At 52.4% G+C, this 57671-nt stretch carries 51 protein-coding genes and 1 tRNA gene (1 of these 52 running past the window's edge); 25 read left to right on the top strand and 27 right to left on the bottom strand.

All coding sequences use genetic code 11. The features are described from left to right. Nucleotides 1–80: 80 nt before the first annotated feature. From LX59_RS11605 to LX59_RS11635, 7 genes are all read left to right on the top strand, one after another. On the top strand, nucleotides 81–341 hold the full coding sequence (locus LX59_RS11605) for a hypothetical protein (protein ID WP_246118638.1): 261 nt from the start codon (nucleotides 81–83) through the stop codon (nucleotides 339–341). A gap of 47 nt (nucleotides 342–388) precedes the next feature. Further along, entirely contained in the window at nucleotides 389–1267 is an 879-nt protein-coding gene (locus LX59_RS11610; protein WP_144572227.1) for a toprim domain-containing protein, read from the top strand. After that, complete coding sequence (locus LX59_RS11615; protein ID WP_144572041.1) at nucleotides 1260–3053, top strand: DUF927 domain-containing protein; 1794 nt, start codon at nucleotides 1260–1262, stop codon at nucleotides 3051–3053. Before LX59_RS11610 ends, LX59_RS11615 begins: the two co-directional genes overlap by 8 nt. A 304-nt stretch (nucleotides 3054–3357) precedes the next feature. Next, nucleotides 3358–4086: a hypothetical protein gene (locus LX59_RS11620; protein WP_144572042.1), complete on the top strand. Its 729-nt coding sequence runs from the start codon at nucleotides 3358–3360 to the stop codon at nucleotides 4084–4086. Beyond that, on the top strand, nucleotides 4079–4684 hold the full coding sequence (locus LX59_RS11625) for a hypothetical protein (protein ID WP_144572043.1): 606 nt from the start codon (nucleotides 4079–4081) through the stop codon (nucleotides 4682–4684). Before LX59_RS11620 ends, LX59_RS11625 begins: the two co-directional genes overlap by 8 nt. Nucleotides 4685–4910: 226 nt before the next feature. Then, nucleotides 4911–5558 (top strand): hypothetical protein, encoded by a 648-nt coding sequence (locus tag LX59_RS11630; RefSeq protein WP_144572044.1) that lies wholly within the window; start codon nucleotides 4911–4913, stop codon nucleotides 5556–5558. A gap of 115 nt (nucleotides 5559–5673) precedes the next feature. Then, nucleotides 5674–6495 (top strand): hypothetical protein, encoded by an 822-nt coding sequence (locus tag LX59_RS11635; RefSeq protein ID WP_144572045.1) that lies wholly within the window; start codon nucleotides 5674–5676, stop codon nucleotides 6493–6495. A 29-nt stretch (nucleotides 6496–6524) separates the two neighbouring features. Here LX59_RS11635 and LX59_RS11640 read toward each other — a convergent pair whose 3' ends face one another. Beyond that, entirely contained in the window at nucleotides 6525–6710 is a 186-nt protein-coding gene (locus tag LX59_RS11640) for a hypothetical protein (RefSeq protein ID WP_144572046.1), read from the bottom strand. Between the two features lie 787 nt (nucleotides 6711–7497). Next, complete coding sequence (locus LX59_RS11645; RefSeq protein ID WP_144572047.1) at nucleotides 7498–7836, bottom strand: hypothetical protein; 339 nt, start codon at nucleotides 7834–7836, stop codon at nucleotides 7498–7500. A 407-nt stretch (nucleotides 7837–8243) separates the two neighbouring features. Between LX59_RS11645 and LX59_RS11650 the strand changes: the two genes are divergently transcribed. The 3 genes from LX59_RS11650 to LX59_RS11660 are packed head-to-tail and all read left to right on the top strand — an operon-like array spanning nucleotide 8244 to nucleotide 10279. After that, on the top strand, nucleotides 8244–8876 hold the full coding sequence (locus tag LX59_RS11650; protein WP_144572048.1) for a helix-turn-helix domain-containing protein: 633 nt from the start codon (nucleotides 8244–8246) through the stop codon (nucleotides 8874–8876). Next, nucleotides 8869–9654 (top strand): terminase small subunit, encoded by a 786-nt coding sequence (locus LX59_RS11655; RefSeq protein WP_170234368.1) that lies wholly within the window; start codon nucleotides 8869–8871, stop codon nucleotides 9652–9654. Before LX59_RS11650 ends, LX59_RS11655 begins: the two co-directional genes overlap by 8 nt. 10 nt (nucleotides 9655–9664) lie before the next feature. Continuing rightward, complete coding sequence (locus LX59_RS11660; protein WP_144572050.1) at nucleotides 9665–10279, top strand: hypothetical protein; 615 nt, start codon at nucleotides 9665–9667, stop codon at nucleotides 10277–10279. Nucleotides 10280–10698: 419 nt separating this feature from the next. On the opposite strand, the gene LX59_RS11665 is transcribed toward LX59_RS11660, so the two are convergent. The 9 genes from LX59_RS11665 to LX59_RS11705 form a co-directional block, all read right to left on the bottom strand. Continuing rightward, a tRNA-Pro gene (locus LX59_RS11665) sits at nucleotides 10699–10775 on the bottom strand. An 87-nt stretch (nucleotides 10776–10862) separates the two neighbouring features. Continuing rightward, entirely contained in the window at nucleotides 10863–14357 is a 3495-nt protein-coding gene (gene bcsC, locus LX59_RS11670; protein WP_144572051.1) for a cellulose synthase complex outer membrane protein BcsC, read from the bottom strand. Next, the gene (gene bcsZ, locus LX59_RS11675; protein ID WP_144572052.1) at nucleotides 14339–15454 is read right to left on the bottom strand and encodes a cellulose synthase complex periplasmic endoglucanase BcsZ; all 1116 of its coding nucleotides are present in this window, start codon (nucleotides 15452–15454) and stop codon (nucleotides 14339–14341) included. The genes bcsC and bcsZ overlap by 19 nt, the downstream gene beginning before the upstream one ends. A 13-nt stretch (nucleotides 15455–15467) precedes the next feature. Continuing rightward, nucleotides 15468–17816: a cellulose biosynthesis cyclic di-GMP-binding regulatory protein BcsB gene (gene bcsB / locus LX59_RS11680; RefSeq protein WP_144572053.1), complete on the bottom strand. Its 2349-nt coding sequence runs from the start codon at nucleotides 17814–17816 to the stop codon at nucleotides 15468–15470. Beyond that, entirely contained in the window at nucleotides 17813–20422 is a 2610-nt protein-coding gene (gene bcsA / locus LX59_RS11685; protein WP_144572054.1) for a UDP-forming cellulose synthase catalytic subunit, read from the bottom strand. The genes bcsB and bcsA overlap by 4 nt, the downstream gene beginning before the upstream one ends. Nucleotides 20423–20430: 8 nt before the next feature. Continuing rightward, on the bottom strand, nucleotides 20431–21132 hold the full coding sequence (bcsQ, locus tag LX59_RS11690; RefSeq protein ID WP_144572055.1) for a cellulose biosynthesis protein BcsQ: 702 nt from the start codon (nucleotides 21130–21132) through the stop codon (nucleotides 20431–20433). Further along, nucleotides 21129–21329, bottom strand: a complete 201-nt coding sequence (gene bcsR, locus LX59_RS11695; RefSeq protein WP_144572056.1) for a cellulose biosynthesis protein BcsR — start codon at nucleotides 21327–21329, stop codon at nucleotides 21129–21131. The genes bcsQ and bcsR overlap by 4 nt, the downstream gene beginning before the upstream one ends. After that, a complete protein-coding gene (gene bcsG, locus LX59_RS11700) occupies nucleotides 21299–22915 on the bottom strand; it encodes a cellulose biosynthesis protein BcsG (RefSeq protein ID WP_144572057.1) in 1617 nt (538 codons plus the stop codon). Before bcsG ends, bcsR begins: the two co-directional genes overlap by 31 nt. Nucleotides 22916–23085: 170 nt before the next feature. Then, complete coding sequence (locus tag LX59_RS11705) at nucleotides 23086–24603, bottom strand: BcsE family c-di-GMP-binding protein (protein WP_246118747.1); 1518 nt, start codon at nucleotides 24601–24603, stop codon at nucleotides 23086–23088. 469 nt (nucleotides 24604–25072) lie between these two features. Between LX59_RS11705 and LX59_RS11710 the strand changes: the two genes are divergently transcribed. From LX59_RS11710 to LX59_RS11720, 3 genes are all read left to right on the top strand, one after another. After that, entirely contained in the window at nucleotides 25073–26350 is a 1278-nt protein-coding gene (locus LX59_RS11710) for a carbohydrate porin (protein WP_170234371.1), read from the top strand. Nucleotides 26351–26360: 10 nt separating this feature from the next. Next, nucleotides 26361–26900 (top strand): c-type cytochrome, encoded by a 540-nt coding sequence (locus LX59_RS11715; protein WP_144572060.1) that lies wholly within the window; start codon nucleotides 26361–26363, stop codon nucleotides 26898–26900. A gap of 79 nt (nucleotides 26901–26979) precedes the next feature. Then, nucleotides 26980–29196 (top strand): heavy metal translocating P-type ATPase, encoded by a 2217-nt coding sequence (locus tag LX59_RS11720; protein WP_144572061.1) that lies wholly within the window; start codon nucleotides 26980–26982, stop codon nucleotides 29194–29196. Here the strand turns inward: LX59_RS11720 and LX59_RS11725 are convergent. Beyond that, nucleotides 29187–29516, bottom strand: a complete 330-nt coding sequence (locus LX59_RS11725; RefSeq protein WP_144572062.1) for an ArsR/SmtB family transcription factor — start codon at nucleotides 29514–29516, stop codon at nucleotides 29187–29189. The genes LX59_RS11720 and LX59_RS11725 overlap by 10 nt on opposite strands. Before the next feature lie 83 nt (nucleotides 29517–29599). On the opposite strand from LX59_RS11725, the gene LX59_RS11730 reads away from it, so the two are divergent. Then, nucleotides 29600–30697, top strand: coding sequence for an NADH:flavin oxidoreductase/NADH oxidase (locus tag LX59_RS11730; protein WP_144572063.1), 1098 nt, complete (start codon nucleotides 29600–29602; stop codon nucleotides 30695–30697). A gap of 49 nt (nucleotides 30698–30746) precedes the next feature. Here LX59_RS11730 and LX59_RS11735 read toward each other — a convergent pair whose 3' ends face one another. Then, complete coding sequence (locus LX59_RS11735) at nucleotides 30747–31046, bottom strand: DUF3144 domain-containing protein (protein WP_246118748.1); 300 nt, start codon at nucleotides 31044–31046, stop codon at nucleotides 30747–30749. A 327-nt stretch (nucleotides 31047–31373) separates the two neighbouring features. On the opposite strand from LX59_RS11735, the gene LX59_RS11740 reads away from it, so the two are divergent. Further along, on the top strand, nucleotides 31374–31634 hold the full coding sequence (locus LX59_RS11740) for a hypothetical protein (RefSeq protein WP_144572064.1): 261 nt from the start codon (nucleotides 31374–31376) through the stop codon (nucleotides 31632–31634). A 50-nt stretch (nucleotides 31635–31684) separates the two neighbouring features. On the opposite strand, the gene LX59_RS11745 is transcribed toward LX59_RS11740, so the two are convergent. The 4 genes from LX59_RS11745 to rpe form a co-directional block, all read right to left on the bottom strand. Next, nucleotides 31685–32212 carry a flavodoxin gene (locus LX59_RS11745; RefSeq protein ID WP_144572065.1) on the bottom strand — a complete coding sequence of 176 codons (528 nt, stop codon included), beginning with the start codon at nucleotides 32210–32212 and terminating at the stop codon, nucleotides 31685–31687. Nucleotides 32213–32366: 154 nt separating this feature from the next. Continuing rightward, nucleotides 32367–33842 carry an anthranilate synthase component I gene (trpE, locus tag LX59_RS11750; RefSeq protein ID WP_144572066.1) on the bottom strand — a complete coding sequence of 492 codons (1476 nt, stop codon included), beginning with the start codon at nucleotides 33840–33842 and terminating at the stop codon, nucleotides 32367–32369. A 221-nt stretch (nucleotides 33843–34063) separates the two neighbouring features. Further along, the gene (locus LX59_RS11755) at nucleotides 34064–34753 is read right to left on the bottom strand and encodes a phosphoglycolate phosphatase (protein WP_425457495.1); all 690 of its coding nucleotides are present in this window, start codon (nucleotides 34751–34753) and stop codon (nucleotides 34064–34066) included. Next, on the bottom strand, nucleotides 34741–35424 hold the full coding sequence (gene rpe, locus LX59_RS11760; RefSeq protein ID WP_144572068.1) for a ribulose-phosphate 3-epimerase: 684 nt from the start codon (nucleotides 35422–35424) through the stop codon (nucleotides 34741–34743). Before rpe ends, LX59_RS11755 begins: the two co-directional genes overlap by 13 nt. A 133-nt stretch (nucleotides 35425–35557) precedes the next feature. Between rpe and LX59_RS11765 the strand changes: the two genes are divergently transcribed. Continuing rightward, nucleotides 35558–36565 carry a DUF3530 family protein gene (locus LX59_RS11765; protein ID WP_170234372.1) on the top strand — a complete coding sequence of 336 codons (1008 nt, stop codon included), beginning with the start codon at nucleotides 35558–35560 and terminating at the stop codon, nucleotides 36563–36565. A 96-nt stretch (nucleotides 36566–36661) separates the two neighbouring features. Here LX59_RS11765 and LX59_RS11770 read toward each other — a convergent pair whose 3' ends face one another. The 10 genes from LX59_RS11770 to LX59_RS11815 all read right to left on the bottom strand — a co-directional run bounded on the left by LX59_RS11770 (nucleotide 36662) and on the right by LX59_RS11815 (nucleotide 47198). Further along, on the bottom strand, nucleotides 36662–37873 hold the full coding sequence (locus LX59_RS11770) for a DUF1501 domain-containing protein (protein WP_144572070.1): 1212 nt from the start codon (nucleotides 37871–37873) through the stop codon (nucleotides 36662–36664). 12 nt (nucleotides 37874–37885) lie between these two features. Beyond that, nucleotides 37886–39139 carry a DUF1800 domain-containing protein gene (locus LX59_RS11775; protein WP_144572071.1) on the bottom strand — a complete coding sequence of 418 codons (1254 nt, stop codon included), beginning with the start codon at nucleotides 39137–39139 and terminating at the stop codon, nucleotides 37886–37888. A 120-nt stretch (nucleotides 39140–39259) separates the two neighbouring features. Next, nucleotides 39260–40294 carry an N-acetyl-gamma-glutamyl-phosphate reductase gene (argC, locus tag LX59_RS11780; protein ID WP_144572072.1) on the bottom strand — a complete coding sequence of 345 codons (1035 nt, stop codon included), beginning with the start codon at nucleotides 40292–40294 and terminating at the stop codon, nucleotides 39260–39262. 74 nt (nucleotides 40295–40368) lie between these two features. Continuing rightward, complete coding sequence (locus LX59_RS11785; protein WP_144572073.1) at nucleotides 40369–41046, bottom strand: DUF4197 domain-containing protein; 678 nt, start codon at nucleotides 41044–41046, stop codon at nucleotides 40369–40371. A 31-nt stretch (nucleotides 41047–41077) separates the two neighbouring features. Further along, entirely contained in the window at nucleotides 41078–42991 is a 1914-nt protein-coding gene (gene speA / locus LX59_RS11790) for an arginine decarboxylase (protein WP_144572074.1), read from the bottom strand. A gap of 122 nt (nucleotides 42992–43113) precedes the next feature. After that, nucleotides 43114–43485 carry a translation initiation factor Sui1 gene (locus LX59_RS11795; protein WP_144572075.1) on the bottom strand — a complete coding sequence of 124 codons (372 nt, stop codon included), beginning with the start codon at nucleotides 43483–43485 and terminating at the stop codon, nucleotides 43114–43116. Between the two features lie 11 nt (nucleotides 43486–43496). Beyond that, nucleotides 43497–44603 (bottom strand): glycine oxidase ThiO, encoded by a 1107-nt coding sequence (gene thiO, locus LX59_RS11800; RefSeq protein WP_144572076.1) that lies wholly within the window; start codon nucleotides 44601–44603, stop codon nucleotides 43497–43499. Between the two features lie 152 nt (nucleotides 44604–44755). Continuing rightward, nucleotides 44756–45511, bottom strand: coding sequence for a DnaJ domain-containing protein (locus LX59_RS11805; protein WP_144572077.1), 756 nt, complete (start codon nucleotides 45509–45511; stop codon nucleotides 44756–44758). Further along, nucleotides 45511–46179 carry an N-acetylmuramate alpha-1-phosphate uridylyltransferase MurU gene (murU, locus tag LX59_RS11810; RefSeq protein WP_144572078.1) on the bottom strand — a complete coding sequence of 223 codons (669 nt, stop codon included), beginning with the start codon at nucleotides 46177–46179 and terminating at the stop codon, nucleotides 45511–45513. The genes LX59_RS11805 and murU overlap by 1 nt, the downstream gene beginning before the upstream one ends. Next, a complete protein-coding gene (locus tag LX59_RS11815; RefSeq protein ID WP_144572079.1) occupies nucleotides 46176–47198 on the bottom strand; it encodes an aminoglycoside phosphotransferase family protein in 1023 nt (340 codons plus the stop codon). Before LX59_RS11815 ends, murU begins: the two co-directional genes overlap by 4 nt. A gap of 123 nt (nucleotides 47199–47321) precedes the next feature. Here LX59_RS11815 and LX59_RS11820 point away from each other — a divergent pair, with 123 nt between their 5' ends. The 9 genes from LX59_RS11820 to LX59_RS11860 all read left to right on the top strand — a co-directional run. Continuing rightward, nucleotides 47322–50093 (top strand): LPS-assembly protein LptD, encoded by a 2772-nt coding sequence (locus LX59_RS11820; protein WP_425457493.1) that lies wholly within the window; start codon nucleotides 47322–47324, stop codon nucleotides 50091–50093. Next, nucleotides 50065–51363 (top strand): peptidylprolyl isomerase, encoded by a 1299-nt coding sequence (locus tag LX59_RS11825; RefSeq protein ID WP_144572081.1) that lies wholly within the window; start codon nucleotides 50065–50067, stop codon nucleotides 51361–51363. Before LX59_RS11820 ends, LX59_RS11825 begins: the two co-directional genes overlap by 29 nt. Before the next feature lie 33 nt (nucleotides 51364–51396). Further along, on the top strand, nucleotides 51397–52392 hold the full coding sequence (gene pdxA / locus LX59_RS11830; RefSeq protein WP_144572231.1) for a 4-hydroxythreonine-4-phosphate dehydrogenase PdxA: 996 nt from the start codon (nucleotides 51397–51399) through the stop codon (nucleotides 52390–52392). Nucleotides 52393–52475: 83 nt separating this feature from the next. Continuing rightward, entirely contained in the window at nucleotides 52476–53285 is an 810-nt protein-coding gene (gene rsmA, locus LX59_RS11835; protein ID WP_144572082.1) for a 16S rRNA (adenine(1518)-N(6)/adenine(1519)-N(6))-dimethyltransferase RsmA, read from the top strand. A gap of 15 nt (nucleotides 53286–53300) precedes the next feature. After that, nucleotides 53301–53684, top strand: coding sequence for a Co2+/Mg2+ efflux protein ApaG (apaG, locus tag LX59_RS11840; RefSeq protein ID WP_144572083.1), 384 nt, complete (start codon nucleotides 53301–53303; stop codon nucleotides 53682–53684). A gap of 34 nt (nucleotides 53685–53718) precedes the next feature. Continuing rightward, complete coding sequence (locus LX59_RS11845; protein WP_144572084.1) at nucleotides 53719–54561, top strand: symmetrical bis(5'-nucleosyl)-tetraphosphatase; 843 nt, start codon at nucleotides 53719–53721, stop codon at nucleotides 54559–54561. Further along, complete coding sequence (gene glpE / locus LX59_RS11850; RefSeq protein ID WP_144572085.1) at nucleotides 54558–54887, top strand: thiosulfate sulfurtransferase GlpE; 330 nt, start codon at nucleotides 54558–54560, stop codon at nucleotides 54885–54887. Before LX59_RS11845 ends, glpE begins: the two co-directional genes overlap by 4 nt. Before the next feature lie 367 nt (nucleotides 54888–55254). Beyond that, a complete protein-coding gene (locus LX59_RS11855; protein ID WP_144572086.1) occupies nucleotides 55255–57177 on the top strand; it encodes a PrkA family serine protein kinase in 1923 nt (640 codons plus the stop codon). Between the two features lie 135 nt (nucleotides 57178–57312). Next, nucleotides 57313–57671 carry the 5' end (the start) of a YeaH/YhbH family protein gene (locus tag LX59_RS11860; RefSeq protein WP_144572087.1) on the top strand. Its footprint extends 913 nt past the window's final position, so only the first 359 of its 1272 coding nucleotides appear in the window; the start codon lies at nucleotides 57313–57315; its stop codon lies off the right edge, out of view.

Consider the following 57671-nt stretch of genomic DNA (forward strand, 5'->3'; position numbering starts at 1 on the left):
AACCTCAGTCTGGTGATGACGGATTTAAGCCGAGGTGCTGAAGAACGTCTGAGTCTGGCTCAAGCGCTGGAGGTGACTCCATGAGCCGCCCTCCGATCAATCGCCGCCACAATGATGCTTTGGCTTATGAGCGGGCCAATACCCTGACCTGTGCCGGACTTGGTTTAAGCGCCATTGCTGATCTGCTGGGGGCCGATGGTAGTGAACACCACCTGCATCATGAATTGGAAAGCGGTTTAGCTAATGCAGCCAAAGCCCTAGCCGTGCTGGTGCAACAAACAGGTTATGAGCTGTGCGACCAGTTTGACCCTGATCTGCTGAACGCCCCCACCGAGGACTAACCATGACCGACTTTAAAAACCCTGCCTTAGCGGGGACAGGATCGCTCATGCCTGAAAAAGCAGAATGGGCGTTTAAGGACGCACTGGAAGCCGCCTTCGGGCGGCTGGACTTTGTACCGATGATGGATGGCCACTTCCACCGCTTCCGCGTACCAGAGGACAAATCCGGTACCCGTAACGGTTGGTATGTGGGCTTTTTGGACAACATCGCCAGTGGTGCCTTTGGTAGCTGGAAGCTGGGCCAAACTGGAACATGGAGCAGCCGCCAACCGGCTGACCCCATTGAGGCCGAACTGATTCAACAGCGCATCGAGCAGGTCAAAGCCCAACGCCAAGCCGAACAACAACAGCGGCACCAGCAGGCGGCTGAGAAGGCCCGAGGGATTTGGCAACGGGCACTGCTAGCCAACCCCAATCATGCGTATTTGGTAGCCAAAAAAGTATCGGCCTACGGTCTGCGCCAGCGAGGGAATACCTTGCTGGTGCCGCTGATCCATAACGGCCAACTGGTGAACCTGCAATTCATCCAACCCGATGGCTGCAAACGCTTCCTGAGTGGTGGGCAGGTTAAAGGCTGTTACAGCCCGATGGGGGTAATTGCTCAGGGTAAACCTTTGTATCTGTGTGAAGGCTGGGCCACTGGCGCAACCCTGCACCAGTACACCGGATGCCCTGTGGCCTGTGCGATGAACGCGGGCAACCTGCTCCCGGCTGGCCAACAACTCAAGGCCCGCTATCCCGATCTGGCGTTGATCGTCGCCGGTGATGACGACCGCCTCACCGACGGCAATCCGGGACGCATGAAGGCCAATGCTGCGGCCTTAGCCCTGAGTGCTGAATTGGTATTTCCCAACTTCCCTGCAGATGCCCCGCTGTCCTTAACCGATTTCAACGACTTGGCGCTTTGGAGTGCTCACCATGACTGATTCCAACAACGTGATTCCCTTGGTGCGCGCTGAGCTGGTCAGCATTGAACCGGATCGCCCCTGCTGGGGCGTGTATGAGCATTGGGTCATCAACGAAAAAGGCCGCAAGCTCAAACCCGGTGTGTACTGGCACAGCTTTCACAAAGCCGACGAAGATCCCGACAGCGACCGAGAGCGCCCCTTAGTGGACGACTGGATTGCTACACCGGTGACCGTATTAGCGCGGACAATCTGCACCGATGACGGCATGGAGGGCCGCCTGCTTAAACTACACGTCGCCTCAGGGGTGAAAGAGTGGATCATGCCGATGGAGGTGTTTGGCGGCAGTGGTGAAGAGGCCCGGCGTACCCTGTTTGGCATGGGGGTCATCATCGCGCTGAAGAAACGTACCTTCTTTATGGAGTACCTGCTGGATCAACAGCCCGCCGATACCTACGAAACCACCGCCCGTCCCGGCTGGCACTCAGCGGGTGTTTTTGTCCTGCCGACAGGTACTCTGGGCAGTGACCGCGTGCGCTACCAGTCCAGTGGCCGCAGCCCCAACCTGTTTAAACGCAAAGGAACCTTGGAGCCGTGGCAACAACAGGTGGCCAGCAAGTGCTTGGGTAATCCGGTACTCACCCTATCGGTGGGCTGTGCTCTGGCTGGCCCCTTGCTCAGTCTGGTAGGCGTAAACGGAGGTGGTGTGCATCTGGTCGGTGACAGCTCCAAGGGTAAATCACTGGCGCAACTGGTCGGCGCTTCGGTGTGGGGCGATCCGGGGCCAGCGGGTTTTGGGGCGAGCTGGTGCATGACCAAGAACGGGCTGGAGATTGAAGCCGCCAGCCGCAATGACACGCTGCTCAGTCTGGACGAAATCAAACGCGCCAACCCCAAGGACATACAGGAAATGGCCTACAGCCTCGCCAATGGCGTGGGCAAAGGCACCATGAACCGCGAGCGGGAAGGCCGCGTCAAACTGAACTGGCGTTTGCTTACCCTATCCAGTGGGGAACGCTCCCTCAGTGAACACGCGGCCATCAGTGGTAACACCGCCCATGCCGGGGCCGAGTTACGCATGGTGGATGTGAACGCCGGTACCCGAACCCACGGTGCTTTTGATGAGCTGCACAGCCTTAGCGGTGAAGACTTCCACCGCAGCATCACTCTGCTGGTCGGCCAACACTATGGGCATTTAGGCCCCGCCTTTGTCGAGCAACTGATTGCCTACAAGAGCTATGAAGGACTGGCGGAATCCTTCTCCAAGGTGCGCGCCCAATTCGTAGCCGACAATGCTCAGGCCGGACGGGTAGCCGACCGTTTCGCCGTCATAGCACTGGCCGGAGAGATGGCCATCGGTTACGGCTTACTGCCGTGGCCTCTGGGCACCAGCTTGGCCGACAGCAAAACCCTGTACCGCGAATGGCTAGAGCGGGTGGGCAGTGGTAATGCCGAAGACCGTCAGATCCTCGCCAGTATTGCGACCTTTATTGAGCGTTATGGGGATAGCCGCTTCTCCGATATTGAAGCCGTAGAGCCCGACACCAAGGTACTTAACCGCGCTGGATACCGGCGTAAAACGCCCTCGGAGCTGCTGTATCTGTTTAACAGTGCAGCCTTAACCGAAGCCGCGCCCGGTTATGGCCTCAGCCGGATCGCCCTTGCGCTGGATACCGCTGGAGCCCTGAGCGAGCGCGATATCGAAAAAGGCCAGAAGCGCTACACCAAAAAACAATCCATTCCCGGAGGAGGTCGTTATCGGCCCAGTTTCTACGTCATCAACCCGGAACAGCTAGAGCCCAAATAAACCCATTCCCCATAGGAACCTTGTTTTTAAGGGACAGCAGGGACAAAGGGACGAACACCAAGCAGAGCCAATAAATACGCGGGTTTAAGCCGATTCATACTGTCCCTTGAATAAAAAAGGAAAGGGACAGGAGGGACACACCTTTAAGGGTTATAGAAATACAGCCTTTTTTTCTGTCCCTTGATTCCTGCTTAAACCGCGCTGTCCCTGAGTATTAGGGACAGCTCAAAGCCGCGTAGCTCTAGGCGTGTAGCTGCTTTGTCCCTTCGTCCCTTGGATTTTGAAATTCTAGAGAGACGTTCCAATGATGACGCTGAACCCTCTATCCAACCTATTCGCCCAATTGGAGGCTCAGGCCAAGGCGGTTGACTCCACCACCGAGCCCCCACAACCGACCACCACTCACCCTAAGCTGTATCTGCTGGTGCTGGATAATGCGCAAACCATCCAACACTTCAGCCCCAGCTCAGTGGAGGAAGTACACACCCATGCCCGCCTGAAACACGGGGTTTCACTGCTGCGCGTGGTCGCTGTACCCAATGCCAAACGCTTCCTGACCAATGAAGAACTCTCCAAGGCCTTAGCCGGTACTTGGAGACCTATGCAAAATCGCACAGGCCTCCCTCCTCATACCCTGCTGGTGCGGGTGGCCAATCTGCTGGGCTGCTCAGGGGACTACCTATTGAAACAGGGGTTTCTTGAACCCTGCGACTTAGAGGAACAGGCCGCCACTGATCCTTGGGTACTGGCTGAGGGAATACGCCGCGATCCGCGTTGGTGTCCGCCGCCAATGTCCGAACAACGGACAATGCCCCACGAGCCTGACTCAGCGGGACAGGGGGAACCCCAAGCACACACCACCCATTGGACAGCCCAGATAGCCCCAGCGGAATGGCTCCAAGCCCGTGATGCTTACCTAAATCACTTGCTGGCCTGCCCTAACTGCTGGGCTCCCATCAAGCGCTACTGTCCCGAAGGCCAAGCCCTGCACCAGCACTACCAGAACCAACCCAAGGAGGCCCGCCATGACTAACCAAGACCTACTTAAACGCCTGTGGGCCTTAGATGCAAAACAAGGTCTGAGCATTCGTACCCAACTGCTGGTGCGCCGCCGTCTGTGTCGAGTGCTGTCTGAATTGCGGCATCAGATCCAAGGGGAGCGCCAAGCTCAGATCAGAAAGGCACGGCTCCAGCTACCCAACAACCCAAGCCCCTTCGATCAAGCCCGCATCAAACGACTGGAGCAAACCGCCAAGGGCCACCGTATCCAAGAACTGGCGGAAACGCTTCGCCAGCAGATTCAGTTAGGCGGGGATCTGGTTATCAATCAGGCTATCTACGATGCCTTGGGACTGGATGAGCTGCTGGTGCTGCTCAACGTCAACTCAGCCGACCACGCATGGGTAGTGGAGCAAATGGGCGACGAACCACCCTTCTTTGGGCTGGTGTTTGTACCGGGCTCAGAGAACAGTGCCAGCCGTGAAGCCCAACGCAAGGAGCATGGGCCGGTGCTGGAGGCGTGTTTGTCCTCCATTACCGAAGTGATGCGGCATCCTGATTTTGACCCTGAAGCGCTGGGACGAAGGATTAGGAAGAAGAACAAAGGGAAGAGGTTGAAGCGGGTTAAATAAAAAATAAGACAGCCAACTAACTTAAATTTCACTCAGGTCAGATCGGCTAAGGTAGATCTGGCCTATTCTTTATGGTGCATAACATTCTTATTCAGTCATGGAGCTGCCATAAGGCTTAGCCTAGAAGGTTTCTAGTAATCAAAACAGAAGATTATCCACCAGACCCGTTTGGTAGGTTATGCACCAAGTGGTGTCTAATAATAGTTAGGCCGCAAAGGAGACGGCAATGGGTATTCAAGCGCAAGAAGATGCATTGTTCCAAGAGTGGCGGGCCGCAAGGCCGAGATTTGTGGCCGATGGGGCGGTAGATGAAGATGCGTATTCGTCAAGTGAACGACGAATACTTTTTATGCTGAAAGAGGTTAACGATCCAGAAGGCGGAGACTGGGATTTAAGGCAATTCATCAAAGATGGCGGTCGTTCCTACACATGGAACAACATCACTCGCTGGATTGAAGGAATCCGTAATCTCTCAATTGATATTCCGTGGAAAGATTTAGAGCAAGTTGACAATGAAAGGAGAGCAAAGGCTTTAAGGTCAGTTGCCGCCGTTAATCTTAAAAAAAGTCCGGGTTCGCACACGTCTGATCCGAGTGAAATTGCAGTTATTGCGGAGCAAGACAAGGCATTTCTAAATAGGCAAGTGAGTCTGTATCAAGCAGATTTAATAATTTGTTGTGGCGTCAGCGATACATTTCATTGGCTTGTCGCATTTGACAGGCCGCCGGAATGGAGGCAAACCTCAAGGGGCATCGCGTACCATGAATATAGGCCTGGAAAGTTTGTGGTCGCATATGCGCATCCTGAGGCGCGTGTAGCAGATTCCATTCTCTATTACGGCCTCATTGATGCAATTCGGGAGATTGCGGCCTAACTATGCGTTCAAGCGGACTGCCGGGGACGCCACATCTTCAACCCAAGCGTTATCGGCCCGGCAGCCGCTTAACGCGGCGTTAGGGGTATCCACATGACATCTGACACACTCGACTATGGGCCGTGAACTCAAAAGACTAAAGCGCCGCAAGGACGTCGTATCGAGGTTGGATGCTCTGCTTGAGCAGGCCACGACGACTTTGGTGATTCACTATTCATGCGAGAGTTTCTACGATAAGACTGACGGCAAAACACCCCGCGTCACGTCGCTTGCCGTTAGAAATCTTGCTTCAGGGCAAACGGACTCGTTCTCGATTCATCAAATAGCAGAGGAACAGCACGTCGCCTTCGAGCAAATCGCTGAGCACTACGACGCACTCGAACGCCATATGCTAGATCGCTTTTTTGATTTCCTGCGCACTCGCCAGCACTGCAATTGGATTCATTGGAACATGCGGGACGTCAACTACGGATTTGCCGCGATCGAACATAGATACCGCGTTCTAGGCGGCGCACCTATTCAAGTATCAGAAGATCGAAAGTTTGACCTTTCGCGCGCGCTCGTGGACATCTACGGCGTTGGCTATATCGGTCACCCAAGGCTGGAGATGCTGATTGAACTGAACAAAATTACCGCCAAAGACTTCATGACGGGAAAGCAGGAGGCGGCGGCATTTGACAACAAGGAGTTCGTCAAACTGCATCAGTCCACTCTGCGGAAAGTCGATACCTTAGCGAACATCTTTGAGCGAACGACGAACAAAAGCCTTAAGACCAAAGCAACCTGGGCTGAACAGTACGGATTTACCCCTGCTGTCATTGGTGAGTGGGCGAAAGAGCATTGGCTTGTTACAACTCTCGTTGCCGGTGGCGGCTTACTTACCTTTGTTGTCCGCGTCTTCGATCTCTGGGCGCTTTTCGGTGGCAACAACCCCTAACATGGCGCTCAACCTCCGCGGCTTTGCCGCTACGGCGGCCCCTCACGTCCAAAGCGCGCAGTACCAGTTATACCACTGGCTTCATGGGCACCACCAGTAACACGACTACCATAGGCCCATACTTCAGCGTGGGGAACCTGCTGGTGCAGTATGTGTTGCAGTAGGGTTAGATGACGAGGTTCTAAATACAGGTGGTTTAACTCAAGCACTGGCATTGAACACCTCCTGTTAGTGCCCGCTTATCTGCCCAGTTATAGGCTGGAGTGGGTGTCTTGCTAGGGTTGTGGGGCTTCCTGTTATCTGCCCGCATACATTGGCTGAAAACTCAGCTGATGTTCCATCTCCTGAACATTCAGGAGGTCTTCCGTTCTCGCTAAGCCAAAAGCTCAGCTCAGGTTCATCATAGGGTTGCTGATATATCTGCACGCAAGGTAAAGCCCTTGCTGGTGCTGGGCTCTAGGTGGTTGCTGATTGGTTGCTCATGGGGTTGGTGATGCACCAGCTATCCAGTGGAGTGCAATGCTAGGGAGCCAATCGGCTCAGGTTTCAGCCGATTAAAAGGCGACACCCCCACGAGCGTGAGATAAGTGGATTTTGTGGCGACGAATTTCGGCGGCGCAAATAAGCCCCCTGCGAGCGTGACTAAGGGCAATTAAACTCGGGTGATTCCCCAAGTAAATCAATAGGCACTTCTGAGTGTGAGTAAAGAGGTCGGTAATTCGCCGACCTTATCAGCTTTTCGGACTTCAAAAGCAGCACCACTAACCCATTGATAAGACTCAACTCTGTCAAATTGATTGTTTTGCCTGTCATGGCTCCAGTGCGACCCTGAACCCTCCCGTATTGGTGAGTAATATCGGGAAATCCGAGATTACTACCCGCCCACTGGTGTCGCCTGAACCTTGTATCGGTCGTGGAATTCCCCGACTGGGGTTGTTCGAGCGACACAAAGTGGCGTTTCTGACACTCAGTGTTATTTTCGACACTCTGTGATGGTTACGGTTACGCCAAGGTTACGGTTACGCCAAGGTTACGGCCTACCAATGAGCGAAATTCGTGCATTGCTCGATGACGGAATTCCGGCATCGGTTCCGACCGAAACTCACCGGAGCAGATCCAGCCGTCGTAGTGCTGGTGCGTTAGCTGGGAGTATTCCGATTTGAAATCGGAGAAGGTGGTAACGACACGGCCCAAACCTGAGTCATTCTTCATACCCGCTTTTCCGGGTATCAATTCCGAGGTTTTATGGGATTCAATTCCCATGTTTTCCGGTAATTGATTACGAGGTTTTCTGGGAATTAGGACACCCGAATGGATGGTTTCCAAAGCACTGGTTTCCACTGAAAAGCCATATGTTCAGCAGAGTGTTTAATGATCCTCAAATCTGAGGATCTGGACAGTTACGAAAAAACCGTAACCGCTACTAACCGGAATTTTCTTCCGGTTGGCGCTGCGTCTTAACCCTGCGTGTTAATTTCCACACAGTGGGTAGATTTCAACTCACTGGAGCGTTGCTCAGATTTGAGCATCGGGCTGAAAAGCAAAAACGTGGCAGCGCTCACCAGTTTGGAGCGATCCTCAGAAACGAGGATCGGTGGGCCTGACCTAATCTGTCCATGCCCTTAGTGATGCTCAAATCTGAGTATCACCCCTTTTTTAGCCCCTTATTCATTTTCGGAAACCTCGGAATAAAGCCTTTCCCATTCCGCGTCACCATAAGCCTTATTCAGCACTGAGTGAGGCAGCATATGGCAATCATTCTCGACCGAATTAAACGCAAAGATCTGGCTCAGGTTGTAGGCCAGCGGTTAAGGGGCGCTCGTCAGGCATCGGGCCTTAGTCAACGCCAAGCCGCTGATGCACTCGGTCATAAAGAGATGACTCAAATTTCATTGGCAGAATCCGGCCAAAGGTTGCCGCCATTGGTGAATGTGATGCGCTTGGCTGATACCTACAGCGTACCCACGGACTACCTCTTAGGCCGTATTGATGATCCCGACCTTGAGGGCGTGGAGCTGCGGCTACCCTTGCTGGAGCGGGGCTTAGGGCTGTCCTTAGAGGGCTTGCATCGGCAACTCATCAAAGGCTACAGCCGTTTGACCCTGACCCTATCGAAAGGAAGCGCTAAGGATCGGGCGGCGCTGACTCAGTTGGTGTCCTTGGCTCAGGAGGGCAAAGAGGTTTTGCGGCGTGTTCGTGAGCTCAATCCTGAGTTTGACGAACTCAAAGGTGGAGCCCATTTACTCAGGGTGCTAGCAGATATAGAAGCTTTAGGCCGCTATGCCCATGAGCGTACACGGCATGAGCGCCATGCTGTGCAGCAGGCCCAACAATCCATGCAGCAGGCCCAACAATCCATGCAGGAGGTCGCCCATGAATGAGCCGATGGATTATCAAGCCCAAGCTAAAGCCTTTGGGATCAGCCTAAAAGAGCTGATGTTTGTGGAGTACTTTTTAGCCAATGGCTTAAATGCCACCCGAGCCTATTTAGAGGCGGGCTACCGGCCTAAAAATGCGGCTAATGCCTCAGCAGAAGCCAGCCGATGTGTTGCAAAACACAGGGTAAAAACCTATCTCGGCTACCGCCTCAAGCAGCTTATCGGGGACGTAGAGGCCGAGAAGCAGCGCCTAATCCAGACCCTGACTTTTATTGCCTTTGGGGATGTGAACGAATTGGTGGAGCACCGGCGCGCCTGTTGCCGGTTTTGCCATGGTGAGGACTTCCGCTACCAGTACACCCCAGACGAATACCGCCAAGCCGAGCAGGAGGCTGAGGAACAAGGCAAAGACTTCGACCCCCAAGGCGGGATTGGCTTTGATGCCAATAAAGACCCCAACCCTAAGTGCCCCGAGTGCTTTGGTCGTGGGGTATCTCAAGTGATATTCCATGACACCCGCCACCTATCCCCAGCGGCCCAAGCCCTATACGCCGGTTTTGAGCACACCAAGGTCGGCAAAAAGATCGTGCTGATGAACAAGGAAAAAGCCTTCGAGCTGCTGGCCAAGATTCACAAGCTGTTTGATGACGCGCCCAAGGTCACGCTGGCTTTGGATGTAGAAGCCCTAGAGCAGCGCTTTACTGAACGGATGCGCCGCGCGCACGAGCGGACGCAAGCCCTACGCCAAGAACGCGGACTAACCCAAGATGAACCCTACTGAGGATATTGAAATGCCTACCTCCCTGACACAACGACAGTTCAAGTTATTAACCCGTTTGGCAACTGAGGTTCTGGAGCTACGGGCCGAAGCGGTGCGAGAGGGAGCCTTTGATGGCACCCTTGGGCAACTGGCGGCCTTGTTGAGCGAAGTGGACAATGATGTAAATGCCCTACGCCGACGGGGCATTCCAGACCTTAAACGCCATCTCGCAGCGGGACGGCGGGCTCATGGTGAATATCGGCTGACTAATCTGAAGGCGGATCAGGAGCGTAGCGAGTTGATTGAGCGGGCCTTTGCGCTGGTAGCTGAGGCGGGACAGATAGAGGCACAAATTCAGCAGGATCAAGTGAATCAAAAGTCCAAGATAGAACGGTTAATGGGCTTAGGAGCCACCTTAGAGGAAGCCCAACGTATTGCAGGGCCATTACCGGAATATCCCCACAGTAAAGAGTCGCTACTGGCAGAATCTAAGGCATTGATCGAACGAGCTACCGCGATACTCCACCAAAAGGCAACTCAGGTCGCCCATCCCTATAGCGTCGAAGCCGGTTGGGTACGAGGGTATGGCGTATTTAGTGGGCTGGACGTAACAGAGCAACTACCGAGCCCTAAACCACACTGCTAGGCTTATAGCCAGATTTCCACCCATCTAGCGGGCTTGCCTTGGTGAGCCCGTTTTAGTTTCGATCTGTACCTCTTATCGGCTTAATTCACCACCAAGCACTAACCCCTTTCTAGGCAAAAGAACGAATTTCGTCCTTTTCCTGTCAGCACTTGGCTCAAAAACCAAAGCCGGGATTTTTGAGGAGTTGAATTCAATCAAAGAGTTAAAGGGCTTTTCTGCTGGTGCGCATGGAAAACCCTAGACGTCCACCTATCTATTAAGGTTTGTCGATTTTCGGATTGAATAAAGCACCAGCTATTCAGGGTGAGGTTATCTCTACAGTTCCCCTAGCGTGGATTTGCGTTTACCCCTTTATTTACCCCTTTTGCTCAAACGAAAAAGGCCGATCATTTCTGACCGGCCTAAGTCGTTGATTTATTTGGTCGGGACGGAGTGATTTGAACACTCGACCCCTTGCACCCCATGCAAGTGCGCTACCAAGCTGCGCTACGCCCCGACGGGCTCTTAAAGCTAAGAGCGGGGCAGATTATAGCAGTTTTTTTTTAAAAAAATAGAGTTTTTAACGATTTATGAGCAAATTCGCTTAGCGAAAATCGGCATAGGGTTTAAGAGGCTCAATAGGTAGGGGTAAGTTACCCTGCCAAGGCTCAAAGGTGTGACGCAAATACAGTGAGCCATAGCCTGGAGCGTAATCTTGCGCGTATTGCCAAGAAAAGCTTCCCCCCAACACGGTATGGTCGGTTAGCCGTCGCTCCACGGCTCCTTGTAAGCGGATGCTTTGGCCGTCACTGGAGCCTCCCGTAGAGCGTAAGTTAGCATTAGGATCAAAGCCGGGCAGTTGAGACACATTAACCCCCGAATACAGGTTATTGCTGTCCGTTTGAGCGTGAGACCAGCCAAAAGAGCCCTCTAACCAGGTAGACCAGTTTGCACTACGCCAGCCATAACTGATCGGAATGCTAAAGGCATAGTATTGCTGGGGACTGTAATAGCCGCCTTGGCCTAAGGTGTATTCGCCTAAATCTTTATCGTAGCCCCAGTACATCAGGGTTAGCCCGGTACGCATTCGGGTATTGGCTTCCTCAATCAAGCGATAGTAATAGCCCGCCATCGCTGAGTGACGGTTGTTGTCATCGACGTTTTTGCCTTCAAATCGGTGATAGCTTAGATTGGCCCAGAAGCCGTGATCGCCACCCTCATCAACACTTAAGCCCAGCGTGAGACCATTGGCGGTAACACCCCCCCAGCGCTTGCCCGTGATGGGGTCAACGCTGCCCGCATAGGAAAGCAAGGAGTTACTCATTGGGCGACGCGAGGCGGTGATATCCCAACCGAGCATACCGATGTCATCTCCCGTATAAGTAACACCACCGAGCCAGTTACTGACTTCAAAGCCCTGTGGTGAGCGCCCAAAGTCAAAGGCCCAGCGATCGTTTTCCCAGCCGAGGGCAAACCCGATTCCAGAGTCATTTTCGCTGGTCAACGGGCAGCCTTGAGAGACTAAAGCACAGGTACCGAAGGTTTCTCGATGTCGCCCATTACCTTCATCATCAAAGCGGCCTACATCCAAAGTAACGTATTCAGCCCGCGCAAAGCCTTTGCCCTGAGCAATGGGCAGATCCATTTGCACAATAGTGGTTTTGGCATCTAAATCTGAGGTGCCTTGGGCGGCATCGTCATTCCGAAAGCCATAGTTTTGGTAGACGTGCAAAGTCGGATTTTGGGCCTGATAGAGTTCGTCTACATCACTGCGCAAGCTTTTGGCCAGCCAGTCGTCTTGATCGTTAGCGCGGCTGGCCTCTGTGACGGCGACATTATCGCGGGGTTCTGCCTGCTGGGGGCTGATTAAACCGGCTTCAGCCATACCTTTGGCGTAGGTATCCAGAGCTTTTTGCGGTTGATCGGGAGCAAAGTGCCGAGCCGCATCGCGGTAGGTTAGGCCGTCGGCTTGGCCTCCTGCGACGATCTGTTCATATTGGGCCGTGGCTTTTTGCTGTTCCCCCAAGGTTGCGTAGAGGTTCGCCAGTCGTCGTTGAGCATTAGACTGCTCAGCGGTAAAGGAGAGTGGATACTCGTTGAGTACCTGTCTCGCCTCATCCGGGCGTTGCTGGGCTATGAGGGCTTCAGCCAAGCCAAGGCGCGCTTCTGCCTGCTGGGGTATCGCTTTTAGAAATTGGCGGTAATACTGTTCGGCGCGTGGAAAGTCGTTACGCTCCGCAGACCATTCGGCCACGCGGCGGGCATTTTCTGGGTCAGGGTCTGATAACAGCAGTAATTCTGCGGCCAGATGGCGTTTTGCGGCGCGTAACGTTTCTACCTGCGCTAGTAGTAAACGTTGTCGTACCCGTTGGGCGAGGTTACGCATATCGTCTGTCCAAGCCGTTTCGGGGATCTGAGCTAAGGTGTTCATGGCTTCGGCATTGCGATCATCTGATTCCAGATATAGGCCATGAGCGTAACGGGCGGCAGGGTTGTTGCCTTGGCGTTGCAGCAACATTTGAAAGCTTTCGTCGGCTTCTGCGGTTTTGCCTAATGCGTGCTGAATGGTTGCCAGTCGATAAGCAAGCCAAGGATCATCCGGCGAATAATTCCGTACTTGTTGCAGCAAGGTGGCCGCTTGAGCGCGGTCGTTACGTTGTAACGCTTCTTCAGCGGATCGGCTCAGGCGCTCAACCTGCATGTTCCTTAGCGTGTCAGCGTAGGTTTTGCGTTGTGATTCAGGCAGACTGAGAATAAAGGACTCAACGCGTTCTGGAGCGGATTCAGAATACAGCTTGACCAATAAACGAACGGGCTCTGATGCCTGTGGATCCATGCGCCGAGCCTGCATCAGTACCTGTTCCGCTTCGGCAGGTTTTTTCTCTGCAATGGCCAAGTTACCCAGACCGATGAGGGCATTGATATCCTTTGGGTCTAGCTTATGGGCTTGTTGGAAGAGCTGGCGGCTTTTCTGAAACTCTTTGCGCTCTAAAGCGTTATCGGCTTGCGTCAGTAGCATCCAATAGCGTGTAGCCTGTTGTAGGTCACGCCATTTGGTGATCCAGAAGGTGTCTTGTTCTTTGCTCGCCGCCACGCTAAAAGCGGCATAGGCCTCGTCCGCTCGCCCGGTTTGGCGCAAGATGGCTAAACCCAGAGCGCCATGCAATCGAGCATCCTCGGGGTATTTAGCAATCCCTCGACGTAGGTTGGTTTCGGCGGCATTGAGCTGATTGGCTTCTAACAACTGTAAACCCCGTTGACCGGCTTGCCAGGCGGGATCGTTTAACAGGCGTTGTTGATGGGCTAACTGTGTTTTAGCTTGTGTTGTCAGTGGAAAGGAGCTTGGGTAGCGCTGGATAAAGTCAGCCCAACCCTGAACAGCTTCTGCGCTGATTGGGAGGGTACTGAGGTAGTCAAACTCGGTTTGAGCCGAGCTTTCTTGCACATTGGGATTGCTGGAAAGCTGCTGTAAAACCTTTAGAGCTTCTGGGCCTCGGTCTTCGGCCAGCAGCAGTTTAGATAGGGTTTGGCGCAAATCCGTATTACCGGGATAAATGCGGTCTAAACGCTGTAATTGGGCAATGGCATTGGGACGTTGGCCACTGACGTTCGCTCGAATCCGCCAATATTCTAAAGCGCTTGGAAAGTCTGGGGGATTACTGGAGACTAAGTTGTCGTAGGCTTGTAGTGCGTCTGGGTAACGTCCGGCCATCGCTAATAAGCGAATTTGTTGTAAGGCCGTTTGGCCTTCAGGGCTGTAAAGGCGCAATAGGCTTTGGCCCTGTTGGATAAGACTAGGGTCAGCCTTTAACTGATGCAGGCGATCTTGCAGCATCTGAGCACGAGTTGAGTCGTTTTTGCGTAACGCAAGCCGCATACCTGCTAACAGGGTTTGTGGATCATCGGGGGAAATTCGCTCTAGGCGACCCAAGGCACTGCTGACTAAATCGTCACGGTATAGACCTTCAGCCGAGCGAACTTGGTCTAATAAAAGCTGCTGTTGTCCTTGTGAGTCTGTGGTTTGCGCAATACCGGAGACTAACCAGAAGCACCCTAAACTCAGTCCCACAGACCAATACTTCAGTCCTGAGTACGGCATTGATTTCCCCATTCTGGTTGTAAACGTCCATCTTGATCAAAACGGTAGCGTTTTTGATCCCAGCCTTCACCAAACAGCAGCAACATTTGATTGTAGTAAGCATCAGCCGCCGGAGGTGCTTCGAGCAGGCGTGCTTTTTGGGTGTTTAATGCCGCTTCTTGGTGTAGGGCTGATAACAGAGGAAGCAGTGCCGCAGAAAATCCCACCGGGCCATGATTTTTTGAACTCCCGGTTGCGGTGTCGAGCTGCTCAGGAGGAAGGTTTTCTTGCATCGTTCGCGTGGCCATAGGCGCAAAGTGTTGTACCAGCTCCTGACGTTGGGCTGCCTTAGAGTCCATCATACCTACCCATAGGTAAACGCGAATAGCATCGTAACTTCCGCGTGTACCGTGCTTAGAGTCTGCGGCCCACTGTTGATTGCTTTGCCAGCCTACCCAATCAGGAGCAAAGCCTTTGGGGCTGGTTTCGATTAATAAACGTCGGGTATTGCGGGCGATTTCCTCCCAAACGGGATCTATCAGGGCAAAGCGATCCATCAGTTGGGGCGGTAAGTAGCTGGGATTGAGTCGCCAACCTTCAGGCTCTTCAAAGCCATAGTCTCCGGGTAGCACCATAAGCCCAAGGCCGGGCAGTTTGCGCATGGTTTGCGCGGTAGTACGCCAGAGTAGATTAATACCTAGACGCTCGTACTGGGGTTTATTCCACAGCCGAGCGGCTTCTAACAGGCTGTAGGCAATCCATAAATCGGAATCGCTGGCATTATTTGGATCCAAAATACGCCATTGACCCTTGGGCGTTTGCCCCCATTGCCAAGCCGGTAGGTTACGGTGCAGGTCGCCTTTGGCCAGATTATTCTCAGTCCAGTTCAAAATCTGGGCAAAGGTTTTAGGGTCGTTGGCGACTAAGGAGAAAAATAAGCCGTAGGACTGTCCTTCAGAGGTGGTGACTTTTTGTGGTGATGAGGCATCGACCATGCGCCCATCGCTGGTCAGCATGGCTTGTTTGGCCCGGTTCCACGCAGGCCAATCGCAGCTTAAAACCTCGGTGGAAAAACTGAAGGCTGCGAGCCAATGAAGGGCTAAAATCAGTGTTCGCATGGAAGCTCCTCGGCTATTTCAAACGCTTACGCGCCACCCATTGCAGGGCTTGCCAAGTCACAATAGCCACCAGTAAAACGGAGATGGCCGCAATGAGCGCAAGCAGGGTAGGACGGGTTGATAGATGGAACCACAGCAGTTCCCACCAAGGTAGATAGCCTACAAAATAGCGCTCACCGGTAAATTGGCTGTGAACGCCGCTGCTACGAATGACCACAGAGGAACCAGCCATAACATCCCGCTTGCCTACATCGCGCCAAGCCTCTCGGAACAGTTGGTAATCTTCTTCTTGAGTGGCTAAGACGGCGACTAAACTGCGCTGACTATGAAAGGGAGACTGCTGGCCAACAATGGCCGCCATAGGAGCGGTAGCAGAAATATCTACGCGGCTAACAGCGGGATCAGATGTGTAGATTTCTCGCACATAGGGAGCCGCCGAGCGTAACCAAGAAAATTGCTGCCGCTCTCCCGAAGTGGGTTGCAACAAGGCATCCCGCAGGGTCTCTCTGAGCAGCTCAGGGTCTGGATTTTGGCGCAGTGCTTCGGGTAAGAAGCCTAGCACCAGTAAGTCTGCATCAATCTCTTGGGCTTTGCGCCAGTCGTCCGTAACTTGCAAACGCATAGCGGGATAGCCAATTCGTGCTGATAGCCCTGCAATGGTTTCTAGGAGGGAGGCTACCTGTGCAGGCTGATGGGTTTTTGGAATCAGTACCAAGGTTTCCGATAGATCTGCCATGCGGCTAAAGGGGAAGCTGCTGCGGGCAAAGGCGCGCAAGTCCGGTAGGCCAATGTAATGGTGGTAGCCTGAAAGGTCGATGTTAGAGGCTTCGTCAATGGCTACATGGGCATCGGGTACTAGCATGGTTTGGCAGTGATCTCTGGGGGTTAATCCCAATATACTGGCCATACTGAACTGAAATTGCAGTTGGTTACGGTCGCCGATTTTTAGGGCAGGCACTAAGACTTTGCTATCAAGTTCCCCCGTACTGTCGTTAGACAGCAGTTTGACGTGCAGTTTTTGGAAGAAATTACCGTCCTCAGAGGGTGTTAGCAGAGGTAGACCGGCAATCAGTTGATTGTTCAGGGTCACGTTTAAACGCGAGCTATTGGTCAGCGTGGGCGCAGTAAAACGGTATAGAAGGTGCAGGGGAACACCTCGGTTACGCCAGATAAAGAGGTCTGGCGGCACGTTAATGTCTAGGCTGATGGGATCAGGTTGTAGCCCTTTGCGCTCTAGTTGTTCGGCATAGGTGATAAGTTCTGCAAAGTGTACCGGGCGATTGGTGGGAATCCAGTTCGGCGCGTCATAGGGTGTACGCGGCTCTAAAGGCTGGAATTGGTTCACGGTGACCCGTTGACCCCGAAAGATTTTATTACCCTGTGCTAGAGCCAGTGCGGCGGTATTTAGGTCTGCTGCATCGCGGCCCCAAATAATTAGCACTTTGGCATAGGGGGTGGTGGGATGATCAACCAACTCAACAATGGGAGCCTGTACGGCGGGGAAGCGCTGCATATCCGCCAAAAAAGCGGGGCGATGTCCATTAGGTGCAAATACGATGGAATGTGTATAAGGCCCCTCTTTGGGAACCTCTGGCAGACGGTCGAATAGCACGGGAAGTTCGAGTTCGCGCCAACGGGTTTGTACGCCAAAGTAGGAAGCCAAAATAGCAGCGGCTTGTTGCTCCTCGGGTGAAGGGTTCGCGGCGAAGATTTGATGGATGCGGGTCAGGCGTGGGTCATTCTCATCAAAGAAAGGAGAGGGGAAAAACGCTAGATCGTTGGCTTGCAGCAGGGGTTGTTCACTCAGGGTAATACGGCTTTCCTGACTGATATTGACCCATAACGTGGTATTAGCAGGATCTTCACAAATATCGGTGTAATGACCGACAAACTCAAAGCGTATGCGGTTAAAGTCCCCCATCAGGCGGGGATCTAAGGCGATTTTGCGGTTGACTTGCTTACCTAAATCTTCCTTAGCAATGGTCGATACGCCCATCATCACATCGTTTAGATAAATCCTGATGTGCGATAGGTTGGGGATCAGGGCCGGTGAAGGGGTGAACTGTAAGAGTAAATTGGCCTCGCGCACGATGCGGTCACGCCGCAGGGTAAAGTCCACCTGACTCGCTGAGTCCACTCCCTTTAACAGGATGTCCGTAGTGCGCCCTAAGTCGGAAAAAGAGGGCGTTCTTAGCCAAATATCTTGGGTTGTATTAGCCGATGTGGTTGTAGCTGCTGTGGTTACAGGCGCTAGAGTGGCTGCTACAGGCGTTTTGCTGGATACGGGAGCCGCTAAAGCACTCAGGCTCCCTAGCGCCACTAAGGTGCTGATCAGCACTATAGAGTAGAAAAAATAACTCATGACGAACTCACAGATCCGGCAGAAGGGGCCAGAGGATGTAGGGATGAGGAAAGGGAGGTATCTTTTGCAGAGAATCTGGGGATCCGTGGGCAAAAGCTATACAGCCATCGTGGAAGATCAACCACAAGGTATAGCAGCCGCTTTATTGGCCTAGGTAGGTGATCGCAGAGGCGGGCATACCCTTTAGCGCCCAAGGCAAGCATGTCCCAGAAGTGCTGTAGCGGTTGGTCGCCGGAAAATTGCTCCTGTTTATTAAGCCAAGCATCGGCTCGCTCGAAGGTACAGCGGACAAAATCGGTACGCTGCTCATGGCTCAGTGAATCAAGAGAAAGCCCAAGAAAATGACCTTGGTGACGACGCACCAGCGCGGGAAAGGTAAAAGCCCGTCCCGAACGCCATAGAACAAGCGTGACCTTGGTGTCGGGGAGTAATACCAGGGGCAGTTGGGCTTGTATTCCTGCACCTTGGTCAGAGTAGTCCGTTAAGGTGGCAGGATACAGATGTCCTGACTCCAAGCGTAAGGCAGCGGCTAAGCCTGTATTCACGCGTGGGCTGAGGCGAACTTGACGTACCTCGGCGGCTACGGCCACAGCAGAGCCTATAATCAGCAAGTTGTAAATAACCCATAGGCTACTGACGATCACAGTCAGCATTTCATCTTCTGGGCCATACATCAGTCGCCAAATCGCAAATCCAAGGCCTAAAAAGTTCAAGCCCGCTAGGATGAAGTAAGGGGTGGAGATGCGCCAATCGAATTGGTCGTGCTCCATCAAACCGCCTTTTACGGTGACGTTAAAGCGTCCTTTTTTGGGGTTAAGGAGGGCTAAGGTCGTTGGCCACGCGATGTACCACGCGAGGACGGTTTCATAGACTTCCCCTTGGAAGGATTTGCGAAACGGGCCTTGAATACGCGCATTGGCTAGGCTGGAGTGGATCATGTGGGGCAGTACATAGATCAAAATAAGGCTGGCGGGTGCATAGATGATGTAGGCATGCAGCAGTAAAAAGGCCAAAGGTGCGGTCAGGAAGATCAGTCGAGGGATTCCTGCCAAAAAGTGCAGCATGGCATTGGCATAACACAGGCGTTGAAACAGGTTCAGGCCCCGGCCAAATAGGGGATTGTCGGTGCGTAAAATTTGCACCATACCGCGTGCCCAACGAATCCGCTGGCCAATGTGGGCTGAGAGGCTTTCGGTGGCTAACCCTGCCGCTAGGGGAATTCGTAAATAAGCCGAGTGCCATCCACGCCGATGGAGGCGTAATGCGGTGTGGGCATCTTCGGTAACGGTTTCTACAGCAAAGCCACCGATATCGTTAATGGCCGCTCGGCGTAGTACGGCACAGGAGCCACAGAAAAAAGTGGCATTCCACAAGTCGTTACCGTCTTGTACCAATCCGTAGAACAGCTCACCTTCGTTGGGTTCGCTGTGGAAGGTGTTTAGGTTACGCTCAAAAGGATCGGGGGAATAAAACGTGTGAGGTGTTTGCACCAAGGCGAGGCGGTCATCTTTTAAAAACCAGCCTGTCGTCAGTTGCAAAAAAGAGCGCGCTGGAATGTGGTCGCAATCGAAAATGGCAACCAAAGTCCCCTGAGTTTGGGTCAGTGCATAGTTGAGGTTGCCCGCTTTAGCATGACGGTTATCCGGGCGGATGATGTAGCCTACGCCCACCTCAGCCGCAAATTGCCGGAAGATATCCCGCCGCCCGTCATCCAATATATAGATGTTTAACTTATCTTCCGGCCAATCCAGCCCCAGTGCGGCGTACACCGTATTGCGTACAACGGCTAAATCCTCGTTATAGGTTGGGATCATCACATCCACACTGGGCCAGAGTGTGAGGTCTCTAGGGAGTGGCTGAGGTTGGCGCTTTAATGGCCAAATGGTTTGTACATAGCCTAGTAGTAGAATCAGCCAAGCGTAGCTTTCAGCCGCAAGGAGGGTTAGACCACAGACAAGGTCTAGGCTGTCGTTCCAGTTAAGGGTTCCGGTATAACGCCACCATAGGTAACGAGAGGATACTATCAGCGATAGCATCACCAAGAGCACCATGGCAAAGCGTCCAGGGATATCGCGGATTAATAGCGCTAAGCCCCATAGCAAAAATACAAACACCAACTGTGCTTCAAAATCAAAGGGCTCGGTGATGCAGAGAATCACCAAGGCCGTTGTGAAGACTCCAAAGATGGCCATGGCAAAGGGGCGCAATGTCTTGGAGGTTTTATTGAGTACATCAGCGATAGGGGGTAATTCTTCCCCTTGCCAAGGTCGGGTAGCGTTGGTGATTTTTTGGCTTAACCAAGCCCGAGCCTGACCTAACAAACTGAGTCTTTTACTCCATTGCGCTTGCCTAACACGGGGGCTGATCGGTAAGACTACCAACAGCCAAAGGCTTTGTATGACATAGCGTATGGGATCACCCAGTCTGGGAGGCCGATTGCTAATATGTGGATACCAACGTGCAGAATTTGCTAATACCCTCTGCCAAGCAGGGGACTCAAGGCGCAGTACCAACCAAGCGATGCCGTGAAAAAAACTGAGTAAACCCGCGCTGAGTGGGCTAAATCCAGAGTATCGCAGTGAGTGGTAGAACTTTGCTTTGAACATACTCCCATTTACTCCTTGGACAGACACCAAGCCGCTAGGCTGGCCACATTTTTAGCCGCTAAGCTTTGGGGTGCGTGGTGTCCAACCGGAGCCTTGCACGCTAAAGATTCTGGAACCGCTTCGTCGGCATGAATGAGCAGCGGAACTAATTCGGGACGGGTCTGTTGCCAGAGTAGCCAAATATCACGCTGTAACTTCCTAATGGGATCAAAGTTGTTAACCAACAAAGGCATGTCAGGGGGCAGACTAGATTGCAGTAACGCGTGGCAAGCAGGGTCGGCATGGGCCACCCTAATTTCTAGGTCACAGGCAACAAGGCTAAGAGGTTCGGCGGTTTTTTGGTCGATAAGCACCCAGTCAAAATGGGAACTCAGGCTGGCTAAACGCTCTGGCCAATGCTCAAGCTGTTGGTTTAGAGACTGAGCTATAGGTTGCTGTTCGGCATAGGATAGCCGTCCGTAAGGCAGTATCCACAGATCTTGAGAAAGGCACCACGCCGCTTCCTGCCATGGGCTTTGTTGCTTATCAGCCTGAGCCCAGCCCTCTGCTGCACTCCAGGGTAAATTCAGGTGTAAACCCAGCATATTTTCTGGACATAAATCCAACAGCAATACGCGCTGCCTGAGTTGGTGTAGCGCATAACCTAAGGCAGCGATGAGGGTGGTACAGCCTACACCTCCTCGAAGTCCGCGTAATGTCAGGGATTTCACGGGGTATTTTGCTCCGCAAAGTACGATAGCTCTGAAAGTAAAGGCCAGCGTTTTAGTACATCGCGCACCGCATTTTGTGTCGTGATATCTACATAAGGGAGTTCAGGCATTTGCAATGCCTTGCGTAAATCCGTGATGTCGTCCGCCGCTGGGGAGGACGCATCGGCTACTTGAAACGATGGGGGTAAGGAAGCCATGTACCCTGCTCCTTGATGCGCAAATAGGGAACCCCTTCATACTCTTGCACAACCACTCCTTGGTTTTCAGACACCCAAGCGGTTTGCGGTAATCCTGTGGTCAGCAACTGCCAATTAAAACCGTTGGATTCTTGGAATGAGGGAACTCGCAGTAAGCGTGCAATTAACTCAGACAAAGCTAAATAGCTGCTAGGTTCAGCAACATGGACAGGATTGGACTGTTGTGGGGTGTCCATGTTGATGAGTTTAACCCCCACAGGAACATGCGTGATGGAAGGAGTGGGTAATTCCCGCATCCCTGAAATCTGCATCGTGTCCCCATGTAGGGCCGCGCCATGCTCTGGAACAATGACCAGCACGACAGGGCGCTTACTGCGCTGAAGTTCTTTGATAAAAGCAACTAAATCATTGATAAAGCTACTGGCTCGCTCTTTATAGTTGGCAGGTCGAGTTCCACCATCGGCTTCTAATACACGATTCCCGTCGTGTAATGTGATGGTGTTGTAAAACAGCGCCACTCTGTCTTGAGTTTTTAGCTCATTTATACGGTGTTGCCACCACTTCACTAGAACGTCTTGATCCTGCCATAGGGGTGGGCCGGCAAAGCTAATCCAAGAGCGCTTTAATATTTTGCTGTCAATGGCGGGAGGTGGCATTTCCGTTTGTTTACGTACGTTGTCCAAGTAGGACTCGAATTGCCCATCATGATTAAGCATGAGTTCTTCAGTAAAACCTAATTGACGTAAATTATTAAACAGCAGGCATTGTTGATTGGCGGGCTCATAAAGTTGCTGATGGGGAAGCTGACCACAACTAGCGCGCAATAGCCGAATAGAGGCTGGGCCACTATAGGAGGTTGCTGAGTTAAAGTGATCAAAAATAATATCCATCTGTTGGAACAGACTATTGTCCCGCAGGCCAACGCTCTCTAAGTCATCCCAAGCCATAGAACAGATGTTAATAACCAATACATCAAATGCTAGATGGGATTCTGCTGTATCGGGGAAGTTTGTATGGCGGCTGGCTTCGGTACGGTGGAAATTAGTTAATGCTTGATTCAGAGTGTTATTGTCAGGATTCTTTGTTTGTTGTGTGCTTGTAGTATTAGTACCAGACGAAGCTGCTGTTGAGGCAATTGCTGGTTGCTCGGGTTGTATGCTTACTACTGAAAACCAGAATAATCCAACGAGGCTTAAGGTGGTTAGGCGAATCCATTGACATATGAAGTAGTAAGCTACTAAAGCAACAAAAAATAGTCCAACCCAATCCCAGTGAATGAAGCGGCCTAGTAACTCAAGAATATATTCGTTGGAAAATCCACGAATGTTGTCAGCATTATCCAGCAAGCGACTGAAGGGAGGAAACCAAGTATCTTGATAAAATAAAGCTATGCCGATGGGAATGGCCACGACAGTTCTTAGCGTTTGGGCAATCTGCCAAGGTAGTGGGATGATCAGCGCTGCTGCAAAGATTAAGTTAGGAATAGGTTGGAAATTTAAGAGCCCAACTGAAGCCAAGGCTAGCTTAAGTAAAAAGTAGAAATTCCAGACCCCTAACTCTGGTCGGCTTAGCACACTATTTTTCATGGTTACCCTGTGATTTATAGCGCACCCCTCTATATTTTAAGCAGCGCGGAGGAAATAAAAGGGATATTTTTTTGAATATACTGGATAATATAGGTTGAATTATTATCAGTATAACAATGCTAAGAGCGAGTATAACTGAGATGATTTGAATTAAATCTTGACTGCTCATGTTATTTCTTTGCAAGCGAAATACAAGGGAGTTTGGCCCTTTTGGGATTTAAGGGAACCTCGGGTTTAATATGCTGGCTTATAGTGGTTTGAATTGAGGGTTCTTCTATATGGGCTGAGTGGCTAATGCTATAGCTTGCTTGTCTAACCGAGTCCAGATTGTTTAATTGGGTGATTTTAGAAAACAAGCTATTAAAGGGAAGTTGGCAAATATTTTGTAATGCTTGCTCTATTTCATTGGTATTGCATGCAAATAAGAATAAGTAAACTGACTCATTTTCTATACAGGCTACATCACCCATGCGCCTTAACTGCATTTGGTTAAGGCAGTGCTCTGCAGTGAGCTTTCCAGAGGGTGTTAATTGAAGTAGCTGATGTTCTATATTAGCCAATGTATCTTTAGCGTAAATAGGTTCTAATGTAGTTATAAAATCTTGTACACTGATCAGCCCACGTTGATTGGGTGGGTCAATGGATTGTTTTAGCTCTTGAAAATCGAAAAGTTGTTCCGGAGTGCAGGCACTCTCTTGTTTTAGTAATTCGAGAAAGCTAATGATTTGGGGAGCAGGGAAGTTGTGAGGAATAATTAAGTGTACTCCACAGGCTTGCAATAAACCACGATCACGATGGCGTAAACAAGGCGCAGTTTCCCTAACTAAGATACGAAGGTTTTGCTGGGGGGAAAAGGATTGACTGTGTAACTGCTGAGCAAGGTCTTCTATTTGCTCGTTATTTGCGACACCAAGTAGCAGTATTCCATGAGGAACAGAAGTAGCCTGTTGTAGTAAATCCCTTAACGTATCAAATACCAGCCAATGGTCATGTATTGGTGTGTGCTTGTTTAGAACATGCGCCTGAATAAGATAGCGAAAGTCTTGGGAGGTCGAAGGTTCAGATTGAAGTGTTTCTGGAAGTACCTCAAACCCCTGAGCGGTACGCTCAAAGCAATATTTCTGTTCAGTTTGTATGCCGAATTTATGGTGCCAGTACTTTATGTGATAGTGCGTGCAACTCGGCTCACTGATGAGATTGGATAAACCCGATAGGTAGTCGTTTAACTGGGTCAGTTGTGGATGCAAAGGGCCTTGGCTGCATATAAGTAGCGTGGTGTCGTATTGTTCTAACCAGTTGCGTAGGCTCCAGCACCAGTGGGTCAATGTTGCCTCATCCATTGGAGCCCAAGCCTCGGCGGGTAAACACAGTAGTATGAGCTCGCTGTGCTGTGCTCTAGCTCGCTGCAAGTCAGAGGGTAACAGTCGCAGGGCTTTATGCAGTAAGAGTGCTGGGATTTCAAACAGTCGTATAGCCAGAGGCCCGGACTGATAAGCACTGAGTAAGGTATTGGCCTCTTCACACGAATAAACCAAAGTCACTTGAGTGTGTTCTGAAAGCCCTGAGAGCACTTGACCCAATAGGGTAGTACGGTCATGTGATTCGGCGCTGTTGATCCAAAATAGTCCTCTTTTTCTCAAAGAGCACAACCACTCTGGAAGCCCTGGAATCTTCAAACATAATGACACGTTGCGTATAACCCCATACTACTTGGTCCTTGTCTTAGGGGAGCAACCAAGATCTTTCGATGAAGGCTGCGCTATAGACATTACAGTCAGAATTCCTACGCTTGGATGTACCAAACTAAACCTAGCAAAGCCGTACAGATAATAGCTTTAGTAAGTTTTGCCAATTAGCAAGCAATGATTTAATGCGCTTTGGGGATTCTAACTATTTAGCGCAGGTGATTTTAGCACTCTTTTTTCGCAGCGCTATTTTGATTTGTAATTTTTTCGTTATTCTTATTCGTTTTTTATTATAAATCTATGTAAATCAATTAATTAGTTTTTGTGGTTTTTTATTATTTGGTAATAATAATTTTTATGCTTTGTGTCAGTGTTGATTCGGTAAACGCTTGTTAGCCTGATTCAACCTCAGCAGTACATGGCGGTAATAGCTGACATCTGGGTTGGTTGGGCTCTGCAAGGAGTTTTGCTGATGAAGTGCAAGGGTTCATTTTTTCTCTCCTTAGTCGCTTTAGCTGTGCTGCTGGGTACTTATTCAGCCAAGCTCGCGGCTCAAGAGGGCGGCATTTATGCGGAAACTTTGACTGGAAATTGGAGTGGCAAGCGCTCTCAGCTAGCTACTCAAGGAATAGAGATTGGTCTGGATCACACCGTGGATTTTATGGCTGTAACGGAGGGCGGGCTGGATCGGCGGCGCAGTTACTCTGCCTTGTTTGAGCCCAGTGTGTCCTTTGATCTGGAGCGTTTATTCGGTTGGCGAGGCGGGCGGGTATTCATTCATGGGTTGGGTATTTACGGTAGCCGTGATCCGGGTGAGTCCGTAGGTTCTATCCATGCGCCCAGCAACATCGCCGATTCGGTAGATACCTTTAAAATCCACGAGGCTTGGTTTGAGCAGAGTTTCTGGGATGAGCGCTTGGCTGTGTTAGTGGGGTTGTATGCGGCTGATTCGGAGTTTGACGTTAAAGAAACCGCTGGGGTTTTCCTCAATGGTGGCTTTGGTACGGGCCTAGATTTTTCTGAGACGGGTAAAAACGGCCCCTGCATTTATCCCACCTCCTGTTTAGGCGTGCGTGTTCGTTGGCATCCTACGTCTGAGCATTATGTGCAGGTTGCTGTATTGGATGGTGTAGCGGGAGATCCTGACCAGCCTCACGGCACTCAGGTGCATTTACAAGGTGGTGATGGTGCTTTAATTCTGACTGAGCTGGGTATTCACCAGAACGCAGACGTAAATAGCCGTTTTCTACACGCTGCCCTAGGTGCTTGGTATTACACCGAGCATTTCGACCATGTGCGCGCTCTGGATGCTGAGGGTAATCCCAAGCAAGAGCAGGGGGCTCAGGGGGTTTATGCCCTAATTGAGGGTGAGTTATTCCGTGAGCCAGAGCAGGCGACCCAAGGGCTGAGTGGCTTTTTGCGGGTTGGCTATGCAGATAAGCAGGTGAACCCTATACGTTGGTCTGCCAGTGGTGGTTTGGTGTACACCGGGCTCTTGCCGGGGCGGGATGAGGACGTAACTGGCTTTGGTGTTTCACTGGCCTCCAACAGTGGCTCCTTTAAACAGGCTCAGCGTACTGCGGGCAGTCCTGTATTGAGCCGCGAGGTGGCTTATGAACTCACCCATTGGTTTCCTGTGACCTCATGGATGAGTCTACAACTGAGCGCCCAATACATTCGGCATCCCAGTATGGACCCTAGCGTGCAAAGCGCTCGGGTGATTGGCGTGCGCCACAAAGTCACGTTTTAAGGGAGCCGATATGAGCACCGGTAAAAATTTAAAAGGGCTAATCCGACCTCTCTTAATAGTTGCCTGCATGGGGGCTTCCTATGGGGATGCGGATGAGTTTAAAGCTGTGGGACGTTGCCCCGAAATTCGAGGGACTCAAACCGCTCCAACTAGCTATTTGGGGCGCACTAATCCTTTATCACCTACCGCTGAAAATAGAGCAGCCGGAGCGCGTTTGTACCAAGATGATGCGCGTCCTACTCCTTGCGTTACCTGTCATGGTGTTCTGGGGGATGGACAAGGGCCAGCAGCAGCCTATTTAAATCCTGCTCCGCGTAACTTTCGTTGTCGTTCAACCATGCTCGACATACCAGATGGTCAACTGTATTGGGTGATTGAGCAGGGTTCCGGTGAGCTGCATCATCCCGCACGACAAGGAGCTCAGCATCTAGGCCGACCGGGACGGACGCAGACGGTGACAGCGATGCGCTCCTATGGAGACTATTTGACTGAAGAGGAAATCTGGCAACTGGTGCTCTACATACGCTCGCTGGCGAATGAAACGGATTGATCTACAGTTTGGCTGCTGCTTGACCCTGTAGTTACTTCAAGGTTTTTAATGCAATTAAATCACCTTTGGAGCAGCGAACATGACATCAGACAGCGGTCATCTTCCCATTCAAACATCCAGTACCTGTTGTTGTTCTGGACACTGTGACCCTAGCCTATCTCCCAATCCATCCGGCAATCCTATTGCAAGGATTCCCAGTTTTCGTATTCCCAGCATGGATTGCCCGGTGGAGGAAAACCAAATCCGCCAGGCGTTGGCAGAGATTCAAGGGATTAGGACACTGCGGTTTGAACTTTCGGCCCGAACGCTACAGATTGAGGCAGAGCATTCGGCGCTTGAGGCCGCGCTGACCGCCATTCGTGCTTTGGGCTTTGAGGTACAGCCGCTTTCCAGCGCTCAACAGGAGCCTAAGGCCAAGTTTAGTGAATTAACACGCACGGGGATTGCTTTAGCACTGGCTCTAGTAGCTGAGGCTATCCACTATCTTGCCCCAGAAACATGGCTGTTTGGGCTCTTGGGTATGTCGGTGGCGGCAGCAGCCATTGGCTTTGCCGGACTTTCCACCTACCAAAAAGGTTTGGCCGCCCTGCGCCGTGGCCAACTGAACATGAATGCCTTGATGGGCGTAGCGGTAACGGGTGCGTTCTTGATCGGCCAGTGGCCGGAAGCGGCCATGGTGATGGCCCTGTACGCCATTGCCGAGCTGATCGAAGCCAAATCGCTGGATCGGGCGCGGCAAGCCATTCAAAAACTGCTGGCCCTCGCCCCTGAAACCGCCGAGGTACAGCAAGCCGATGGCCGTTGGTTAGCCGTTCCAGCCGCAAACGTGGCTTTAGGCGCGGTGGTACGGGTAAAACCCGGTGCGCGTATTCCCTTGGATGGGCGCATCAGCAAAGGCCAAGGCGCGGTGAATCAATCCTCGGTCACGGGGGAAAGCATTCCGGTCGATAAAGTCCCCGGCGATGCGCTGTTTGCCGGCACCATCAACGAAACCAGCACCCTCGAATTTGAAGTCACGGCCACGGCCAATAACACCACCCTCGCCCGCATTATCCACGCGGTAGAGGCCGCCCAAGCCAGTCGAGCGCCGATGCAGCGCTTTATCGACCGTTTTGCCGCGCTCTATACACCAGCAGTATTTGTGGGCGCGGTGTTGGTTGCCCTCAGTGGCCCTTGGTTATTCGATTGGACGGCCTTGGAAGCGATTTACAAGGCGCTGGTATTGCTGATCATCGCCTGCCCCTGCGCCTTGGTGATTGCCACACCCGTGACCATCGTCAGTGGACTGGCGGCAGCAGCGCGTCAAGGCATCCTGATTAAAGGCGGCGCTTATCTGGAGCAAGCGCGCCATCTGAAAGCCATCGCCCTCGACAAAACCGGCACCCTGACTGAAGGCAAACCTCGCTTGGTCGCCGTGCACTTGATGCCTTCGGACTACAGCGAAGCGCAGGTGTTGGCTTGGGCCGCTGCACTGGCGGAGCATTCGGATCATCCGGTGTCTAAAGCCATTGCCACAGGGCTGACGAATACCAACGAATCGGTGGTTTTAGAGCAGTTCAATGCACTGCCGGGGCGCGGGATTGAAGCCCATTTGGGAAGCCATCGCCTTGTACTCGGCAATCATCGCCTAATTGAAGAACGCGGCCTGTGCAGCCCTGAGATTGAAACCTACCTCAGCCACCATGAAGCCCAAGGTCACACCTTGACGCTACTGGCCTCAGCCAGCGAAGTGTTGGCCATTTTCGCCGTCGCCGATACCCTAAAACACAGCAGCCGCAGCGCCATGAGCCGCTTGCAACAGCTTGGCGTTACGCCCTGCATGCTCACCGGCGACAACCTGACCACCGCCCAAGCCATCGCCAAGGAAGCCGGCATTGCTCAGGTACAGGGCAACCTGCTGCCAGAAGACAAGCTGGCCACCATTCAAACCCTGCACCAGCAGTACGGCACCACCGCCATGGTGGGCGATGGCATCAACGACGCGCCGGCTTTGGTCAAGGCTGATATTGGCATTGCCATGGGCGGCGCGGGCACTGACATTGCGATGGAGGCCGCCGATGTGGTGATCATGAACGACGATCTACGCCGTCTGCCGGAGCTGATTCAACTGTCGCGCGCCACCTACAATGTTTTATGGCAGAACATTGCCTTCGCGCTGGGGATTAAAGGCGTGTTTTTCGCTCTGGCCCTCACCGGCAATGCGACTATGTGGATGGCCGTTTTTGCCGATATGGGGGCCAGCTTACTGGTTGTGGCCAACGGGCTGCGGGTGTTGCACCTGAAGCCTCAGGACTGAGGACGTTCCCGCTTGAGCTTGAAATAAGCCCCCATAATCGCCTCCAACAGGCCGGGAAAGACGCGCTCTAAGTCTTCCCGGCGCAGCGAATTGATGTGGGTGGTGCCCACATAGCGGGTACAGACCAAACCCGCATCCCGCAACACCCGAAAATGGTGGGAAACACTCGACTTAGGCCGATCGCCCTGCAACTCGCCGCAAGTCGCCTCCGGCACTTCATACAGATGGCGGACAATTTCCAGACGCACCGGATCACTCAACGCATACAATAAGCGTTCGAGGGTAAATTCATCAGGAGAGGGGTGGGAATAGTGGCGCATGAGGGGAGTATATCAGGGCTTTACTTGATTCCATAGTTCGAATACCATCGAACAAAGATACCCGCTGATTGACGGAGCCTGCCATGTCTGCCCTGTTCCAACCCTTCACCTTGAAAGATGTTACCCTGCGCAACCGCATTGCCATTCCGCCCATGTGCCAATATATGTCTAACGACGGCATCATCAACGACTGGCATCAGGTTCACTATGCTGCTCAAGCCCGTGGCGGCGCGGGTTTGATCGTGGTCGAGGCGACGGCGGTGGCTCCAGAAGGTCGGATTACTCCCGGCTGTGCTGGTCTGTGGAATGATGAACAGGCCCAAGCCCTGTCCCAAGTCGCCAAAGCCATTAAAGCCGCCGGTTGTGTGCCTGGCATTCAAATCGCCCATGCCGGACGTAAAGCCAGCGCCAACCGTCCTTGGGAAGGTGATGACCACATTCCTGAAAACGATCCACGCGGCTGGCCAACCATTGCCCCATCAGCCGTGGCCTTTGGTGAGGGTTTGCCTAAAGTCCCGCAAGCCATGACGTTGGAAGATATTGCCCGCGTTCGTCAAAACTTTGTCGATGCCGCCCGCCGCGCCTATGAAGCGGGCTTTGAATGGCTGGAACTGCACTTCGCCCACGGCTATCTGGCCCAGAGCTTCTTCTCCGAACACGCCAACCAACGTACCGACCAATACGGCGGCAGCGCTGAAAACCGTGGCCGCTTCCTGCTGGAAACCATGGCCGCCGTGCGTGAGGTTTGGCCAGAGCGTCTGCCCTTCACTGCCCGCTTTGGGGTGATTGAATTTGATGGCCGCGACGAGCAAACCCTGAGTGAATCCATCGAGCTGGTGAAAGGCTTTAAACGCACGGGTTTGGATCTGATCAGCGTCAGCATGGGCTTTAATACCCCCACAGCACAAATCCCTTGGGGGCCTGCCTTTATGGGCCCGATTGCCGAGCGCGTGCGCCGCGAGGTAGGAATTCCCGTTACTTCCGCTTGGGGCTTTGGCGCACCTAAACTGGCGGAACAAGCGCTAACCAGCGGGCAGCTTGATATTGTTTCCGTAGGCCGGGCCTATTTAGCTAATCCGCACTGGACGTATGTAGCGGCTAAAGAGTTAGGCATTGAGCAACCGGCTTGGACATTACCCGCTTCCTATGCGCATTGGCTGTCGCGTTATAAAGAGCTGTAAGGAGTCAAACTAAGACCGATACTTGAGCCTGTATCGGTCTTAGTGTTGTCTATTTATCAGACATTTCAACGATGAAGTTTTGACTTAACAAGTCAATTTGCTCGAAGAAGTTTTCTTCCAGCATGGCGTTAAACTGATTGCTGTACCAAGTCTGTAGGTGTTCTCTCTCGGTAGCCAGCTCTTTGAAGGTACAGGCTGCTTCGTGGGTGCTAAAGCGTGCCGCTGCGTAGCGCAGGGCAGTACTGACGTGCGCTAATTCCTTGTTTTCTTCCTTCATCAGCCGATTAGCGACCTCAATAAACTCATCGGCCATGTTAAAAATTACCATATTGTCTTGATCGTCTGACATAAATACACCTTTATGTAAATAATTGAAGTGATCTAACCCCTAAAGGGTTCGTGTGGAGCTTATTGTCAGATTCACTAAGCAAATATCAGGCAATGTTTGAGTGGCGAATGAGCTTGTGCCCAGATTCATTGGGATTGCCTTAAATCAGTCCCGATTTGCAGGGGAAAGGCATTATTGCTAGCGTATGCTTGGGGCTGGAAACAGGCATTTAGAGATCAGCGGATATCAGTAGATTGTCCGCGGGTATTGTGTGCACAGGTTAAGGCTGGTTGAGTAATCATCCGGCCTTTGTTGTTTCCGGGATTGGCTACTCTGGGTGACTGATTTATGCAACTACTGGTTCTGCTTATTCTTATTCTCATCGCTGCTGCAGGGGTGCCTGCGTTAATCAAACTAACCTTGCCCGAGGTGTCAGACCCTGTGTTAATTGGGGCTGGAATTGGCAGCTTACTGGTGGTGTGGATCCTGATGCGTCTGATTTATAGCTCAGTTAACCGGCGGAAAAGCAGTGCAGATAGTTTGGAGCGTCGTGCGCGGAGACTGACAGAGGAAGCAAATCGGCGTAATCGAGCAGCTCAACGTCAGTAACAGGCTAAGCCCTGACCTGGTTTCAGGTCAGGGTAGAGGCGGGGTATTGCTTATTCTTCGACGGGGAAATGCTCTTTTAGCACTTCGACCCAATTGGCCAGACGGGTTTTGGTTTTGCCTGCTTCGTTCACTTTGTCGAAGGGCAGACCGACGAACATGCCATCACGCTCAGCAAAGGAATACTCGTAGGTGTAGCCTTCAGTAGGAATGCTGCCTACCAGAGTAGCGCCACGAGCTTTGAATTTATCGTACAAAATGCCTAGGGCGCTGACGAACTGCTCACCATGGGCTTTGTAGTCACCGGCACCGAACAGGGCGATGGTTTTGCCGGTAAAGTCAGGTTTTTCGTTTTCCAGATCCAGCATAGGATCGCGCCAGTCATTCTGTACTTCGCCTGAACCCCAAGTAGAGCAGCCGAAAATCAGATAGTCGTACTTCAACATATCGTCAAAATCGGTGAAGTCTTCTTCCATGTTGTACAGGTCGCAATTGTCTTCGCCGAGAAGTTTAGCCAGTTGCTCAGCCGCTTTGCCGGTAACGCCAGAGCAGGTGCCGTAGAAAATGCCAATGGTTGACATAGAAAAAGGTTCCTTTAGATAAAAGCTTCGTAAAGAGGTCGTCGGCCACCAGTGTACGAGACGACCGGCGGATAATACGGGAAGCTATTCTATAACTGTACTGCCGAATACGCATGAGTGTACGCCGCAAGTACGAATTTAGTACGCAATAGCCTCAATGTTGGTATTCTGCCAAGGCCACCGCGCGAAACATAGCGCGTCTTTTATTCAGGGTTTCTTCCCATTCCAGAGCCGGTTGGGAGTCCGCCACGATGCCCGCACCGGCTTGGATGTGCAGTTCGCCATCCTTAATCAATGCAGTACGGATGGCGATTGCCGTGTCCATATTACCGTTCCAAGCTAAATAGCCCACAGCACCGCCGTATACGCCGCGCTTGACGGGCTCTAACTCGTCAATGATTTCCATCGCCCGCACTTTAGGCGCACCAGACAGCGTGCCCGCAGGCAGAATGGAGCGCAGCGCATCCATAGCACTCAAGCCTTGTTTTAACTGGCCGGTGACGTTGGAAACAATGTGCATGACGTTGGAGTAACGCTCAATGATCATTTGTTCTGTGACCTGAACCGTGCCGGTTTCCGATACGCGGCCTACGTCATTGCGGCCCAGATCAATCAGCATTAAATGTTCGGCCAGCTCTTTAGCGTCGGACAGCAGATCCTGTTCCAGCGCTAAGTCGGCTTCAGGCGTGGCACCACGAGGTCGAGTACCGGCAATGGGGCGCACACAGACTTCGCCATCTTCCACCCGTACTAAAACCTCAGGAGAGGAGCCCACCACATGGAAGTCGCCGAAGTTGAAGAAGTACATATAGGGCGTGGGATTAAAGCAGCGCAGCGCGCGATAAAGATCAATAGGCGCGGCTTTAAAGGGAATCGACATGCGCTGGGAAATCACCACCTGCATGCAGTCACCCGCTAGGATGTAATCCTTAATGCGGTTGACGGCGTGCTCGTAATCTTCCCGAGTGAAACTGGAGCGGAAATTCGGCTCGGGATGGGACTCAGGGGTTAATACCAAGCTGTGGGGCGGAGTGATGGCTTGTTGTAAACGGGCTCTGAGGGCTTCTAAATCTTGAATGCCTTGCTCATAAGCCTGAGTTTGGGCGGGATCAACCAGTACCAAGCAGTAGACTTTACTGGTTAAGTTATCAAACACCACCACCCGATCAGAAACCATTAACAGGATGTCTGGCGTGTTTAGGGTGTCTGGATTGGGGTTTTTAGCCAGTTTGGATTCCACATAGCGCACGCTGTCGTAGCTAAAGTAGCCGACCAGCCCACCATTAAAGCGCGGCAGTCCTGACACGGGAGCGACTTGGTAGCGCTCTTTAAACTGCTCCACAAAACTCAGAGGATCATCAACACTCAAGGATTCAGTTTCTACGCCCTCGTGCTGAATACTCACCTGATGGTCAAATACTCGCAATACACTGTGGCAGGGCAGGCCAATGATGGAGTAACGGCCCCATTTTTCGCCGCCTTGCACCGACTCTAGTAAGTAGCTGTTAGGAGCATCGGCTAATTTCATGTACAGGGACAGGGGCGTTTCAAAGTCGGCCAGCACTTCAAAATACAGGGGAATACGGTTATAGCCTTCAGCGGCTAGGCGCAGGAATTCATCGCGCGTCATTATCGGTCTCGGATTTTATCAGCGAAAGTAAACAGGTCTAAGGGCAGCAGGGGGCAGTGCCGGATATCCGGCGTAGTTATACAGAGGCGCAGCCGCGCCAACGCACCTGAAGGCTTAATAGTATCCAGAGAAAGCTAAAGCGGCGGGAGTGGATAGCCACCTGTCTGGTCTCGCAGGCTGGAAGTGGGAGTCTTCACACTAGCGCAAGCCGCCCCTAAGAATCAACCCGGAAGCAGCAAAGCGCGTAGGTCATCTAAAACCAAGTCAGGGTTTTCCTCCTCAATGGGGCGGCCGTGGTTGTAGCCGTAGCTCATAGCCACGCAGCGTACATTGGCCGCGCGCGCCGCCAAAATGTCATTGCGTGAATCCCCGATAAACAGTGCCTGGCGTGGGCTGACCTGAGCCTGTGCCATGACGTGCAATAGAGCGGCAGGATCAGGTTTTTGTTGGGGTAGGGTATCGCCCCCGACAATCCACTGAAATAAACCTTCTAAATCAGCCTCTTTCAGTAAGGGGGCGATAAACTGTTCCGGTTTATTGGTAATTAGGGCCAGAGGTACTTGGGCGCTCTGTAACCAACGCAAGACGGGCTGTACGCCGGGATAAATACAGGTTTGGCCGTGACCTTGACCGTAAGCGGCCATAAACAGAGGCAGCGCTTGAGCGGTTTCTTGATCTGATACAGCTTGGTGATCCAATTGTCCGGCTAAAGCGCGGCGCACCAGCACTTGCGCGCCATTACCGACCCATTGGCGTACCTGGTGCACACCTGCCGCTGGGCGACCTAGTTGGCTGAGCATTTGGTCTATAGCCGTTGCTAAGTCCGGTACCGAATCTACTAAGGTACCGTCTAAATCAAACATCACCAGACGCGGTAAGTGGCCGTTAAAGAGTTGGGTTAACTGCATGATGGGCTGACTCCTGCCAGTTCAGCGCGCATTGCTTGGATGACGCTGCGGTAATCGGATTGTCCAAAGATCGCTGAGCCCGCCACAAAGGTATCGGCTCCGGCTTCGGCAATACTGCGGATATTTTTGACGTTCACACCGCCATCAATTTCAAGGCGAATTGTTTGCCCTGATTGGTCGATCAAAGCCCGCGCCTCACGGAGTTTATCCAGGGTTTTAGGGATGAAGGATTGACCGCCAAAGCCTGGGTTGACGCTCATCAGCAGCACCATATCCACCTTGTCGAGCACGTATTTAAGGCAGTCTAAGGAGGTGGCAGGATTAAAAACCAAACCGGCTTTAGCGCCTCCGGCTTTAATAAGCTGTAGGGAGCGGTCGATGTGTTCGGTGGCTTCTGGGTGGAAGGTGATGTAGCTGGCTCCGGCTTCTAAAAAATCGCCGATGATACGATCCACAGGCTTAACCATCAGATGCACATCAATGGGTGCTTGAATGCCATATTTGCGTAAAGCGCTACACACCATAGGGCCAATGGTTAGGTTAGGAACGTAGTGGTTATCCATCACATCGAAGTGCACAATATCAGCCCCGGCGGCCAGCACTCTGTCCACTTCTTCGCCTAAACGGGCAAAGTCAGCCGAAAGGATAGAGGGAGCAATGGCGAAGGGCTGCATGGGAATACCTCAAGGGAAACAATAATTCGGCTAGTGTACCTGAGCTGGGAAATAGAGTGAAAAAGCCGCTGCATTGATGATGGCTTAAGGATGATAAGAGGTAAGTGTGATGAGGCTGTGGCAGCTACTGATAATGATGGGTCTCTTAGGGGTTTGCCACTTAGGTATGGCTGAGGACGCTTCCACGCCGCCTGCAGAGTCCGAACCTCAAACTAATGAAGCGGAGCAATCTCCCGCCACAGAGCCCTCAAAACCTCCCGTGCTGCGTACTGCCTTGCTGGATCGCAATGATGCCTTAGCCCAGAATTTGGCCCAGCAGTTCCCAACTCAGGTGCAAAAGCTGAAGGCTTTAGAAGAGGAGTTTTTAGCCTTCTGGTTGCCTGCTAATGATCCTAAACCCAAGGGCACGATTGTTTTATTACCCGGTGCTGGAGAAACGCCCGATTGGCCAAGGGTTATAGCGCCTATTCGCCGTGAACTGCCGCAATATGCTTGGCATACCCTCAGCGTAACTCTGCCCGAGCTGGATTCCGGTATTCCTGCGCGCCCTAAAGCAAAGCCGTTACCAGAGTCCTCTAGCCCTGATCAAGCAGCCGGAGAGGATCAGAAAGAAACAGCAGAAACTCCAACACCCGCCGAATCACCTAAAGAAACAACGGAAGAGCCTAAGGAGGCCGCTACAGAACCTAGCAATGAGCCTCCGGCTAAACCGCTTCCGCCAGTCACAGAGCGCATTGATGCCCGTATTGAGGCAGCCCTTAGTTTTGCACGCACGCAAGGGGCTTCCTTAATCGTATTACTGGGGCACGGAACGGGAGGCTATTGGGCGGCGCGCTATTTGACGGGAGAAAAGTCTGAATTGCCGCAGCATTTGCTGCTGATTTCCGCCACGCGCCCAAGCACTCAAGAGGTGGCTTTGGATGAACTATTGAGCCGCCATCCTGTAACTACGGGCGATTTTTATTACCCTGAGCGTTGGAATGAGCAACAAGAGGCCAAGGCCCGCCTCAACACCAGCCGCCGCACGGGGCATTCAGGATACAGCTCAGTTGCGTTAAAGCTGATTCCCGGTGACTTTGCCAGTGAGCAAGAGCAGTTAGTGCGGCGTGTGCGGGGTTGGTTGGATCGGCAGGGGCAATAGCCCCTTCTCGCGGTCGGGCATGGCCGTCCTGTAGAGGGAATCCCCGTCCTTTCCGCCTAACGGCGGCAAGCCGAAGGCTTGAGGGCGGGGCGGATGTCAAAAAAGCTTTAAATCCACTGGGTTAGATTGTGGAAAAATTCGCTCTAAATTGGCCTTGTTAAAGCCGTATAGCTGCGCAAACAATCCACCCAGCACATTACGGTATTCATTCAGCACAGGGATATCCCGCTGCTCATGCAGTGTGGCGGCGGTTAATAGCTGTTGTTCTCCACAAATACGGCCACCTTTTAGCCCACCGCCCATAATCCAAAGGGTTGAGCCATGTCCGTGATCGGTACCTTTGCTGCCATTTTCACGGAACGTACGCCCAAACTCGGAAATAACCACCACAAGGGTTTTGTTCCAGTCATCCCCCAATGAGCTGGCCAAAGCATCCAGTCCATTGCCCAATCCGGCCAGTTTTTTGGCTAAATCCCCCTGAACAGCTCCTTGGTTATTGTGGGTATCCCAACCGCCAATATCTACAAAGCCCACGTTGTATTCCGGGTGCTCTTGCATGATGTTTCCGATACGGCTGGCATCCAAGGCAAAGCCGCTGGCAGGAGCTGCGCCCCGGGAGGCTGCTACCATTTCTTCTTTCAGCTCTTGGCGAATTTCTTGGCGTAGTCCTAATCCCTCTCGCACTATTTTCTCCAGCGAATGACCTTGGTAGAGGTTTAGGAGTAGTTGTTCGTAGCTATCATCTAAGTTCTGGGCGGCGGCTAAGCGTACGGGGGAGTTGGCGACGGAAATATCCCCCCTGAGGCTCGGGGGTAGCGCCTGAGTAAAACTAACCCCTCGTTGCTGCATCGGGGATGCTTTTAATTCCACCAGTAGGCGATTAAGAAAGCCTGTGGAAACGCTCTTTTTATCACTGGGTGCTAGGCCAAACTCTACCCAGTCTTGGGCTTGAAAGTGGCTGCGGGACACAAAACCTGTTCCTGAAAAGGGGACAAAGGCTAACTGCTCGCTGCTCCAGAAGGGCAGTAGGCTATCACCCAGTACAGGATGTAAGGCCCAACGGTTGTCCAACAGAATGGAGGAGTCCTGCTGGCGGGCATTAGGACGCGGGATGGCTAGGGTGGGGCGAGCCTCGTAATAAAAAGGGTCGTTATAGGGCACTACGGCGCTTAGGGAGTCATAAGCGCCGCGCAAAAACACCAGAATAAGACGGCTATCGGTGCTACCAGCGGGTAAACTCCAAAGCCGCCAAGAAGCTGTTAGGGCGGCCGATCCTAGGGCTAGGCGTAAAAAGTGACGACGATCCATAAATCCCCCTGTTTACCCGTACATAAACTCTGGGCTGGAGAGCAGTAAGGCCAGTGCTTGTGCCGGTTTTTTGGCTTGCTTTACGGTAGTTTGGCTGTTTGGGCTGAGTGTACTCATCAATTGCTTTAAGTTGGGGTGCGCTAAGGTTGCGGGGGCATCTAAGCGCTGTTGTAGGAGTTTGGGCATGGTGTTTACCAGCGTCAGTGATAACTCAAAACGCTGTGCCATTTGACCGGCTCCCATCCAGTCAGTGCCTTTAAGGCTGTAACCATCAGGTGTATGTCGTCCAAACAGAGGTTGTCCTAGGGTATTAAGCCATTGGAGTGCCGGGCCTACGGATTGAATGGGTCGTCCCGTTGCCAGTAAGCGTATGGATGAAGTCACCCAGCGGTAGGGATCTTTAAAGGTTTTTTGAGCGGGGAGTCGGCTGGATTGCTGTTGTATAAAGGTGATAACAGCGGCTAAATCACCCTGAGTATCAGAGAATGTTTGGGCCGCTTGCTTGACGAGCTTGGGATCTGGCTGTTCTCCCACCAGATACAGGCAAAGCTTACGGGCAATATGCTGAGCCGTAGCGGGATGCTGGGTCAGAATATCGGCTAGTTGTTCTAGCTCCGTATAACCTGAGCCTTCAATTTTGTGCCCTAAAATTTGCTTGGAGCCAAAATCATGCCGGCGTGGATCAAACATGAATTCGCCCTGTTCTTTAACCAAGGGCGCAAATTTGGCTGGCCACTGTGTCACAGGAGGCAGTGGGCGTAAACCAAAGCCGGTGAGCAAGCGCGCGACTTCCTGTACGTCTTTTTGGGTATAGCCGCCATCCACGCCTAAGGTGTGTAGCTCCAATAATTCTCGGGCGTAATTTTCGTTAATTTTATTGGCGTAATTAAAGAAGTTATCTAAATAAATGATCATCAGTGGCTGGGTCATAGTGGCCAGCAACAGTTCGCGGAACTTACCTTGAATATGAGGGCGTATGGCTTGCTCAACGTAAAGCGGTAAGGCTGGGCCTAATAAGCCTTTCAACCAAAAGACGTTGAAGTGGTTAAACCAAAACCAAATAAGAGATTCGGTCTCGGTTGTGTCATTCAAGGCTTTAAGCAGGCTTTGTTCCAGAAAGGCTGTGGCTGTGGCCCTGCCTTGGGCATGTACGGGTTTTAAGGCTTCCCGGCGTTGCCCGTCACTGGGAAGTTGGCGAATTTCAGCTAACTTGAGTCGGTAGTCCGTGTAGCTAATCAGTTGTGGTGGCGAGGAAACCGGATTCATAAGGGCCGTCCTGTATGTGGTTTAAGAACAGACAGTGGCTTAGATAGGCTGCTCTGATCTATCCCATTCCTATTAAGGTATTCAGAGTCGATTGAGCAGCCAAGGTTCCTCAGTGACGGGTTAAGGCAGTAATCCCGGCTGATTCAGTCCCATGCGCTCATCCAGCCCAAACAGGATGTTCATATTCTGAACTGCCTGTCCTGAGGCCCCTTTGACGAGGTTATCAATCACTGACAGCACCACCACTAAATCCCCACCTTGAGGACGATGCACGGCGATACGGCATACATTAGCGCCCCGTACACTACGGGTTTCTGGATGGCTACCGGCGGGCATCACATCCACAAAGGGCTCTTGGGCGTAGTGCTGTTCGTACAGCGCTTGTAGGTCAACTTGAGTATCCAGAAGATTGGCGTACAGGGTGGCGTGAATACCGCGAATCATCGGAGTTAGGTGCGGTACAAAGGTGAGATTGACCTCTTTACCCGCCATTTGGCGTAAGCCTTGGCTGATTTCCGGCAGGTGACGATGGCCTTTAACGGAATAGGCCATCATGCTTTCTCCCGCCTCACAGAATAGCGAACCCACCTTAGCCCCGCGTCCCGCACCGCTGACCCCAGATTTGCAGTCAGCGATTAAGCGGCTGGGATCAATCAAGCCGTTAGCCAGCAGAGGCAAGAAGCCCAATTGGGTGGCGGTGGGATAGCAGCCGGGCACAGCGATCAGGCGTGCGGTTTTGATCTGTTCGCGGTTGACTTCGGGTAAGCCGTACACTGCCTCAGGCAGTAAATCGGGAGCACCGTGGGGTTGTCCGTACCAACGTGCCCACTCCTCAGCATCTTTGAGGCGAAAATCGGCAGACAGATCAATAACACGGGTTCCCGCCGCCAAGAGCTCGCCCGCTAAAGCATGGGCCACGCCGTGGGGGGTAGCAAAGAACACTACATCGCAACTTCCCAGCGTAGCGGCATCCGGTACGCTGAACGCTAACTGATCGTAATGGCCGCGCAGGTTGGGGAACATATCGCAGACGCGAACGTCTTCTTCTGAGCGGGAGGTGATGACGGCTACTTCAGCCTGAGGGTGCTGGGCCAGCAAGCGCAGCAGTTCTACACCGGTATAGCCGGTGCCACCAACGATACCAACCTTGAGCATGGCGTTTCTCTTACGATAGGAGAGGGTTAACAAAGGGCCGCCATCATACGAGCAGCCCTAGGGCAGGCCAAGATTTACAGCAATCCAAACACCTTTTTAGCCAAGCTGGTGGCTGCTTCGGTGGGGTTTTCGCGGATGCTGGCTTCTTCTTTACGGATGACATCAAACAAACCATCCAGAGTTTTTTCGGTGACGTAGTTTTCAATATTGGTGGCCTTGGAGTTCAGACCAAAGGCCGCTGCTTGTCCTGCAAAAGCGTTGTATTGCTGGGCCAGTCCCACTTGGTCGGTGGCTTGTTTGACGATGGGTAGGAACTTGGTGCGCAGTTGTTCGCGGCTGGTTTTGTCCAGATACTGGGTTGCGGCATCATTAGCGCCGCTGAGAATGCTTTTAGCATCCTGTACAGTCATTTTTTTAACCGCATCCACCAACAATGCCTGAGCTTGAGGCACAGCGGCTTCAGCAGCTTGGTTCATGGTGTTTTCTAACTGCTGAATTTGGCTACCCATGCCCATCATTTTCATCGCAGTGGCGGCTTTACCTAGGGTTCCGGGTAATTCAATCCGCACTTCGGGGTTATTGTTGAAGCCACCGGGTTTGCTCAGTTGCTGTACCGCAACCTGTGCGCCTTGAATCAGCGCGTCTTTCAGGCCACCGCTGGCTTCTGTTTGGCTGAGCTCTGACAGGGAAAGGGCAAAGGCTTGGCCGCTGAGTGCCAGGCCAGCTACGAGGCTTAGGAGAAAACGAGACATAGGTGATTCCTTGTATAAAAACGAAAACACTTCAGGGCGTTAGGTAGGAGGAGCGGGTAAGGCCCAAACGCAACGCATCCAGAAAGCGCGCGCGCTCCTTAGGGGGTAAAGCGCTACTGGCAATTTTATCCCGATAGCGCGTCATCAGCTCCTCGGGAGATAGGTGCACATAGCGCAGCATATCCTCAATGGTATCGTGGGTTTCGATGCCGCTGTGGAAATAGCTCCCATCTTCGCGCTGATAGATGTTCACAGAGTCGGTATCGCCGAACAGGTTGTGCATATCTCCTAAAATTTCTTGGTAAGCACCTACCAAAAACACGCCCAGCAAATACTCTTCTTCAGGATGAACGCTGTGTACGGGCATACTGCTTTCGATGCTTTGTTCGTCGATGTATTGACGAATTTTGCCATCGGAGTCGCAGGTAAGGTCTTGGAGTACGGCGCGCCTTTGGGGTTCTTCGGTTAAGCGTTGTAGGGGAACGATAGGCAAAATCTGACCAATAGCCCAAGTATCCGGCAGGCTCTGGAATACAGAGAAGTTACAGATGTACTTATCAGCTAACTTGTCGTTGAGCTCATCCAGCACCGCGCGGTGGGAGCGTTGGCTGACTCGTAGTTGATCGCGCAGGTTGCGGCAAATGGCAAAGTAGCTTTGTTCTGCCAAAGCCTTTTGCGCCAAATTCAGCTTGCCCGAAGCATACTGAGCTGAAGCCTCACTCATATAGTGGGTGGCGCGCCAGTAGGTTTCAGTGACCATTTCCGGGTCGGTGGAGGCGCGCAAATCCAGCAAAGTGCGGATGATTTCGGGTAAGTCTTCCGTAGATTCAACCTCGGGCGGTGCGTCGTTATGTTGCTCGATGTCCGTCACCTGAATCACCAACACCGCGTGGTGGGCGGTCATGGCGCGCCCGCTTTCGGAAAAGATGTGCGGGTGAGGCAGTCCTTGGCGGTCACAAAACTCTTTCAGCATACCGACCACGGTGCCTGCGTACTCATTCAGGTCGTAATTGATGGAGCTGGCGTTACGCGAGTGGGTGCCGTCGTAATCCACACCCAGTCCACCGCCCACGTCAATGTGGTCTAGAGGTAAGCCCAAACCCCGCAGTTCCGCGTAATAGCGGATGGCTTCGCGAAAGCCGGTACGATAATCCGCTAGGTTGGCAATCTGTGATCCCATATGAAAGTGCAGTAAGCGAATGCCCTGTTCTAAACCAGCATCCCGCAGACGGTCGATGACGCGCAGCAATTGAGCGGCAGACAGGCCAAACTTAGCCCGCTCACCGCCAGTATCGGCCCATTTGGAGGAGGCGAGGGAGGATAGACGCACCCGCAAACCCACTTGGGGCATCACGCCTAGGGCTTGAGCTTCTTCTAGGATCAGTTCAACTTCGGATTCTTTCTCGATCACGATAAACAGGTTGTGACCGATTTTTTGCCCCATCAAGGCTAAGTGGATGAATTCGCGGTCTTTATAACCGTTGCAGACAATGGTTCCACCCTTAGGAGCCATCGCCAATACAGCCAGTAACTCCGGTTTGGAGCCCGCCTCAAGACCTATGGCCACCTTGGGCGTGGCGATGATGCTTTTGATCACCGCTTCTTGCTGATTAACCTTGATCGGGAATAACGCAGTGTAGCGGCCTGCATAGCCAAGGCGCTCAATGTGGGCATCAAAGGCTGAAGTTAAGCAGCGTACCCGATCTTGCAAAATATCGGGGAAGCGCACCAGCAAGGGCAAACTCAGGCCCGCATCCTTGAGTTGGCTAATCAGTGGGCCAAAGCTGATGGCTTGGTTGCGTCCATTGTGGGGCCGGATTTCTACTTCGCCTTCATCATTGATGGCAAAGTAACCGGCTCCCCAATGGCGAATGCCGTAGAGTTTTCGGCTGTCTGCGGCAGTCCACTGGCTGCCGTCCATTTTGCGTGTACGTCGTACCGACATGAATGTCCTCCCTCAACTGGCCTCAGAGTACTTCATTCAGACTACCGATTGATGGCTCTTCGACAAGCTTAAACTGGGGTAGGTTCAGCGTAGCTCAGGGGATGGTCTTAGGATGAGGAATCTTAGCCCCCGGATTTTTTCACCTGAAACCCTCGTTGGCTCAGCTCTTCCACCAGTAACTGCACTTGATCGCCTTGAATTTCAATGATGCCGTCTTTCAAGGAACCGCCGGTTCCGCAGCGGCGCTTCAGGGCGCTGGCCAGCTCTTTAAGCTCAGGTTCGGCGAGGGGCACTCCGGTAACGGTGGTGACGGTTTTTCCGCCCCGGCCTTTGGTTTCGCGGCGCACCCGTACAATGCCATCTCCAGCCGGTACAAGGGTTTGGCGGCAACTGCATTGCTCAATAGGCTGCTGACAATCTGGGCACAGGCGGCCTTTATCGGTGGAGTACACCAGTCCGCCCAAGGCTGCCAGTGAGGTAGCTTTTTTAGCCATGCAAAAATTCCTTAGCAAAACTCAATGCGGCCCGCTGTCGTGTAGGGACTTGGGTCAATACTGGTGGGTTGTTGTAGCACCAGCTCGGTCAACAGTTGGCAGGAAGCGGGAGCTAACACTAATCCATTGCGGAAGTGGCCGCAGTTGAGCCACAGCCCTTCGTATTCGGGGACGGGGCCGATGTAAGGGATGCCTTCGGGCGATCCGGGACGTAACCCCGCCCAGTGTTTGATGATCTGGGCGTTGGCCAGCTCCGGCAGTAACTCAACCGCTGAATTCAGCAGGCTGGTTTGCGCCTCAGAGGTGGTGGTTTTATCAAAGCCCACATCCTCTAGGGTGCTGCCAATCAGGATATGCCCATCGCGGCGTGGGATGGCGTAGCGCTCTTTGGTCATCACCATAACGGGTAGAAAATCAGCTGCACATTTGAACAGAATCATCTGTCCTTTCATGGGCTTAACCGGGATTTTCAAACCTAGGGTTGCTAAGAGTTGACCACTCCAAGCTCCTGCCGCAAGGATAACGCGCTCACTAAATACTTTACCCTGTGCGGTTTCTACGCCCGTAATGCGGTGGTTTTCGTGGATAAAACCTGTGACCGGGCATTGTTCGCGTAACTGTACGTTGGGCAGTTTTAACAATGCGGCGCGTAAAGATTGCAGCAAACGAGGATTACGAATGTTGGCCACTCCGGGCATGTAGAGGGCGTGCTGAAAATAATTTTTACGCAGGGAGGGAACGGCGGCCTCCACGCTGTCGATGGATACGGAACTCAGAGGACGATTTAAAGCTTGAGCCCAGCTCAGAGCATCGGTTTCGTCTTCCAAATCCAGCCAATACAGCCCGGTGGCATGTACTTCGGGATCAATGCCGCTTTCTTGGTGCAGTTGCTCACCAAAGCTAGGGTAAAAGGCCTGTGACCAGTGGGCCAGAGCCGTTACTGCGGGGCTGTAGCGCCAAGGATATAAGGGAGAGACGATGCCACCACCGGCCCAAGAAGATTCTTGGCCTGTTGCTCCGGCCTCCAGCAAAATCACATTCAGACCGGCTTTGGCCAGCTTATAGGAGGTTAGCAAACCTATAGCACCAGCCCCCACTACAAGGGTCACTTGGCTCATGTATTCCTCGGCATTTTTTAGGGATGGGTGGTCGTCATTCCCATCGCTAAAGGCCAAGGCTGACCCTCAGTCGGGAAGGGCGATCTGAGGGCTGTCATCATACGGCAAATGATGAGTAGATGTGTCCAAACTGCCGGAGTAAGGCGTATGGATTAACGATTCATTTGATAGCGCTGTACCAATTCATAGGCTTGATGTAGTTCGCGGGTGCGCTCAGTGGCTTGGTGCAGTTGCTCTGTGCTGGCTCCTTGTCCCACCAGTTTGTCGGGGTGGTATTGGCTGAGTAGGCGGCGGTAAGCCAACTTAATTTCAGGCAGGCTGGTGGTGTGGGACACTCCAAGGAGTGCTAAGGCTTTTTGGTATTGGCTGCCGGTATTAGTTTGGGATTTAGGTCGCCGACTGTCTTGGGCGAGGATGGCTTCCTCAGTCCAGCTCGCCCATTGGCCCCATTGCAAAATCAAATGGGTTTGGGCTTCTCCTAATGCGCCTTCAGCGCGGGCTAAACGCCAGCAGGCTTGCAAAAGTGCTTTAACTTCGTCCTGATCCTTGTGCAAGGCTTTAAGGGCCGGTTGCAGAGCATCTTTACCGGATTTTCCGCGCCCAAAGGCTTGGATGGCCAAGCGCTGTTGAGCAGCGTCCATATAGCGGCGCTGCATTTCGGCACGGGCCGCTTGGATATGGGCTTCCGTAACGCGGCCTTGTGATTTGGCTAGCCGTCCCAAAAGTACAAACAGCAGCTCATCTCCGCGTAAAGGCGGTTGGCGAATCAAGCGTCCAAATAGGGTTTTAAGATCCAGTTGCAAACGGCGGTCGAACACTTGGCCCAGTAAGGCTCCCAGCAAGGTACCGGGAATACCCGCCAGAAACCATCCGGTGACTGCGCCCGCTAGGGTTATGGGCCACAGCATTAGAGGTCTCCTCTGGCCAATACAGAAGCAGCCTGTAAACGCTCAGGAGTACCCACATCAATCCAGTGGCCTAAGTAGTGCTCCCCAGTCACTTGCCCTGCGGACATGGCTTGCCGTAAAAGCGGTGCGAGTTTAAAGGCTCCCGCTTGAGACTGAGTGAACAGCCGAGGATGAAGTACGGCAATACCGCTGTAGGTAAGCAAAGAGTCTGAGTCTTCCTGCACCTGTCCTGCGGTGGTCAAAGCAAAATCACCTGTGGGGTGATGTTCGGGATTATTAACCAAGACGAGATGGGCTAATCCTTGTAGCGGCCGGTGCAGTTGAGCAAAGGGGTAGTCCGTCCAAATATCGCCGTTCACAATGACAAAAGGCTGATCACCCAGCAGAGGCAAAGCTTTGAAAATGCCGCCTCCAGTTTCCAGTGGCTCACCTTCAGCAGAGTATTGAATGTGCAGGTTAAATGCCGATCCATCCCCTAAATGCGCCTCAATTTGAGCGCCCAGCCAAGCATGGTTAATCACCAACTCGGTAAAGCCTGCGCTTTGTAGGGCACGGATGTGGTATTCAATCAAGGGTACTCCGGCTACCGGCAGCAGGGGTTTTGGGGTATGCAGGGTGAGTGGGCGCATACGCTCACCTTTGCCTGCGGCCAAAATCATGGCTTTCATGCGTGGGGCTCCAAAGGCAGGCTGTCTAGGAGTTGACCCAGTGGTGACAGTTCGGGGCGGCGTGCGAGTACAGAGCGCAGGTAGGCAAAAAAGCGCGGTACGTCGGTCAAATAATGGGGTTTGCCGTCGCGGTGGCAGATTCGAGCAAAAATCCCAATCACTTTGAGGTGTCGCTGCGCGCCCATCAAGTCGCTGGCACAATAGAAGCGCTCAAAGTCTTCAGGCACGGGTAAGCCTGCCTCTTGAGCCTGACGCCAATAGCCTTCTAACCAACCTCGTACGCGCTCTTCTGGCCAACTGAGGAAGGCATCTTTAAACAAAGAGGTGATGTCGTAGGTAATGGGGCCAAGCACGGCATCTTGAAAATCCAAAACCCCCGGATTGGGTTGGCTGAGCATGAGGTTGCGCGGCATGTAATCCCGATGTACCAACACTTGAGGCTGAGCCAAGGCAGAGGCTTTAAGTACTTGGCAGATCGCTTCCCAGTCGGCTTGCTGCTGCGCGCTGAACTTAAGACCCAGATGGCGCTCTACATACCACACTGGAAATAGCTGTAATTCCCGATCCAATAAAGCATCGTCATAGGTGGGCAGAGATAGATGTTCAATCGGAAGACGCTGGAAAGCTAATAAGGCCGCTATCGCATCTTGAAATAAGGCATCGGCGTTGTCTGGATTGATGACATCCAGATAGGTTTGGCGGCCTAAATCACTGAGCAGCAGAAAGCCTTGTTCCAGATCAGCCGCTAAAACCTCTGGCACATGAATGCCGGCTGTAGCCAGTAGCTGAGCGATTTGTACAAAGGGTTGGCAGTTTTCCTGAGGGGGTGGGGCATCCATCACAATCAGGGTGCGTCCAGCAGATTCCCAGCGGAAATAACGGCGAAAGCTGGCATCTGCACTAGCGGGTTTTAAGCTTCCCTGTATGGGTTCAGGCCAGCGACGAACGGCAAAGAGCTCAGGTAGCTGTTGGTTCAGCCAGAGCTGAAGGTTGTCTAAACGTTGATCTTGAAAGGACATGTATTCTCCACAGTGCTAGCCGATGGACGGGGCATGCTTTATTATCCGGATATTTTTCGGCCCATCGAGAGGCAATCAGCCTGTCGGCCTATCGCTCGCAGGAAGCCTGGACTCAAGTGCAAGATGGCAGTTAAATACTCACTATTGTGCTCCGTCAAAATGTCCCCACGCCTATGGCTGACGGGCAGTCTGTTTTTGTTGCATCTGGGCACTAGTCCTGTTGCAGAGGCTGAAGTAGCGGACAACAAACAATATGCCTGTCAAGCCGGGCCTACGGGTGGCTGGAGTTGTAGCACTTCTGCACGCTCTGCAAAACTACCCCCAAAACCGGGCAGTGCCGCTATCCCTGTTACCGCTGAGGAGCGCCGTGCTGCTGAGGAAAGCAGTATAACGCAGGTCTCTGAAGCTCAAGGTAAAGCCTTAGCCTCGCGCAGTGCAGACTATAGCCATTTGGACTGGGTTCCGCGCGACAAGTTAACTGCTGCCCAATTGGCAGAGGTTGGCCCTTATTGCTCAGGCGCTTATGTAGAGCCTAATCGGCCGGGTTTGCTGGACGATACGCCTAAAGGGCAAGCGCCTATTCACGTCAGCGCACGGGCGTCACGCCATGATGAAAACCAAGAAGCTTCCGTATTAGCCGGTGATGTAGTTTTACGTCAAGGCAGTATGCAGGTTGAGTCTGAAGAGGCCAGGCTGTATCAGCTGGATAATCGGGGAGAGTTGGCGGGCAATGTCCGCTATCGAGACAAAGGCTCCTTGTTAGTGGGGGATCGCGTTGAGCTGACCTTGGATACCGGCGAGGCAAAGATTGAGAACGCCGAATACGTGATCCACGCCGCGCGGGTACGGGGTAGTGCTCAGTATGCGAAACGGGAAGAGACCTCCATTATTCGTCTTAAAGACGGTACCTATACCAGTTGTGAACCGGGCGATAACACGTGGTTTTTACACGGAAATAACGTAACTCTGAACCCCATTACCGGCACGGGTACAGCGACCAACGTCACCATTCGAGTACAAGATATTCCGGTGTTTTATACACCCTATCTCAGCTTCCCGATTGATGATCGGCGTAAATCGGGATTCCTGACGCCTTCTTTTGGCTCTAGCGGCAGAAGTGGTTTTGGTTTATTGACTCCTTACTACTTCAACTTGGCGCCTAACTTCGATGCGACCCTATTTCCCCAGTATCTGGCCAAACGAGGCTTCTTACTGGAGGGCGAGTTCCGTTACTTGACGGAAAACACCGAAGGGCAAGTGGGCGGTGCCTTTATCAGTGATGATGAGGATGAGCGCGAAAACCAAACGGGCTACCAAAAGCAGCGTTGGATGTACAGCTGGCAGCATCAAACTGGCTTGATGTCGCGTTGGTTAGCTGAGGTTGACTACACCGATATCAGTGATCCCTATTACTTCCAGGATCTGAGTACCAACTTACAGATCAACCAGTCTGACCACTTGGATCAAAAAGCCTATTTGACGTATCGAGGGGATAGTTTTGTGGCGCGCTTTGGAGTGCACTCCTATGAGCGGGCTACTGTAGCTGATATTACGCCCTATGACCGTCTACCGCAGTTTACCCTCAATGGCACATTACCCTTCCAGCCTGCTGGTTTAGTGATGGATTACAGTGGTGAATACGTGCGCTTTGAGCGGGATTTGCGCACGGGTAACTTCATTAACGAGAACGGTAATCCTGAGCAATGGTACGACGATCGCTTAAGAGGTCTGTCGCGGGCAGAGGGTAGCCGGATACACATTGAGCCGGGTGTCAGTCTGCCGCTGAACTGGACATGGGGCTTTGTTAAACCAACCCTGAAGTATGCCTATACCAGTTACGACATCGACTTGGATAACATCGGTCGTAATAGTCTGGCTAGCTACGAACGATACGATGATAAACCTACGCGAGGTTTACCGATCTTTAGCGTGGACAGCGGTTTGTATTTTGACCGTGATACTCAATTCTTTGGTCAAGATTTCCGGCAAACCCTAGAGCCTCGCCTGTATTACCTTTATGTGTCGAAGGATGAGCAGGATGATATCCCGATCTTTGACACCGGTGAGCACTCCTTTAACTATGCGTCCTTGTGGCGGGATAACCGCTTCTCCGGGCGGGATCGTATTGGCGACGCTAACCAAGTTTCTTTGGGTCTCACCACTCGTTTAATTGAGCCCAGCGGTTTTGAGCGCCAGCGCTTTAGCATCGGTCAAATTCTGTACTTCCGTGATCGTGAGGTACAGATGTGGGGGACTGACTATAAAAACCGTAGTTATGCGACCTCCAGTGTGTCCCCCTATGCTTTGGAATACTTGTACCGCTATAACCATGACTGGCGGCTCAGCGCGACCTTTAACTGGGATCCTGATAGTCATATGACACGCTCTAGCAGTGCGATTTTCCATTATCAACCTGCGGATAACCTGAACAAAATCGTTAACTTAGGTTATCGCTACCGCAGTGAGACCATGCGCTTTGACCAAGCGACCAGTACCTGGCGGTATGACGATGACTACGGCAGCCCGGGTACTCCTGAATACATTAAGGACTACTACAAAATCAGCCAGCACGACTTCTCAACCATCTGGCCTATGGCACCGCATTGGAGCGTCATTGCGCGTTGGCAGTATGACTACAACCGTAACCGTACCTTGGAAACCTTTGGCGGCTTTGAGTACGACAGTTGCTGCTGGAAACTACGGGTCATTGGCCGCTACTGGCTGAACTATGACGAAACCAGTTTGAACCTAGATGCTAACGATGAAGGGCAAACCGGCATTTTCTTCCAGATTGTGCTTAAAGGTCTGGGAGCACCTGTTGGTGGTGAGTTGGGCACCCTCTTTGATAAAGGTATTGAAGGCTACCGTGAACGTGAAGAAAAAGCTTCTTTCTAAGTCCTTGGGCGGATTGATACTGAGCCTGATCTTAGTGGGAGCAGGACAAGCACAGGTTCGCTCTTTGGATCGTATTGTGGCGATTGTGGACAATGATGTGATCATGCAGAGCCAGCTTGATCAACGTCTGCGAGAGGTTCGTAATACTATCAGCAAGCGCGGGGCGGAGCTTCCTCCAGAAACAGTATTGCGCCAGCAGGTGATGGAGCGCCTGATTAGCGAAAACATTCAATTACAGATGGCAGCGCGCTCAGGTATTCGCATCAGTGATGAAGAGCTCAACGATGCCATGTCAACCATTGCTCAGCGCAATAATATGACCTTGGCGCAGTTCCAGAATAAATTGGCCAAGGACGGGATGGATCCTCTGGAGGCTCGGGAGCAAATCCGGCGGGAAATGATGATAACCCGGGTTCGGCAGCGGCGTGTTTCTGAGCGCATCATGGTTTCAGAGCAGGAGGTGCGCAATTTCTTGGCCTCCGATTTGGGGCGTATGGAGTTGTCCGAGGAATACCACCTTGCCAATATCCTGATCCCGGTTCCTGAAGCGGCTGAGTCTGAGGCCATTCGTCAAGCCGAGCATCTGGCTGAGGATACCTACCGCCAGCTACGGCAGGGGGCTGATTTCGCTAAGTTAGCCTTTGAGCGTTCTGCCAGTGAAAACGCCCTAGAGGGCGGTGATATGGGATGGCGTAAAGCGGCCCAGCTTCCTCCGCCCTTTGATGATTTGATTCGTAGCCTACCCATCGGTGGTGTAACCGAGCCCATTCGAACGCCCCCCGGCTTTATTTTGGTGAAGGTTTTGGCTAAGCGCGGTGGGGACTCGCTGATTCGTGATGAAGTCCATGTACGCCACATCCTGATCAAGCCCAGTGAAATTCGAAGCTTGGATGAAAGTCGCCGTTTGATTGAGCGCATCCACAGCCAAATTCAGTCTGGAGAGGATTTTGGCGAATTGGCCAAAAATTTCTCTGAAGACCCAGGATCGGCTTTGCACGGCGGAGATTTAAGCTGGATTGATCCTGAGTCTTTGGTACCTGAGTTTCAGGATATGATGGCTAAAACACCCAGCGGTGCTCTATCTCCGCCATTCCGGACTACCTACGGATGGCATATTTTACAAGTGATGGGGCGGCGTGCCACTGATAGCAGTGAAGCCTTTCGGCATCAGCAGGCGCTCAATATTCTACGGAATCGCCGATTTGATGAAGAGTTACAGGCTTGGTTACGCCAGATTCGTGACGAAGCTTATGTAGACATCAAACAGTAATAGCCATCCTTTGATGTGGAGTATGCCGTGCCCATGCTGCCTTTTGCTGTAACGCCCGGAGAGCCTGCGGGCATAGGCCCAGATTTGTGTTTGTTGCTGGCACAGCAGGCACAGCCTCAGATTTTGGTCGCTGTGGCCAGTCTGGACTTGCTCTGTCAACGGGCTGAGCTGTTGGGGGTAAGGGTTCAGTTGATTCCCGTCACCCCAGAAGCTTGGCCGGAACAACCTGCGCCTGCACAAGCACTGTATGTATGGGATACCCCCTTGCAAGCTACCGTTCAGGCGGGGCAGTTGGATGTGCGTAATGCAGCCTATGTGCTGGAAACCCTGACGCGAGCAGCTCAAGGCTGTGTGGATGGACTTTTTGCCGGAATGATTACCGCACCGGTACATAAAGGCATCATCAATGAAGCAGGGATTGCTTTTTCGGGGCACACCGAGTTTCTAGCTGAGCTGACGCATACCCAGCAGGTAGTGATGATGCTGGCCACGCATGGTTTGCGTGTGGCTTTGGTCACCACGCATTTGCCGTTGAGCGAAGTGCCTGCCGCTATCACTAAGGAGCGCCTAGAGCGGGTGATTCGGATTTTGCAGGCCGATTTGGTGAATAAGTTTGGCATCCCTAAGCCTAGGATTTTGGTCTGCGGGCTCAATCCCCACGCTGGTGAGGGTGGTCATTTAGGCCGGGAAGAGTTGGAGATCATGGAGCCTATTTTAGAGCGTTTGCGCGCTCAGGGCATGGATCTTATCGGGCCGCTCCCAGCCGATACCCTGTTTACGCCTAAAAACCTAGAGCACTGTGATGCCGCTTTAGCGATGTACCACGATCAAGGCTTGCCGGTATTAAAGTACAAGGGTTTTGGGGCTGCGGTTAATGTAACCTTAGGATTGCCCATTGTGCGCACCTCTGTTGATCACGGTACCGCTTTAACGCTGGCTGGTACGGGGCAAGTTGATATCGGCAGCTTACAGGTTGCTTTAGAAACGGCCTATACCATGACGGGTTCATCCCAGATTACGGGGCGCTAATACTGCTACACTGTGCTTTTTGTTGAACTGGCTTTCAGCTCCTGCTGTTTCAGCTTGCAGTTTGAGGCTCGGAGCTCTTTTTGATGTCCGATCTTTCTCCCCATCATCATCGTGCGCGTAAGCGCTTTGGCCAAAACTTTTTGCATGATGCTGGTGTTATTCACCAAATTTTGCGCAGTATCTACCCACGCTCCATTGAACACTTAGTGGAAATTGGGCCAGGGCAGGGGGCCTTAACAGAGGGTTTGCTTAACTCAGGTGCTCGTTTGGATGCAGTCGAGCTAGATCAAGACTTGGTGCCTTTGTTACGTCAGCGCTTTGCCGCCTTGCCTCAATTTAATTTGCATCAGGGCGATGCCCTTAAGTTTGACTTCCATACTTTATCCCAAGAGCCCCATAGCCTGCGGGTAGTGGGCAATTTGCCCTATAATATTTCCACCCCATTGATCTTTCACTTACTGGAGCATACGTCCTCGATTAAGGACATGCACTTTATGCTGCAAAAAGAGGTGGTAGAGCGTTTAGCGGCGGTGCCGGGTTCTGGAGACTGGGGGCGGCTGTCGATCATGGTGCAATACCATTGCCAAGTGGAGCATCTGTTTAATGTGGGCCCAGAAGCCTTTGATCCGCGCCCTAAAGTAGAGTCTGCGATTGTACGTCTTACCCCCCATAGGGTATTGCCTCATCCTGCGCGTGATCCCAAAGCCTTAGAGGTCTTAGTGCGTGAGGCTTTTAATCAGCGCCGCAAAACCCTACGCAATACACTCAAAGGTATGCTGGATGCTTCCGCCATTGAGGCGGCCCAAGTCGATGGAGGATTGCGCCCAGAACAATTGGATCTGGCAGCCTTTGTGCGCTTAGCCGATCAATGGGCCGCTCAATCTTTGTCCTGAATCGAGGAATGCCTGATGACTATTGATTCGTCCTACTGTATTGATGTGAGCGTCAGTACGAATTATCTGCCAGAGCAATCCAATCCCGAGCAGAACCACTATGCCTTTGCTTATGAAGTGACGATTGCCAATAATGGGGCTATAGCTGCTCAATTGTTGGCACGACACTGGGTCATCACAGACGGTAATGGCAAAGTGCAGGAAGTACGGGGTTCTGGCGTTATTGGCGAGCAACCTTTAATTCCTCCAGGGCATCGCCATATCTATAACAGTGGCGTTGTGTTGGCTACTCAGGTAGGCAGCATGCAGGGTAGCTACAAGATGCTGGCTGAGGATGGTCAGACTTTTGATGCCCCTATTGCACCCTTCCGATTGGCTGTTCCCGGAGCCTTGCATTGACTGCGCCGTAACAATTAAAACGAGAGCATTGCCCATGACCCTATACGCTGTAGGTGATGTGCAAGGATGCCTGATTCCCCTTAAATGCCTATTGGCACAGGTAGACTTTAGTCCTTCACGCGATCATCTGTGGCTGGCTGGCGATTTAGTCAACCGAGGCCCGCAATCCTTAGAAACCCTGCGTTTTTTGCGGGATTTGGGCAGCTCGGCCCTGAGTGTACTGGGAAACCACGATTTGCATTTGTTGGCCGTGGCCCACAATGTTGAGCGGTTGAAAAAATCCGATACTTTGACCCCTATCCTGCAAGCGCCGGATCGAAATGATCTGCTGGACTGGTTACGTGGCCAAAGCCTAGTGCATCACGATGAGGCACGGGATTTAACCTTGGTACATGCAGGGATTCCTCCTCAGTGGTCGGTGGCCAAAGCACTAAAACGAGCCGCCGAGGTGGAGGCCGTACTGCGTGACGACACCGCTTTAGTACCTTATTTGGATGGCTTATACGGCAACCAGCCCTCTAAATGGAGCAAAAATCTGCATGGCATGGATCGCTTACGCCTGATTACCAACTACTTCACCCGAATGCGCTTTTGCACCGCCGATGGCACCTTAGAGTTGACGGCTAAAGAGGGTATTGAACAAGCCCCGCAAGGGTTTGCCCCTTGGTTTAGCCATCCCAACCGTAAAACCCGAGGACATACTCTAATTTTTGGGCATTGGGCTGCTTTAGAGGGCAATTGTTCTGAGGCGGATGTGCATGCTTTGGACACAGGATGTGTGTGGGGTAACGCTATGACTCTGATGAATTTAGATACAGGAGAGCGTCAGTCCTGTGCCTGTAAAAATCCATTTGATGAAGCAGGAGAAGCACCATGACCCCATATCGTTGCATTAGTCCACAGCAACTGCATTCCATGCTGCAAAATGGTGCGTTATCCATTGTGGATATTCGGGATATTCAAAGCTTTTCCCAAAAACATATTCCTAATGCACAGCATTTGGACAACCAATCACTCCCGGCTTTTGTCGGGGGTACCCCCAAAGATCAGGCTATTGTGGTGGTTTGCTATCATGGGCACTCCAGCCAAAGTGCTGCTGCCTATTTGGTCAGCTTGGGCTATTCTGAGGTCTGTAGTTTGGATGGAGGTTTTGAATTATGGCACAGCCTCTATCCTGAGTTAACGGTGGCTAAAGTCACTTAATAGTCTTGTTTTTCAGCCACTAAGTGGCTGTTTAGGCTCCGTGGCGAGGCTCCTCTGGTTTCCCTATAAATCCTTTCTTGCTAATCCAAAAACCCGACTATGCTTTAAGAAGGCTCCCCGGATGGAGCCGTCTGTCTGATTGCTTGTCTTCTCTCTATTCATTGGCCGCCTCTAAAACCTAGCAAAGCATCAGGCAGCCAACTCCAGTACAGGCCGCCTCCTGATATCCGGCATCGCATTTGCAAGACTCAGAGTGGCCCGAACAGAAGCCCAGCAGGATCAGGCACTTTCCGGATTTCTTTGGCGACAAGACTCGGCACCTCTAGTAAATGGCCTGCCAGTCTTGAGCATCGATCGAGGTGAAGTCATGAGTATCTTCAGTCACTTCCAACAACGTTTTGAGGCCACTCGCCAAGAAGAGTACTCGCTTCAGGAATACCTGGAGCTGTGCAAGGCAGACCCCAAAACCTACGCCTCCGCCGCCGAGCGTATGCTCATGGCGATTGGTGAACCTGAATTTGTTGACACGGCGAGCGACCCACGCTTGTCACGGATTTTCGCGAACAAAGTCATTCGTCGCTATCCCGCCTTTGCCGATTTCCACGGCATGGAAGACAGCATTGAGCAAATCGTTTCTTACTTCCGTCACGCCGCCCAAGGCTTGGAAGAGAAAAAACAAATTCTCTATCTCCTCGGCCCTGTGGGGGGCGGTAAATCCTCATTAGCTGAGAAACTCAAACAACTGATTGAAAAAGTACCTTTTTACGCCATTAAGGGTTCTCCTGTTTTTGAGTCACCGCTGGGGCTGTTTAATCCCGCAGAAGATAGCCAAATTTTGGAAGAGGATTACGGCATTCCTCGTCGTTACCTCAGCACCATCATGTCGCCTTGGGCTACCAAACGCCTGCAAGAGTTTGGCGGTGACATCAGCAAGTTCCGGGTAGTGAAGCTCTATCCTTCCATCCTGAATCAGATTGCGGTAGCTAAAACCGAGCCCGGTGATGAGAACAACCAAGATATCTCCTCGTTGGTGGGTAAGGTCGATATTCGTCAACTGGAAGAGTTCCCGCAAAACGATGCGGATGCGTACAGCTACTCCGGTGCCCTCTGCCGAGCCAACCAAGGCTTGATGGAGTTCGTGGAGATGTTCAAAGCGCCCATCAAGGTGCTGCACCCGCTGCTGACCGCAACCCAAGAGGGCAACTACAACAGTACCGAAGGGCTGGGCGCGATTCCCTACAACGGCATCGTGCTGGCGCACTCCAACGAATCGGAGTGGCACACTTTCCGCAACAACAAAAACAATGAGGCCTTTATTGACCGGATTTACATCGTCAAGGTGCCTTATTGCCTGCGGGTTTCGGATGAGGTGCGCATTTACGACAAGCTGTTGGCCCATAGCTCCCTAGCCAGAGCCCATTGTGCGCCGGATACCCTGAAAATGCTGGCTCAATTCTCGGTGCTGTCGCGCCTGAAAGAGCCGGAAAACTCTAACGTCTACTCAAAAATGCGCGTGTATGACGGCGAAAACCTCAAGGACACCGATCCTAAGGCTAAGTCGATTCAGGAATACCGCGATGCTGCTGGCGTGGACGAGGGTATGAACGGGCTTTCCACCCGCTTTGCGTTCAAAATCCTCTCCCGCGTATTTAACTTTGACTCGGTGGAAATCGCCGCCAACCCTGTACATTTGCTGTATGTACTGGAGCAGCAAATCGAGCAAGAGCAATTCCCGGCAGAGGTGCGTGAGCGTTACCTGCGCTATCTGAAGGAGTATCTGGCTCCACGTTATGTCGAGTTCATCGGTAAAGAAATCCAAACGGCCTATCTGGAGTCCTACAGCGAGTACGGTCAAAACATCTTCGACCGCTATGTGTTGTATGCAGATTTCTGGATTCAGGATCAAGAATACCGTGATCCCGAAACCGGCGAAATTCTCAACCGTGGCTCGTTGAACGAAGAGCTGGAGAAAATCGAGAAACCTGCGGGCATCAGTAATCCGAAGGACTTCCGTAACGAGATTGTTAACTTTGTGCTGAGGGCGCGCGCCAATAACAATGGCAAAAACCCAAGCTGGCTGAGTTACGAGAAGCTGCGGGCGGTGATCGAGAAGAAAATGTTCTCCAACACTGAGGACTTGTTGCCGGTCATCAGCTTTAACGCTAAGGCCAGCAAGGAGGATCAGAAAAAACACTCCGACTTCGTTACCCGCATGGTGGAGCGTGGCTACACCGAGAAACAGGTGCGCTTGCTGTCTGAGTGGTATCTGCGGGTCAGAAAATCCCAATAAAACAGCGCTAAGCTGTATGCGGCAGCGGTTGTTCTCCAAGGTTCGCCCTGTCGCTTTCGGATTGAGTACCCGACACACAGATGCTCGGGTTAGTTGCCGCTTGAAGCTCTGCGCTTGAAGCTGGCCGGAGGGCCTATGAGTTATGTGATTGATCGACGCCTGAACGGTAAGAACAAGAGCATGGTGAACCGCCAGCGCTTCTTGCAGCGATATCGCGGCCACATCAAAAAGGCGGTGGAAGAGGCCGTGGGCAAACGCTCCATTACCGATATGGAGCATGGCGAACAAATCAGTATTCCCGGGCGCGATATCGACGAACCCGTGTTGCATCATGGGCGCGGTGGCCGTCAAACCATAGTGCATCCGGGGAATAAAGAGTTTACCGCAGGTGAGCGCATTCCGCGTCCTGATGGCGGCGGCGGTGGCCAGGGTTCTGGTCAGGCCAGCAACAGCGGCGAAGGCATGGATGAGTTTGTCTTCCAAATCACCCAAGA

This window comes from Azomonas agilis (genome assembly GCF_007830255.1).
Lineage (GTDB): Bacteria > Pseudomonadota > Gammaproteobacteria > Pseudomonadales > Pseudomonadaceae > Azomonas > Azomonas agilis.

Bases quoted from the DNA above. Each gene is read 5' to 3' on its own strand.
- LX59_RS11605 (WP_246118638.1), top strand. From the start codon at position 81: ATGAGCCGCCCTCCGATCAATCGCCGCCACAATGATGCTTTGGCTTAT.
- LX59_RS11610 (WP_144572227.1), top strand. From the start codon at position 389: ATGCCTGAAAAAGCAGAATGGGCGTTTAAGGACGCACTGGAAGCCGCC.
- LX59_RS11615 (WP_144572041.1), top strand. From the start codon at position 1,260: ATGACTGATTCCAACAACGTGATTCCCTTGGTGCGCGCTGAGCTGGTC.
- LX59_RS11620 (WP_144572042.1), top strand. From the start codon at position 3,358: ATGATGACGCTGAACCCTCTATCCAACCTATTCGCCCAATTGGAGGCT.
- LX59_RS11625 (WP_144572043.1), top strand. From the start codon at position 4,079: ATGACTAACCAAGACCTACTTAAACGCCTGTGGGCCTTAGATGCAAAA.
- LX59_RS11630 (WP_144572044.1), top strand. From the start codon at position 4,911: ATGGGTATTCAAGCGCAAGAAGATGCATTGTTCCAAGAGTGGCGGGCC.
- LX59_RS11635 (WP_144572045.1), top strand. From the start codon at position 5,674: ATGGGCCGTGAACTCAAAAGACTAAAGCGCCGCAAGGACGTCGTATCG.
- LX59_RS11640 (WP_144572046.1), bottom strand. From the start codon at position 6,710: ATGCCAGTGCTTGAGTTAAACCACCTGTATTTAGAACCTCGTCATCTA.
- LX59_RS11650 (WP_144572048.1), top strand. From the start codon at position 8,244: ATGGCAATCATTCTCGACCGAATTAAACGCAAAGATCTGGCTCAGGTT.
- LX59_RS11655 (WP_170234368.1), top strand. From the start codon at position 8,869: ATGAATGAGCCGATGGATTATCAAGCCCAAGCTAAAGCCTTTGGGATC.
- LX59_RS11660 (WP_144572050.1), top strand. From the start codon at position 9,665: ATGCCTACCTCCCTGACACAACGACAGTTCAAGTTATTAACCCGTTTG.
- bcsC (WP_144572051.1), bottom strand. From the start codon at position 14,357: ATGCCGTACTCAGGACTGAAGTATTGGTCTGTGGGACTGAGTTTAGGG.
- bcsZ (WP_144572052.1), bottom strand. From the start codon at position 15,454: ATGCGAACACTGATTTTAGCCCTTCATTGGCTCGCAGCCTTCAGTTTT.
- bcsB (WP_144572053.1), bottom strand. From the start codon at position 17,816: ATGAGTTATTTTTTCTACTCTATAGTGCTGATCAGCACCTTAGTGGCG.
- bcsA (WP_144572054.1), bottom strand. From the start codon at position 20,422: ATGTTCAAAGCAAAGTTCTACCACTCACTGCGATACTCTGGATTTAGC.
- bcsR (WP_144572056.1), bottom strand. From the start codon at position 21,329: ATGGCTTCCTTACCCCCATCGTTTCAAGTAGCCGATGCGTCCTCCCCA.
- bcsG (WP_144572057.1), bottom strand. From the start codon at position 22,915: ATGAAAAATAGTGTGCTAAGCCGACCAGAGTTAGGGGTCTGGAATTTC.
- LX59_RS11710 (WP_170234371.1), top strand. From the start codon at position 25,073: ATGAAGTGCAAGGGTTCATTTTTTCTCTCCTTAGTCGCTTTAGCTGTG.
- LX59_RS11715 (WP_144572060.1), top strand. From the start codon at position 26,361: ATGAGCACCGGTAAAAATTTAAAAGGGCTAATCCGACCTCTCTTAATA.
- LX59_RS11720 (WP_144572061.1), top strand. From the start codon at position 26,980: ATGACATCAGACAGCGGTCATCTTCCCATTCAAACATCCAGTACCTGT.
- LX59_RS11725 (WP_144572062.1), bottom strand. From the start codon at position 29,516: ATGCGCCACTATTCCCACCCCTCTCCTGATGAATTTACCCTCGAACGC.
- LX59_RS11730 (WP_144572063.1), top strand. From the start codon at position 29,600: ATGTCTGCCCTGTTCCAACCCTTCACCTTGAAAGATGTTACCCTGCGC.
- LX59_RS11735 (WP_246118748.1), bottom strand. From the start codon at position 31,046: ATGTCAGACGATCAAGACAATATGGTAATTTTTAACATGGCCGATGAG.
- LX59_RS11740 (WP_144572064.1), top strand. From the start codon at position 31,374: ATGCAACTACTGGTTCTGCTTATTCTTATTCTCATCGCTGCTGCAGGG.
- LX59_RS11745 (WP_144572065.1), bottom strand. From the start codon at position 32,212: ATGTCAACCATTGGCATTTTCTACGGCACCTGCTCTGGCGTTACCGGC.
- trpE (WP_144572066.1), bottom strand. From the start codon at position 33,842: ATGACGCGCGATGAATTCCTGCGCCTAGCCGCTGAAGGCTATAACCGT.
- rpe (WP_144572068.1), bottom strand. From the start codon at position 35,424: ATGCAGCCCTTCGCCATTGCTCCCTCTATCCTTTCGGCTGACTTTGCC.
- LX59_RS11765 (WP_170234372.1), top strand. From the start codon at position 35,558: ATGATGGGTCTCTTAGGGGTTTGCCACTTAGGTATGGCTGAGGACGCT.
- LX59_RS11770 (WP_144572070.1), bottom strand. From the start codon at position 37,873: ATGGATCGTCGTCACTTTTTACGCCTAGCCCTAGGATCGGCCGCCCTA.
- LX59_RS11775 (WP_144572071.1), bottom strand. From the start codon at position 39,139: ATGAATCCGGTTTCCTCGCCACCACAACTGATTAGCTACACGGACTAC.
- argC (WP_144572072.1), bottom strand. From the start codon at position 40,294: ATGCTCAAGGTTGGTATCGTTGGTGGCACCGGCTATACCGGTGTAGAA.
- LX59_RS11785 (WP_144572073.1), bottom strand. From the start codon at position 41,046: ATGTCTCGTTTTCTCCTAAGCCTCGTAGCTGGCCTGGCACTCAGCGGC.
- speA (WP_144572074.1), bottom strand. From the start codon at position 42,991: ATGTCGGTACGACGTACACGCAAAATGGACGGCAGCCAGTGGACTGCC.
- LX59_RS11795 (WP_144572075.1), bottom strand. From the start codon at position 43,485: ATGGCTAAAAAAGCTACCTCACTGGCAGCCTTGGGCGGACTGGTGTAC.
- thiO (WP_144572076.1), bottom strand. From the start codon at position 44,603: ATGAGCCAAGTGACCCTTGTAGTGGGGGCTGGTGCTATAGGTTTGCTA.
- LX59_RS11805 (WP_144572077.1), bottom strand. From the start codon at position 45,511: ATGCTGTGGCCCATAACCCTAGCGGGCGCAGTCACCGGATGGTTTCTG.
- murU (WP_144572078.1), bottom strand. From the start codon at position 46,179: ATGAAAGCCATGATTTTGGCCGCAGGCAAAGGTGAGCGTATGCGCCCA.
- LX59_RS11815 (WP_144572079.1), bottom strand. From the start codon at position 47,198: ATGTCCTTTCAAGATCAACGTTTAGACAACCTTCAGCTCTGGCTGAAC.
- LX59_RS11820 (WP_425457493.1), top strand. From the start codon at position 47,322: ATGGCAGTTAAATACTCACTATTGTGCTCCGTCAAAATGTCCCCACGC.
- pdxA (WP_144572231.1), top strand. From the start codon at position 51,397: ATGCTGCCTTTTGCTGTAACGCCCGGAGAGCCTGCGGGCATAGGCCCA.
- rsmA (WP_144572082.1), top strand. From the start codon at position 52,476: ATGTCCGATCTTTCTCCCCATCATCATCGTGCGCGTAAGCGCTTTGGC.
- apaG (WP_144572083.1), top strand. From the start codon at position 53,301: ATGACTATTGATTCGTCCTACTGTATTGATGTGAGCGTCAGTACGAAT.
- LX59_RS11845 (WP_144572084.1), top strand. From the start codon at position 53,719: ATGACCCTATACGCTGTAGGTGATGTGCAAGGATGCCTGATTCCCCTT.
- glpE (WP_144572085.1), top strand. From the start codon at position 54,558: ATGACCCCATATCGTTGCATTAGTCCACAGCAACTGCATTCCATGCTG.
- LX59_RS11855 (WP_144572086.1), top strand. From the start codon at position 55,255: ATGAGTATCTTCAGTCACTTCCAACAACGTTTTGAGGCCACTCGCCAA.